We start from the raw sequence: 48,726 nt of genomic DNA, 5'->3' as shown, positions 1-48,726 counted from the left end.
TCCCGATCAAACGCTGCAAACGGTCGAAGATGGTGTCGAGATCGTCAGACCCTTGAGTAACCCAGCAGGGCTCACCACCTATTCCAAACAAACCAGCAATTCCGCTGCCTTGATAAAGGCGATGGATTTTGCGCCCGCACTTCCGGGGCTTTGCGCAAGCGAAGAGATGCGGTAACGGAAGTGGAGACGCAGTGACCCACCAATTCGCGGCGGAAATAGGCGGAGTTCTCCCGGGTCGATTTGGTGACCTACTGCGTGAATTTTAGAGGTTGGAAAAGCCGAGCGCTTCGCGTTGATTGGCAAAGCATACCGGCAGGTCGCCCATCCGCCACAAGCTGCGGGCGCTGAGGGCCTTGGGTTGATTCCCAACAAGGATACTGCGAATGATTGTGGGATCGAGATAGCTCAGCCTCGCAAGTCGCTGAAGGTGGCGTAGCCTGGTTGTCCTAGTCGACCGGACTGCTTCTTCGTCCATGTCGATCAGTTCTTCCCGAGCCGCGAACGCCCGTCCGAGCAGTTCGACGAGCCGGTTATCCTTGCTGAGCCCATTTGGCTCCGATGGCTGCAGGCGCATGCGAGCTTCGTGACCATAGTTCTGCCGATCAAGCGCAATACTGAACTTCGCTTCGGCTGCTTGATTGATCTCGGCATCAGCGAGGCCAAGCGCAGGTGGCGGTGCGAATGCGCCTTCAATCTTTTCCTCGCTGACGACTACGCGAAGCTGCAGTCGGGCGAGGATCTCGCTAGCCTTGCTTACAGGCAGTTGCTCAATGTTGGCCGCCAGCTGCTCCGCTGCCTCGAAAGCCATTTTCTTTTCGGCAGCAGACTTCGATGTCGTCAATTCCCGAATATTGGCACTGCTCTTAAGCCAGCTTGCAATTGCTTTTCGGATCGATTGCTCGATTTCGCTGGCAGGCAGCCTCAAGGCGAGCGTCTCGGCATTGTCATTCATGTTCGACGCATAGTAGGTATAGCGTCGCCCGTGGTTTTTCGTATGCGTGGGGGACATCGGGCGACCTCGGTCGTCGAAAATCATTCCCGCTAGCAACGCCAACCGACGCTTAGGCCCTGCAGATGAGCCGTGCGATGTCCGATCCCTGAGCTTCGTTTGGACAGCCTCAAAAGTCTCTCGATCGACAATCGCATCATGTTGGCCGGTAAATGTCTTTTCCTTGTGCCGGACCTGGCCAACATAGATGGGGTTGGACAGGAGGTGCTTGAGCGCGCCCCGTTTGATGGTGTTGCCGCCGCTTATCCTGCCACGTTTCGACACATGCCGCTTGCTTACGATCCCGTCGCGAGCAAGCTCTTCGACCAGCGCCTTGATTGAAACCGCTCCAAGGTAGCGGCGCATGATCTCGCGCACAGTCTCGGCCTCTTCGGGAATAACGACGAGCTTGCGATCAATTGCCTTATAGCCAAGCGGAACGCTGCCGCCCATCCACATGCCTTTAGCCTTGGATGCGGCAACCTTGTCCCGGATCCGTTCGGCTCCGACCTCGCGCTCGAACTGGGCGAAGGACAGCAGAACGTTGAGCGTAAGCCTGCCCATTGAGCTGGTGGTGGAAAATGCCTGCGTGACACTGACGAAGGAAGCCTCGGCCTCGTCGAGGACATCGACGATCTTGGCAAAATCGGCGAGGCTACGAGTAAGCCGGTCGATCTTGTAGACTACGACGACATCGACCTTGCCTGCCCGGACGTCTGCGAGAAGCTCTTGCAACGCTGGTCGTTCTATAGTCCCGCCTGAATGACCGCCGTCGTCATATAGCTCGGGCACCAGCGTCCATCCTTCGTGCTGCTGACTCATCACATAGGCCGCGCAAGCCTCACGCTGGGCGTCAAGGCTGTTGAAGTCCTTGTCCAGACCCTCATCGGTCGACTTGCGGGTGTAGATCGCGCAGCGAAGTTTTTTTTGAATCCTAGGCACCAGCAGCGACCTTCAACTCTTCCAGCCGAGGGCTGTGCAAACCGAAGAAGCGTGGTCCAGACCACTTTGCCCCGGTTATGTGATTGGCGACCGCCGTGAGCGAGCCGAACGTCTGTCCGCGATACTCACAGCCGCTTTCCAGTACGACGACCTCGTGTACCTCACCATGCCATGTTCTTGAGAGCCACGTGCCAGGCTTGGCTTCGGTCGACACACGACCTTCCTTTCGGCGCTTATCCCTGCGGCCCAATGCGCCAAGCCGTCGCAGCTCAGCCTGGGTCAGTTTGCCAGCGTCAGCCTCCTGTAGCTTTGCGGCCAAGGATCGTCTCATGAGAGCCAAGCCTAGAGCTGGCGGTGCTGGTCTCCCGAACCTGTTGCGCCATGCCACGCGAAGTTCCGGAGGGGTCATTTCTTCGAAGGCGGCGATGCTGTCATTGGTCTCCATGACCGCATGGATGCTCGATTGGCGGCACAAGTCGAACGCTTTCTGGAACCCTTTCCTCCTTCTAAAGAACTCGTGTTGCAGTTCGAGCATCGCGGACGATTTTGACCGCGAACTGATCGGCCATCTCTGCATAAGAATTGATATATTCACGAGGGATCACAGCGCCCTCGCATTGACAGTTAGTTCACTAACTGAAGGCCAGCAAACAACCGAAGTCGTCTTTTTCGTTGACGCTTCCACGCAAATCGCAAAGTTGGCTGCCGCGGTTCAATCCGTCGCTGATTGTCAGCTTTGCGCCCCAAATTCGGTCGTTAAAGTTTACTTAGCCGCACCCCGAAAGGTGACGTTCATAAAGGATTGGGCGCTAGGCCGCTACGTGACGGTATCTGTCTCTTGTCGTTCCTTTTTGCTCGGTATGCTAGTTTTACTCGTTCCTTCATCGATCTAATGCCAAAGATGCCAGCTGCCTAACTTCGCTCATTCGCTGAACAAGATTGCCGCCGTTAGCGGTCAGACCGCTGCGCCAAATTTCCGCAAAACGTTCAACGGATCTTTACCATACTGAACTAGCCTCCTGATCAGCGAAACGCTGGTCGGAAACAATGTACAAGATATTGATCGCAGACGATGAACCGATGATGCGGGAACTGCTGGAAGCGCGGCTCTCGCAGCGCGACTATTCTTCCATTTCGGCTGCCGACGGGCGCGAGGCGTTGGCGCGGCTTGAAGATTCGGATCCGGACGCCGTCGTCCTCGATGCCATGATGCCGGTTCACGACGGGTTCGAAGTCCTGCGGCAGATGCGCGCCAGCGCAAAGCATGCCGATACGCCGGTGATTATGCTTACCGCGCGCCGGGGCGAAAAGGATATCGTCAGCGCGCTCGAAATCGGCGCCAACGATTACCTCGTTAAACCTTTCATGCCCGAAGAACTGTTTGCCCGCCTCGCTAGGCTTCTGAAACGCACTTGATGCGCGCGCTCCTTTTTGGCGGCTGCGCCACGCTGTTCCTGGCTCACGCACCGGTTCTGGCTCAAGCTACAGCTTATGAGCGCGCGGTGACGGCGCGCCATGCCGGCCAACCGGCCGCCGCCGCTCAGCTTTTCGAAGAGTGGCTGACTGCCCACTCCGGCGATACCGACGCACTGGTGCAATACGGCTACGCGCTGCTTGCGATCGGGCGGATTGACGAAGCGGAGCAGGCATTCGCCCGCGTGCTCACGCTCGCGCCGGAATATGCCGATGCAAGCCAGGGTCTGGAGCGCGTTGCACAGCGTCGCGCGTCTGCGATGGAGGCGCGCAGAGCCTTCATCCAGATAGAAGGAGCGCTAAGCAAACTAAAGGGGGGCCAGAACGATTGGCGCGAGTTCGGCATTGCCGCTTCAGTTCCCCTGAACGCGCGCACGACCATCGACGCTCGCGGTACGTGGTACGAACGCTTCGAAACGCGCGATACCGAGTTTGGCGTGCTCGCGTCGCACCGGGCCGACGATGCCGTCTGGCTCCGGCTCGGCGGGTCATTTACCCCGTCGGCGGCCTTCCGGCCCGAGCACAGCCTTACTGCCGGGATAGACTTCCGCATCGCCAAACATACGATCGGCTCGTTCGACACCGCATACCAACAATTTCCGCCGCAAACCGTGTGGAGCTTCAGGCCTGGCGTCACCCAGTATTTCGGGGGCGGTCGCTATGCGCTTGCGGTTCATGCACGAGCGGTAGCCGCCGACGGAGCGGACATACTTGTCGGTGGGTCGCTGCAGGGCGACTACTTCGCCGACAGCCGTAGCCGGATTTTCGCCGGCTTCGCGACCGGACCGGAAACCGATCTCGGCGAAGTGCGTGATACGACGAGTTTATACGGCGGCGGGGAGTTCCCGGTTACGGACTCGATTTCGCTTTCGGGCAGCATTGCTCAGGAATGGCGTGCGGTGGGTCCGGACCGAACGGAAGGGCGCGTCGGCTTCAAGGTTTCGCTATGACTGCGCTGCGTTCGTTGTGGGAGTTGTCCTTGGCGCTCTGCCTTTTTGCCGCGCTGGCATTACTCTTACTGCTGTTCGCGCGACTGGCGGCTACGCGTTCAACCGGCAGGCGCGGGGCGGCTCGCACGCGTCTGCTACCGCTTCTACTGGACGGCGATACCGCGAAGCTTGAACGCCTTTCAGGAGTCAACCTTGAAGTCGCAGCCGAACTGTCGGTCGAGCTTGCGGAAATGACGCGGGGTAGCGAACGCGAAGAGCTTCTCGCTCGGGCGGCGGCGCTCGGCGTGCCGGCCTATCTTTCCAAACGCATGCGGTCGTTGTCGGCGCAAGTTCGGCTATCCGCAATTGAAGCACTTTCCATGTTTAACGATTGCCAGGCGGAGTCGTTGAAGGCGCTGGACGACCGCAACCCTGACGTACGCCTCGGCGCAGCCCTAGCGCTAGCACAACGAAGCGCGGCTCCGCCTCCACTAACCTTGCTGAGAAAGCTGAGCGCGGGTCAGGAAGAAAACTCGCTTCTGCTGGTATCGCTGATTGCAGACCTGGCAGAAACCGACGTCGAGGCCGTTGCTGGGCTCCTGTTCGAAAAGGACTTATCACAGCGTGCCAAGGTCGCTGCTATCGATGCCCTCGCTCAACGCGGTGGGGAGTATGCGCCACTGCTGACCTACATGGCGCGCAAAAGCATCGACGAATCCGATGTGCAACCGAGACTGTTCAGGGCATTAGGGCGTACGGGCCATCCGGCTGCCGCCAAAGCGATCATCGAAGGAATGCAAAGCGACAATTGGACCGTCCGGGTGGCCGCCGCCGAAGCGGCGGGCAAGGCAGGCATCCTTCAGGCAGCAGACCGACTTGGGGACCTCCTCGACGATAGCAACTACTGGGTACGATACCGAGCCAGCGAAGCACTGCTTCGCCTTGGGCCGCGCGGCATCCAGGTACTTCGCGCGGCCAGTGCTAGCGACGACGTGCTTGTGGCTGGCACTGCGACGAAGATGCTGCGGGAGGGCAAGGCGGCATGAACAGTTTCGATATCGCAAGTCCGCGAGACTGGATGGTCGCCAGCGCCGAAACGATTGCCAGCGTGGTCATCGTGACGGGGCTGCTGCAGACCGTTTTCTACTTCGTGCTTCTTCTTTATGCCGGTGCGGCGCTCGGAACGCGGCCGCCAGTTCTGCGCAGCGCGAGCTTGTGGCGGCGGTATTCGGAGCAAGCCCCTGCCATCTCGGTGCTCGCGCCCGCTTACAACGAAGAACTTTCCATAGTGGAGAGCACGCGCAGCCTGCTGGCACTGCAATATCCCGATTTCGAAGTCATCGTTATTAACGACGGATCGAAGGACGGGACGCTCGCCCGCCTGATCGCCGAATTTGACCTGATGCCGGTCGACCGATACGTGGATGCGGGGGTCAGTCACGCGCCGATCCGCGGTTTCTACGCCTCCCCGAAACTGCCGCGCCTGTTGGTGCTGGACAAGGAAAACGGCGGTAAATCGGATGCTCTCAACGCGGGCATCAACTGCTGCCGTACCGCGCTGTTCTGCGCGATCGATGCGGACTCGATCCTCGAATCCGATGCCTTGCTCCGCGTCGTCAGGCCCTTCATCGATCAACCCGATCTTACTATTGCCGCCGGCGGCACGATTCGCATCGCGAACGGATGCAAGGTCGATTCCGGCCGCATCACGGATATCCGGCTTCCGCGCAACTTCCTCGCGCTGGTCCAGATCGTCGAGTATCTGCGCGCCTTTCTCATGGCCCGCGTCGGGCTTAGCAAGATGCAGGCGCTGACTGTCATTTCCGGTGCGTTCGGCCTGTTCCGCCGCCGACACGTGGTGGAAGTCGGCGGATACAGCCACGGAACCGTTGGCGAGGACATGGAACTCGTCATCAAGCTGCACCGCCTGATGCGTGAGCGCGGGCAGGATTACCGGATCGATTTCATTGCCGAGCCGGTTTGCTGGACCGAGTGTCCGGAAAGTCTCTCGATCCTCGGTCGGCAACGCGCACGCTGGCAGCGGGGCTCGCTCGAATGTTTCGCAAAGCACAAGCGGATGCTGTTCAATCCGCGCTACGGGCGCATCGGGATAATCGGTTTCGGCCATATCCTGCTGGTCGATGTACTCGGTCCGCTGCTCGAAGTTCTGGGCTACATTCTTGTCCCGCTTCTGTGGGGCATCGGGCTACTGGCCCTGCCGTGGCTGCTCGCCTTTCTCGCCGTGACGTTCACGCTCGGAATCTTTCTTTCGATCGCAACGCTCGTGCTCGAAGAAATACAACTGCGCCGCTTTCCCAAAGCGAGAGAACTGGCGATCCTCGCCGGCATCGCGATCATAGAGAACTTCGGCTATCGCCAGCTTTCGAACGTGTGGCGGCTGCAGGGCTGGTGGCAGTTCGTCCGCAAACAGCAAAGCTGGGGAAATATGACGCGTAAGGGGTTCTCGACCAGCTAAGCCTGGAGGTCCGCAAGAAGCGAGTCCAGGCGTGCAGCTTCGGCATCGTAAACCTCGCCGCTTTCCGCGGCCTCCTCCAACGCCAGCGCCGCTTCCCCGATGTCGGTGTATCCGAACATCGGCGCAATTCCTGCCAGTTTATGCGCCTTCACGATGACAGCGTCGCAGTCCCGTGCTTTGCACGCCTCGGCAAGCTCCGCTCGATGCTGCTCGGCCTGCCCGGCGAACCGGGCTGAGAGCGCGTCCATCTTCGCGCGAAGATGGTCCACGATTAAAGCAACTCGCGCACACGCTGCGCCAGCGTCATTGGATCGAATGGTTTCGCGATCACACCGGTCGCATCCAGCGTCGCGAAACTGTGCATATCGCTTCGCTGGGCGCGTGCAGTCACGAAGATAACCGGAAGCGCGGCTATCGTATCCATCTGCCTTACGTGCGACAGCAGCCTCGGTCCGTCCATTTCCGGCATCATCACGTCAAACAGTGCAACGTCCGGCGGCCACTGCTCGATTATGCGCAAGGCTTCCATTCCTGACGAGGCCGTGCGCACTTCGAAATCGCTATCGAGAGACAGCGCCATTTCGGCGATCTCGCGAATGTCCGGTTCATCGTCGACATACAGCACTCGCATCACGCGGCCTGCCTGTCGCGCCGTTCGATCAGCGCCATGACCGTGTCGGAAAGATCCACAATCGATGCGCGGCTTTTCACGAGTACGCGATCGGCTCCTTCGTTATGCCGGGCATCGTCGATGGCGGTGAACAGTACGATCGGTAAGTGCGGATGGGTTTGCCGGCATTCGCGCACGAAATCGAGACCGCTTTCCCCGCCAAGACCGATGTCGACGATCACCGCTGAGAGTTGTTCTTTCGCGGTTGCCGCTCTGGCATCGCGCAAGGTGTGGGCCGGTACGATGATTGCTCGGCCGCCAAGAGCGCTGGCGACGACACTCAGGCAATCCGCATCGTCGTCGAGATGCAGTACGAGCGGGAGGTCTGCATCGAGTTGCTCCGTCCCGATCTCCTGCGCCATTGCCAACGGCAAGTCGAGGTAGAACTTGGTTCCGCCGCCCTCGCGGTCCGCAAAGCCGATTTCTCCGCCATGACGCCGAGCGATTTCGCGGGCAATCGACAGGCCAAGTCCCGTGCCCCCCTTGGCGCGGCTGTCAGAGGCATCGGCCATGGCAAACTTGCCGAAGATACGGCCCCGGAAAGCTGGCGGAATGCCCGCACCGCGATCGCATATTTCGATGCGCGAAAGACCCGCGTTCTGCGTGCAGACGATCTCGACCTCCGCGCCCTCGGGCGAGTGTTTGATTGCATTCGACAGAAGGTTCGTGAGCAGCTGCTCCAGGCGGTCAGGGTCGCCCATCACACAAAGCGGCCACGGAGCCATAGTGGTTTTGATGGTAACGCTGTGCTGCTCGGCGAACCCGGTCATGGCCTCGCATGTCTGGCGGATCAAAGGGCCGAGCTGCATGCGGCGGATGTCGAACTCCATTTTGCCGGATTCGATCTTCTCGATATCGAGAATGTCGTTGATGAGGCGAATAAGGCGTTCGCAATTGCTGTGTGCAATGCCGATGAGGCGGCGCGTCTTTTCTTCGAGCGGTCCTGCCGCTCCGCCCATGACGAGGCCGAGCGACCCGCCGATCGAGGTAAGAGGCGTCCGCAGTTCGTGGCTGACAGTCGAGACGAACTCGGTTTTCATCCGCTCCGCCTGCTTGCGCGCAGAGATGTCGCGGATCGAGGCAACGTAGTTCGTGTTGTTATCGTCGCTACCAGCATCTTCGACGCGGCTGATCGCGACTTCTGTTTCGAAGGTCGATCCGTCGCAGCGCTTTCCGACGAATTCCTGTTTTCGTCCGGCACCGTCGGCCCCGGCAACATCGACCGACGCGAGCCATGCGCGCGAGGCATCGGGAGAGAAAACATGCGCCATCAGAACGAGATTATGCTTTCTGAGCAATTCGGCCTCGGAATATCCGAACATACGGCTGATGCTGGGGTTCATTCGCACAATGTTGCCCTCCGCGTCCAACCAGAGCATTCCGTCCACCGCGCCATCAAACATTGTCCGTTGGCGAACGGCTAGTTGCTCCACCCTTGCCAAGGCTTGTCGCCGCTGCCGTATTGAACCCCCGACAAGCAAGGTAACAAGAGCAAGCAGGACCGCTAACCCAAGCAAAAGCAAAGTAACGGTGTACTGTACGTGCTCCCGGGATGCTGCTGCCGCGCTGGTTTGTTCGACGAGCCGAGCAGTTTCTTCCGCGTCCATCTCGGCAATGAGTGCGCGGATCTCGTCCATCATCGCGCGGCCATGCCCAAGCGCAATGCGGCGTCGAGCCAGTTCCGCGTTACCGTCGCTGACGTCGGTCGCGTTCTTCGCGGCATTGCGCAGCTGGCGTTCCGATGCCGTTATCAGTGCGTCGAGCTTTGCAAGCCGGTTTCGGTCGCTTCCGGCGCGGAGGCTCGCAAATGCCTCGTCGCGCCGCGGAACAGCAGCCAGATAAGGACCCAGAAAGTCGGGATTGCTGGTCAAGACGTATCCGCGCACGCTAGTCTCGACATCGAGATGAAGCGTCAGCAGCTGACCCAGCAGATCGCGCGTATCAACCGTACGTTCCGCGGTGGCACGCAGCTTGCGCACCTCTTCGAACTCCTGCGCAATCAAGAAATGAACGCCCAGCAACGAAAGCGGCACGAAGACGAACGCTATTGCCAAGATAGACGAGCGGAAAGCAGGCGATACGGACTTTGTGCTGACCATGCGACTTCACTTCTACAAGAGATAGCGCCTGTTTAATGCATTCTGATTGAAATCTGCTTAAATCTCCACGTAAAGTCAGGTCTATCTAGACATCTGATATAATACGAAGGCTCGATTGAAATTCATGACCACCCCTTGCGCGGTTCAGAACTAGATCTCTAACCCTTTTGCTGAAAACAAACGCAGGCAGGGATCGCCTTAACCTTTGATGCTCGGACTTGTTAAGAGGACGCGAGAAAGTATTTGCTAATAGCGAATTAACTTCTTCAAAGTTGGATGCTGATCGATGATCGAAACTGTCTAAGGCCATTAGTTCAGCAGAAGGGGACTGTTCTGCCGTAATAAGCGCTAAGAACATATAGAGTTTGAAAAGATCATCCGGAAGAGGGTGCGCATGAACCAACTGCTGAATGCGGTTTGCACGCTGCGGCTCGAGCGCGTCGTTGCTATCACATCCATAAGTTTCAATAATGAGTGCAAGTTCTAGAGCTGGAAAACTTTTCGCATTTTCGAGCGCTCGATCAGCAAACGGTTTGGCTACATCACACTCTCCGCGTGCCGTTAAAACCTTCGCAGCAAGAAAATTGAGATACGGATTTTCTGGATAGTCGTTGACCGCTTGACCGACCTCACGCCAGATTGAACTATCGACTTCAACCGCCATTCCATCTGTTGCTCGCTTCTGAATGTTCATCCAGATTTTTCGAGCAAGAAAGTAAGGATAATAGGGAGAATCGGGATATTCGCTCAAACATGTTCTTACGACGTCGGCGGTAAGTAGACCTTTAGCGTTCGAGTTTTCACTTAAGACAAAACATTCAAAATCATTTCGGCTGCGCGGCGGAATGCGTCTTGCTAAATCTTTACTTAATTGCCCCGCGGGTGAAACGAACCCTACAATATTATCGTATATTAATTGCCTGTCTTGGCTATGATTACCAGTCAGAATAATTCGACGTTCGTACAAGATTTTCCCTGCCTGATTGGTAAGCATTAGAGAAGCTTCATCTTCTTCCCCAAGACTGCGTTGTAGCACTACTTCGATTTTATAATCGCTTGTCGCAGCAGCGCTAGCAGCACGCTGGCTGATGAACGAACTTGCAATAATTTGGGTCAGATCGTTTCGAACCGCACCCTGTAGTCCGCTATGACTTTCCTTAAATTCATCTGAACCGAGAGTCATTACGGCAAAGCCTACGGACGGTAAAGACTGTCCTATGCCGCTCGACGCAGTAATCTTTTCTGAACTTTGCAGGATAGTAACGAGAATTCCGCTCAAGAGAATTACCGACAAAAGTACGCCGCTGCGAACAAACATGCGAAATCGGGGAATTGCTGATTTGTCTTCTGCAATCTCGGCACCAAGGGAAACAGTAGCGCAAGGTTGTTGCAATGAATGTTGTGGCAGTGCGGCTCTCTTCTTCGCAACCGAAGTCATTGCCGTTTGAGTGTCGGCATGTTCAAGCCACCGATGATGCTCTGTCGAATGCGCAGCCTTTAACGCACTAGGATGACCACCCACGAATTCCGGGTACGCCGTGTGCAGTTCAGCCATTCGAAGAAAGTACTCTCCAGGCTTGTTAAAGACACACAGATCTCTTTTTGGCAGGTGCTCGCTGTAATAGCTTTTCAGGGATTTTCGCAGCCGGGACATTGATGAGCGGACATAGCTATCCGAGCTCTCGTCGAATGTTTCATCCTTTCCAAGCGCTTCGACAGCGATATCGTATTGCGTTATCCGCGTCGTAGAGCCTTGAGCGCGTTCGCCCAAATATCGCAGTAATTCAGCTTGGCGTGGTGCTCTGACGAAAATCGGACTACACAAAATCTCCGCGATCTCATCGGCCAAACCCTCTCCGTAATGCATGGTGCGACCCTAATTGCCTACGACTCTGATTAAAATCTTGGTCTTTCAAATAGACTTGGATTGTTAACGCTCCGTAACTTCGTTGCAGCAACGTTGCATGTGAAATCCAAAAAAAGCCTTTGAGTCAGCAGTTTGCCACTACCGCAACGTTGCAACCGCTGCTTCAAACTCACCGCCAGCACGATTTTCCTCCATTATCCACAGCCATCCGATCGACGAGAACGTCAATTGGCCTGCGATAAAGCCATGTGGAGGAAATTTGTGGAAGAACGAAGGCTATCTGGCCGTAAGCGAACGATGTTTCAGCCGGCGTGCATCGAGATTGAAAGCCAAAATTACGCCGCACTGATCCGAGATTGCTCCGAACTGGGGGCGGGGTTTGAAGGTGATCTTCATCTTAAGGAAGGTCAGCCTCTGCGCTACCGGTGGGGAAACGAGAGTTTCTATGATGCTGTCGTTACATGGGTAAAGGGCCACCGGTTCGGCGTAGAAGATCTTCGCGGCAAATACGAAAATTCAGAGCGGAAGCCATTCAATTACAGATCAGTTCGGATCCCGACGTCCCGCGCCGCTGAAGTCTACATCAGAGGCATTCGAGAGAGCGGTGAACTTTTGAATGTATCTCAGCGCGGATTTTGCGTGCTGCTGCAAGATGCGCTTGAACCAGGCACGCTCGCAACCCTCAAAGTCGGGCCGAACGAAATCGAAGCCGCTACCCTGAAGTGGGCAGATGGTGACCGCTTCGGTTTCATAGCACCGAACCCCTTACGCATTGAACAAATGTCAGCTTTACTCGCTGTTTAACTGGAGTATTTAAAAATGTATGTAGCTGGCACTTTAAAACAAATTGATCTTTTGGCTATGGCTCCCGCAGATCTTGCCGCGATGCGAAGCGCTTGTTTACGTAAATTGCAAGAACTTCAGCCGAGCCGTTCCACCGACAAGAGTTCTTACCGGGAATGGAAAGCCGTTCTCTTAGCAGTCGACTCTGCTCTAGGATTTTGAGGTGTCTACTAGTCACTTTAAGCCTTCCCAACGATGGCGGAAGATCATCTGAACCTTCGGACCTGCGTCAACCGAGTCTTTGCCTCAATTACGGCAATACGAATTAAGCGATCAGCGTTTCATCCTTGCCAACGCATTCTGATGCTTTTGATCGCCAGAGCTAAGGAAATTTGATGATTAGAAAAATAGCCGCGCGGCTAATGTCGCGTTACGGCCTGCGTCTGCTTGGCCTGATGCTACTGAACAGCAACACTGCGCATGCGCAAACCTTGCTTAACGTGCGAGAAAACAGCTATAGAGCGGCGGGCATAGGGCAAATTGTTTGTGGTGACCGGGGGCGCCAATACGTTTCCACCGGCAGCGTTTTAAGTGACCGATTAACCGTACTTACTGTCGCGCATTTCAATATTCAGCGCGGGCGTTCTTATGAAGTGGATGTCGGCAAATGCGAATTTCGCTTAATCGACAAAAAGGGATACGCCGTCTTCCGCTCTAAATTCTCAATTTTAGAGCGCGGAGGGGGTTTGGATCTGTTAAATGTCACTCGCGCAGTGGACTGGGCAGTGCTTCGCTTGGCGATGCCTGTCCCTCGCTCGGCAATACCATTAGAGTTGGGAGCCAAAACAACGTATTACGATCCGAACATAAAGTACGACTTGGTTGGGTTCGCCGTGGAGTTTGATAATTTCAAATCTCTGTTCGTAAGCGAGCACTGTGATCCGACGAAAGAGAGTGAAAACTCGCTCGTAACCCTACATAATTGTTGGTCGGGACCAGGTGCGAGCGGCGCTCCCATTGTTACCTTTGACGGCGAAAGATTGACTCTCGTTGCAATTCATGCAGCAACGGCCGATGACGAAAAGGTGGGTGTGCAAATTGCCGGTAGATTGCGAGACGTGCTTGATAAAGTCCTTTGATTTAAGGTTGTGGCAATACGATTTCAGCCGGTGCTTTCTCCGGGTCTCATGCATTGGCCGATAACACATCAACGAAGTTTGCTTTTTGAAGCCCCGATGCAATAGCAATAGCAATAGGAAGAGCACTATCGCTGAGTTGGAGATAACTGATGCAATCGTACAAGGTCTATGGATATGTACTGTTGGTCCTGTCTATCAGTTCAGGCGCTCTCGCCGCGAGTTTCGTAGTTCGAGAAATTGTAGGGGGGAATGCGCCGCAGGATACTAAGGCTGCGTCCAACTCTATTACCTTTGTTGAGTGGACCCCGTCTAGAGATGCACTGCCACCACCAAGATTTTGGCAGTGTACCGGCCTGCTTGACGAATACCGAACTTTCTTGGAAGCGGGGAATGCTGCTGCGGATTGGAAGTACGCTGGGGCGGAATACGTCTACGCAGAGAACACCGACGAACAGGAATTCTACAATTGGAATGATTTCCTTACGTGGGCGCGCGAAAATGGATGTAACAATCCAGCCATTGGGACAGACGAATTCGCGGCTTTACCTTCTGGGCTCGGTGCGGCAATTGCGGGAGGTTCTGGCGCTGCTGCGGCCGGTACGATCGCTGCAGTGTCTAGTAATGAGCAGAATTCTTCATCAAATGAGTCACCTCCAAGGCTTCTCGATCCGGTAACGCGCGACCCGATAGATATTATAAACGATCCAGATTTCGTCTTTCCGCCGTTGCGGAATGATAGTCCGGGCTGAAGAGATAAAATTCGACGTTCTACTTAGGCGAGCGTTGTGTCTGATGGAGTATGTCGACACGATACCAGTAGCGTAATCGCTTAGAGCGCATCGTCGGCTACCTCAGTTTGACCCGCTAATTCAACACGTCATTTACATCTTAAACTCTAAGCTTAACTGCTTTGCGTTATCAAGCTGTACGTTCGGTTGCTTCTTAGCTGATCTATAATAAATGAGGCTGTGTCCTTATAAGCGTTATTGAGTGATGTGGTAGCAGAGTTTAAATCTTTGGTCTGTTATATTCATATAGCGAGAAAATATCGACTAGGTCTTATGTGATAATGGTTGTTGTGTAGTATATTTAGCGTGTAGCAGCTGCCACTTCAGGGGGCTTGCGATAGTTAGTTCCTGTCTCATTCAGTCTTGCTTATGCTAATATTATTTAATTTTGCATCGACTGCATTGGCATCTAGCCAAACAATGAGCGCCAAATCCCGACACGCTCGCGCAGGAACGGTTACGGGATTCGCTCTAAAGGGCTGAGGAGCTTTCGCGGTCAGGGATCCACAGCTCACCGTTGCAGCAAACAATTCCTCGTCAGAAAAGTTAATTGTATAACGTCCTGCATTCAAATTGATCGGCTGAGTAAGGATGGGGCGGGGAGCAGGCGCGCGATTGGAAAATACGAAACCTTTCTCGCGTTGCGAGATCAGAACGTCTCCGGTCGGAATTCTGCGCCAGCCAACGATGGGATCATCTTCGCCCCCAACGCGAGTAAAGTTCATGTCGACTATTGGTGATTTTGTGAGTGAACGCTGGCATTGGTTGTAAAAAACTGCTTCTGCTTCAGCGCGCCATTCCCTTTGCATTAGTGCGTGAACGATCGGCGTTATTGTTTGACAGCCCCAATCATTTTCTTTCTCCTCACCTAAGTATTTCGCGCGCCTTGCCAATACGTAGTCATCTTCGGGCCTGAAAAATGAATTCGCCCAGTTAGGTTTATTGCGAATAGCCTCACGCAATGCACGTCTTCCAGCCACAGTTTTCTCAATACTTTCTAAAATCTTTGTAATAGACCGTGGCTCCGGTCGTTGTTGCAACACGAACTCATAATGATACATGGCGTCATTATAATTTTCTTGCTTCTCAGCGTGATCGCCAAGAACTATCTGCGAATATGATGCACGAGGATTAGCATCTGCTGCTAGTTGGAAAGCTTTTAGAGCTTTACGGCGGCTGCCATCCTTCCATAACAATTTACCGAGGTTTTCCAACGCTCGCCAATCGGACGGGTCACGAAGCACGTTGTCTTCAGCTTCAGCAAGCGTGGCTGGCTGTGTTTTCTTGTCACTGGTCCTTTCGATATAGCTCCATATTGCTCCAGTTGAATATAAAAGACAAAAAAGCAGAACAATTACTATTTTTATATTCTTCATTCGTTCAATTGACCTTCGGTTTTTAAACCATCCCATCGCTTGCCAATTCTGGTGGCCGAAGCGGCGGCTAATTGAAGCCGGAGAAAAGGTAAGTTTAAAGGACTTTGCGTGAGATTCCGTTCATAGATCGCCAAACTCCGAACCAGACCGCGTTTTCGTTGGTTTGGACTGTGCGTCGAGCGGCATTTACTGCCAAAATTGGTCGGGCAACCAGTATTCTCTACGGATCGGTACGCTAGATGCTCGCAGGCAAGCGCTCAAGCCAAACCTACACATGTACTCGCAATATCTTGTCGAGAGGCCGCTTTGGGCAAAATTTTTCCAAAAGCGGACAGTCCGAAACCGGCCCATTCTCTGCCGTTCTGCAATGCGCCCTCCTTTCAGCTGTTCGCCAGACCAAAAGGAAATCACGAAAGTTGACGCTTGGACGCCATCGAGTGGAAGAAAGAAACTCCGCAACTCTCGGATCCAAGGCCCAAGTTTAAGGACCCGCAAGTTCGGCTGCATCCTGCATTTGAGGATGCGCGATAAGAATGTGCTTGCGCGGATGATCGATCGCGAAACGCCGGTCGGCGAAGGCATCCATCCCCAGGATAAGCGCCGGCGTGTCGGCAAACCCGATAACCTGGAAGATCGGCAGGTCCCCGATGCGCACCTTTGCATTAGTCCAGCTGCAATCACCGATGCGGACTTCCGGAACGATGGTGCTTTTGAGCAGCGTTCCCGATTGTACGGTCGCTCCCTTTGCTGCACCGGCGGTTGCAAGAGCAGGGTCTTCCGGGGCGAAGCCGAGCAGGCGCGCCGCCGCCCAGTTCAGTACGGTGCCCCGCGCGCCGGTATCGACCAGCGCACTCATGCTCCAACCGCCGATCGCAACAGTGACAATCGGCGCCCCCGCTTCGTCTATGTGGATCGGTATCGGCGCGATGGTCCTCGCCTCGAACGCCGAGGAAGGCCTTTCGGCAAGCGACCATGTCCGGTTTGGAACATCGATCTCGAGCACATATTGCGAAAGGATGTCGGCGCCCAGGACACCGTCGACCTCAAGCGCGTCCACCGGCCCCGGGGGTAGGAGGAATGCGAGCATATCGGTATGTGTGCGGCCCTGCACCGTCACGCTCGAGAGCTTGACCGCCTCCACCTGCGCCGCGCCACCGGCCCCCTCGAGCGACTGCGAGGAAACGGGTTCACCCACATCGGGAAGCGCTGAGCGCAGCTGCGGCAGGATGTTGGTATTGCTGGCACCAGTATCGACGATGAACCGATAGGGGCCGTGCTCCTCGATCATGACTTCGCCGATGGGCAGTCCATTTGACAGCACCTCCAGCGGCTCTTCCGCGAGCGCCGGGGCGGCGAAGGTGGTCGCCGCTAATGTAATGAGCAAAGCGATCCGGTTCATTGGGTGTCCTTCCGGGCGCGCTTGGGGACCCACAGCGCGTTGACGATCAGCCAGTCCTTGCCGAAGCGAGCGAGCTGGAGGTGGTCCGAAAACCACGGCGTATCTATCCGGGCGATGGCCACCTCGTTATCGTGATAGACGAGCGTGACGGTACGGTCCCACAGTCGGCGCGGCTGCTTGAGTTCGCCGCGTACTGTGAGCGCTATCAGCTCGTCTGCCGTCATCCGTCGAAGGGGAAAGGATTCGCGTTCCGTGCCCGGCAAGGCCGCACGCTTGGCGAGATCGGGGTGAAGCGCACGCGCGACCCGGGGCGCATTCCCTTCCAGCTGGCCGTCGATATAATCGTGCAGCCGTTCGCGGATCTTCGCCTCGTCTGCTTGCGCGATTACGGGCAGATCTTGCGCTACGGCCGGAGCCGCGGGCGCCAGTGCCAGGAAGATGGCGAAAACGACCGGCCTGCCCGGGAGGGGGATTGAGATAGGTGACGACATGGAATGCTCCGTGCTGGTTGTCGCCTTCATCCCCCGTCCTGATTGGCCGATCTACGCTTGCTCGCCGGAACACGATGGTCATGCGCCGGGGCGGGCTCGATCGCGACGAAGGCGGACGTGGGCACGACGAAGCGGGACTTCGCGCCAAGCTGCGCCAATCGCCTAATGCCGCCAACGATGCGACGGGGCGGGACGCTTTCCTTTGCAAGGCAGGCTAAAGCAGGCCCGAAACGCAACCGCGGCGAGACTTCTATGATCCTGTCCCGAACCACATCCCAGGCGCTGAGGCTGACCATCCTTATCTGGATCTTGTCAGGCCTACTCTACGTGCTTCCCGCGCATTTCGTCGGCGAGGTCGTGAACGCCTATTATCTCGCCACCATGGCGCTGGTTTGCGTCGCTGGCGTCTGCCTGTCCGTGATCCTGCTCGCCGTTGCATGGCGGGTGCGCCAAGCTGTGGTCACCCGGCGTATTCTTGTCATGGTGGCCGCCATCGCGCTCGCCTCGGCGACGCTCGCGTTCCTCGATGCAGCGTTTGCCGGCCTGCTTGCCGAATTGTTCCGCCATGACGCGGGTCGCCCGGGCTTCTGGATGCGGATGACCAACAACTTCTCGGCCTTCACCTGGCAGTTCGCGCTTCTCGGGGCGGTCTATGCCGTGCTGCAGACCAACGACATCGCCCGGATGCGGGAGCGACAGCTGATCGAAGCGCGCGCCGCAGCCGGGGAGGCGCGGGCCGCAGCCGAGGCCGCCCGGCTCGCGGCGCTGCGCTACCAGCTCAATCCGCACTTTCTGTTCAACACGCTCAACGCGGTCTCTTCGCTCGTCGTCAATCGACGCAACGCGCAGGCCGAGGAGATGCTATCGCGGCTGTCCGGCTTCCTGCGCAATACGCTGACGAGCGACACCGGATCGCTCACCACGGTCGACGAGGAACTAACGATGCTGCAATCCTATCTCGAGGTCGAGAGCAGCCGTTTCGGGGACCGGCTGGAAGTGGAGTTCGTTTGCGAGCCCGTTGTGCGGGACATCGAGATACCGAGTTTCATCATGCAGCCCTTGGTCGAGAACGCGGTAAAGTACGGCGTGGCCCGAACCCGGCGAAAGGTGACGATCACCATACGAGCGGAAGTGGACGGCGATTTCCTGCACCTGTCGGTCGAAGACGATGGAGTGGCACGGCAAGATGCCGACCCTGTGCCCACGACCGGGGTCGGGTTGCGCAATGTGCGCGAGCGCCTCGAAGGTCTCTACGGCGCGCGGGCCGCTCTGATCACCACTGCGGGCGAATGCGGTTTCGTCGCCGCTATCCGGCTGCCCCTCGGCAACCTGCAGGCCGTGCGCGGGGAGGCGGCATGAGCCTTTCCGTCCTCCTCGTCGACGATGAAGATCTCGCCATCGAACGTCTAACGACCTTCTTTCAGGATATCGAGGGGGCCGAGATCGTCGGCGTCGCCCACGATGCCGATGGCGCGGCCGAGGCGATCGAGCGGCTGAAACCGGATGTGGTGCTGCTCGACATCCAGATGCCCGGGCGCAGCGGCATGGCGCTGGCTGCAGACCTGCCGATCGAGACCCGGCCGGAGATCATCTTCATCACCGCGTTCGAGCACTATGCCCCCGATGCGTTCGAGGTAGAGGCTGCGGACTATCTGCTCAAGCCCGTGCGGCTCGATCGTCTGCGGCAGGCGATGACCCGGGCGATCCGGCGATATCGGCTGCGCAATTCTGCACAGTTCGATCCCGCAGAGGCTGGACAGACGGGCCGGGCCGATCCCGGCTATGTGCGTGAATTGTGGGTTCCGGTCGCAGGCGGCGCGACGGTGCGCGTCGCGATCGAGGACATTGACTGGATCGAGGCGGCCAAGGACTATGTCATGCTGCACACGGCCCTGCGAAGCTATCTTCATCGCATCTCGATGAGCAGGCTCGAACAGATGATCGATCCCGCCCAACTGATACGGGTGCACCGCTCCACCTTCGTCAACCCGGCCCTAGTGAGCGAGGTTCGGCGTCTGGGCAAGGGCCTTATCGCCCTGGCGCTGCGCGACGGTGCCGTGGTCCCGGTCGGCCCGAGCTACAGCAAGGAGGTGCTCGCAAGACTGCAAGGCAAGGTGAGCTGACCGGCGGTCGTGCCGATAGCGGCTTTCGTCGCACCAGTGCGTTCCTGGCAGCGCCAGACCCATCCCTTGTCGCAGTAGCACCGCAGCAACCGGGCCGACTTGCTACGAGCCCTTCCATCGGAAGGAGTTCGAAAATGCGTTCCAATCACGTTTTCCTCATGGCCGGATCGGCGATCCTGTTCGCACTGGCCGCACCCGCACCTGCATTCGCGCAAGGCAATCCCTGCGATCCGCCATCCAAGGCAGCCGAGCCGAAAAAGAAGAAGCGTGGCCTGGGCGGCCTTTTCGGTGCGCTCAAGGGTGCGGGCATCGAAGGCTCGATCGCAGGCGCGCTTCGCGGCGACGGCAACCTGAAGGCCGATCTTCAAGACGCCGCCCAGCGCGCTGTGATGAGCGCCGCAGAGGAAGCCGTGCGCGCCGAAGCATGCCGCAGCGTTCCGGAAGGTGCGGACGAGATGGCCGCAGATACGACGGCCCAAGGGCTTGACGAAACGATAAGCGAGCCTCGGCCGACACCATCGAAACCGGACTTCCGCTATCCCGTGCAGGCGATGATTCCAGCAGAGAAGCAGGCTGAGTTCGCGGCCTATGCCGCTCTTGGCGAAGTGCGCTGCACCGGTTGCGAGGGCGGCACCACCAACCAGGGCTGGTTCAAGCCGATGCTGGCGGACGAGATGCGCGAACTCGGGACCAATCTGCACGACGCCATGCTGACGTGGGCGCCGGGCCAGGGCGCCGAGTGGAAGGGAACCGATGTGAACGGCTCAATCACCGCGGAAGGTGAGATCATGATGGGCGGCTTATCGCGGGGCCAATGGAGCAGGTGGCGTGTGGCGGGACGAACTGACCGGCGAAAGCGGTCTTGTTGGCTGGACGATGTCTGCCGATGGGCAGACCCTGTTCGGCTCCTACGTCGCTATGAACCCGATCAGCCGGCTTTGGGAGGGGAGAGGTGGCTGGACCGGCTCGCGCACAGGCCTTGCTCTCGAGCCAGAATTGCCGCTGGTCGAGGACGCACTGTTCGATCTCTACTCCGGGCCATGGAAGACGCAATTCGGCACGGTCGAGATTCAACGCTCCGGCAAGGGCGCCACCGCCTCCTTCCCCATGTCGAGTGGCGAGCCTTACGTGACCGTCCTGAAGGCGTCGAGCGATGGCAGATCGCTTGAAGGCGTGCTGCGCAATTCTGGATTCGGGTATCGGAAATTTCGCCTCGTGCTGAGTCCCGACAAGGCGGATTTTGACGGTGTGGAGATAAATGCCACGACCGGAGAGGCCTGCTACTCACTTTTTACCGGCTACAGCGAAGAACGCCGCCAAGCGGCCCATGACAGCGCAGAGCCGACACCGACGCCGGCACCGGCACCGGCTCCGGCTCCGGACATCAACCCGGAGCCTACCTCAGACCCGCAGCAAGGGCCGGTCTCGCCAACGCCGACACCAGTCCCGGTTCCTCTGCCTCCAGCACCGGCACCGGCTCCCACCACAGGCTTCCAGTCGCTGACGAAATACGACGTGCGGGTGGATCGCGTGGTCGTGGCGCGCGACGCGCAACGGATCGACGTCTTCGTCACGTTGAAAAACCCAACCAGTTCGCCGCTCTACGCCACGTCGGGAGCTCTCATGGTCCGGCTCGAGGATAGCGACGGAGTTGGCAAGGTGAACGGCCAGATCCTGCGTCCGACGCCGGAGGGGCGCACCCACTTCGCCTCCACTCCCGCGATCGAGCCGGGCGGCGAACTCAAGGCGAAGTACAGTTTTCATCCTGACGCCGGCGCCAGCCCCGCGCGGGTCACCATCAGCGAAGGTGACAAGCGCGCGAGCTTTGGCGTCTGACCTACAGAAAGAGACACGAAGATGAGAAAAACCATAACGACTATTTCGGCGACCGCTTGCGCCGCTGCCATCGCCGTCGCGGCTGCTGCGCAGACCCCGAGTCTCCCCGTGGGAACGTGGTCGCAAGCCAGCTCGGGGCTGGAACTGGTGCTTGTCTCGCGGATCAAGTTGAGCCCGAATGTCGGAGTATCGATGGGAACGAGCCTGGGCGGATCGGTCGGTTACGGCTCGATGACGCGGACCGAGATCGTGACCGAGCCGACCTTGCTCGACGTCGAGCGCCGCATGACGCTTACGATCGAATCTGACGGAGACTTCACCTGGCTTACCGTGCGCGAGCACGCCGAGGGGAACGATTGCACCCGTACAGTACGTCAGACCAAGCGTGGCCGGGCGCTCGTGGCAGGAGATAATCTGGTATTGTCAACGAGTGAGGGTCGCGAGAGCTTCAGCAGCAGCTGCGGCGAAAGCGGCGAGACGGACTTGGTCGCAGGCACCGAAAGCTATCCTTTGCACCGCGAGACCGGCCGCATAGAATTGCGCAGCGAGACCGGGACCTGGAGCTTCGTTCGGTCCTGACTTTCCGCCTACGATCGAAATTCGGTTACCCGCTCAAAACCGTGCCCGCCCCACAACGATTTGCGCGCGCCACCGACCTTTTTACATTAGCTGTGCAACCAATCGCATCGGAGTTTCCCATCATGGACCATAATCTCCCCGCAAAGCAGCCCCGCCTTGCCGCCAGAAAAGTCCATGCCCATGCCTTCGATTACAGTCTCCCAACTCAACCGGTCTACGCCCGACGGTCGCGCCGTTCTTGTGAACCTCGATCTTCTATTTCATTGTGAACGCACCGGCATTGTCGGACGCAACGGCACCGGCAAGTCGACGCTGCTGCGCCTGCTGACCGGGGAGCTTGCGCCTACCGGGGGGAGCATCGCGATCGACGGCAAAATCGCGATGCTGCGTCAGACTGTGCAGATTTCGGCGGACGAAAGCATCGCCGACCTGTTCGGCGCGCGCGCCGGCCTCGCGTTGCTCCACAAGGCCGAAGGGGGCGCGGCGACGCTCGACGAGATCGGCGAAGCCGACTGGACACTCGAGGCGCGGATCGACGAGGCGCTGGCGCATGTCGGCCTGCCGCTTCCCGCCGATACCCCGCTTGCTCGACTCTCGGGCGGGCAGCGCACACGCGCCGCGCTCGCCGGTGCCATGTTTGCCGCCCACGATTTCCTGCTCCTCGACGAACCCACCAACAACCTCGACCGTGCGGGCCGCCAAGCCGTCCGCGATCTTCTCGCCGGATGGCGCGGAGGCGCGATCGTCGTCAGCCACGACCGCGAACTGCTGGAAGAAATGGATGCGATCGTCGAGCTGACCAGCCGCCGCGGCGCTCGGTATGGCGGCGGCTGGAGCGCTTATCTGGCGCGAAAGGCGATTGAGCAGGCTGCGCTCGAAGCCCAACTTGCGGGCGCCGAAAAGCGCGCCGCGGCGGCGCAGCGGCAGGCACAGGCAGCAACCGAAAAACAGGACCGCCGCGACTCGCGCGGGCGCGCCAAAGCGGCGCGAGGCGATATGCCCAAAATCCTTATCGGCGGACTCAAGCGCCGGGCCGAGGAAACACGCGCTGCGGGAAGCCGTCTCGCCGAGCGCCAGCGCGCTGAGGCCGAAGAGCTGCTATCCGTCGCACGCGCAAAGATCGAAGTCGTCGCCCCCCTATCGGTCGGTCTGCCGTCGACCGGCCTTCCCGCATCGCGGATCGTGCTTGCCCTTCACCATATTTACGCGGGTTATGAAGGAGGACAGCCCGTCATCGAAAATCTGTCGCTCACCCTCACCGGTCCCGAACGCGTGGCGATTACACCCCTATTTTGTCTATTGATTGGCACGACTTAGCGAATGTCTGCAATGGGGTCGTTAGCTGCTGGTCCGGTTTTGAACGAGAAAGATCGGAAGCGGCCTGTCCGTTAATTGAAGGCGCTGCAAACGCTGCGAATGTCCGGTTATAGGGTGGAATGCGAGCATTACGCTTTCTTTATAAGCAACCCTCCAACGCCGCCCGATAGGTGATCCCCTGCTGCATTAGGGCAATCGATCTACCAGCAGTGCAGTTTTGATGTTGGCTCTTAGAAATGGGCACTTGGACTTCGCGACCATCTGGCAATTTTACGACTACGATAGGGTGGTTCCCATCGTAGTCGCTCGCCATTCCCGTCCCCACGACAATGCCACTTACGGGTGTCCAAGGGTTCGAGGCCCTCTCATTGGCGAAATAGAGTGCCGTGCCGAGGAGGATCAAGCCGACCGCTGTGAATGCGAACAATTCGAGCTTCCAGTATTTTGAGATACCGTCGGCCAGAGTTCCCCCCCCTTTATGGACCAGAGAGTGGCTTACTATCGTAACTCAATCAACGTCCGGAATGGGGTCGTTAGCGGAGCGGCTCATTTTGGGCGGGGAATGCTTTAAGCTGACGGTCTGCTGCTAGGACCGCCATCAGCTTTCCTTGATGCCCGACTATGGGGTGGGAAGCAGACTCAATCACTTTCGTAAAAGGTATGACCTCGATTGACCGGCGAGAACGCCCTGAGAAGCGAGGTTTGGGAAACCTCTTCAGCTTCTAGTTCCAATTCCACTGCTTGATCTCGCAGCCATCCAGTCTGTCGATCTAAATTAGCGGACACACTGTCGAATGCTCTCTGGGTCGCCGCTTTTCGGTCCGAAGCCAGAACATATCGGTGACAGTAAAGTCCGGTTGGCTGACACACGTCACCTTCAAGCTCTGTCGGTCCGACAAGCCAACGCAATCGCCCATGAACTAGAACGTAGAAACAACGCATATCCGCTCCGTCGCGGATTTCCGGAATGTCGGCAACCGGGTCGTTAGCGGCTGGTCCGGTTTTGAACCATAAAGCGCATAAGCGGACGGTCCGCAATTGGAAGAAACTGTTGGGGTGGCGACCGTCTGCAATTGGGGTGGAAAGCTGACGTGCTGGCAACCCTCTAAAGATATGCGTATGATCCATCGATGATCGACATACGAACCTGTTCGCGTTTCGCTGTGCTGACCGTATCATGCATTGGCCTGATCTCAGCAGCGCCGCCGAACGAAGCGCCCGGCAGGGGCGTTCTCTGCCTTGGGACGTTCATCTATTTCGTAGAGAAGGTGGGGAACCAATGCCGTGCAGGCCAAGACCCTGAGTTTCAGGCGAGGATCGCAAGTTACTCACAGAGGTTCGATGACTACATAGTCCGCAACACAGGCGGAGACCCGGCCGTTCTTGAGAAGTTCAAAGAAGGTCAGAACCTCGATAGTGAGGACCACCATTATATCTGCGAAGGCGATGTTGCTGAAAGCTACGATAGCTTCAAGTCGGTAGACGCTGGTGAACTTGATAGGGCTGTCGATGAGCTTCTAGCCGATGATGGTCCGCCTAGCTTTGGTGATTGCGTCTGAACATTTCTTCATGTCCGCAATGGGGTCGTCAGCAGCTGGTCTGGTTTTTAACGAGAAAGAGCGGAAGCGGCCGGTCCGCAATTGGAAGAAACTGCTGGGCTAGCGACCGTCTGCAATTGGGGTGGGAAGCTGCCATTGCCAAAGCGCAGTTGAATGGGCCAGCATGGGCAATGCAAAGTCGCGATCAACGATCCGAAATCATAGACCTCATTGCTCACGAGCGCGGTCTTCCCCGCGAAAGAGTGCGCCTTTCAGACCGATTGCTTCATGACCTTGGCATGGACGGGGACGATGCCGTAGACTTCTTCAACAGCGTGCATGAGCGGTTTGGAACAGACTTAACTTATCTCCACGAGCATTGGAGCGAGCACTTCGGACCAGAGGGGCTTTCGTGCTGGTATGGATTGGCCATCATCCCTGCTGCCGTCATCGGAGGTGCAGTCGCGGCCATGAGTGGCCTTTCCGCATTCTGGGGTTTCGTGATAACCGTGGCTCTGCTCGCGGCGGCGCTCTGGGCGTCGCGGCGATGGGGACCAGCTGACAAAACGGTCCCCATCACGGTAGAGGAGGTGGTCGCCGCTGTTGAGGCTGGTGCGTGGCCCAGCCGTCCTGGAGGCTAATAACCTCTTTCGGGTCGTCGCCAGCAAGTCCGGTTTTGAGCGAGAAAGAGCGGAAGCGGCCTGTCCGATAAAGGAAGGCGCTGCAAACGCTGCGCATGCCCCATCATGGGATGGGAACCTGACATCGTCATGTTAGCTGCGACATCTAAGGCACATGAACCGAGTCCAGAATTAATAGGCCCGTTCTTTCCTCCAACCTCGCATGAAGAGCCAGGTCGCTGACCGGCTCATGCTCGGTCGTGAGATCGACGAGAAATTCCCAGTGGCCGTCGATCCAACAATAAACAGAGCGCTCCCAAGTCGCGTCGTCCAAGGACGCTAAATCATCCCCGTAGGCGCGTGAGCTATCGCGAAAGAAGTCAGCCGAGGCCAAGTCGATCGGCGCCAGGCCCTCGATCGAGTGATCATTCAGCTGAAAATCTCCAGCCGCGAAGGCCTCTGCAATCTGCCGAAACTTTGTCCGCCAAGGCTCCGGCACCCGATGTTCGGTATCGTCCTTGGCTAGTGAGATTAAACTCATACAAGGGGGACTAGGGTCAGCAACGGTTGTCCGCAATGGGGTCGTTAGCGGCTGGTCCGGTTTTGAACGAGAGATCGGAAGCGGCCGGTCCGCTATCATAAGGTTTCGTAAACGCCACGAACGTCCAATCATGGAATGGGAACCGGACCCTGTGAGCGATCCACGGAGCGGCTCTATCGGGCGGTTGCTAACAATTCGATAATCCTATCGATGCCTGAGAGCCGAGAGTAATGTAAAGAACCCCCGTTCAATAAGAATGCTTGAATTCGCCCCACCACTCACTTCGTTACATCAGCGTGAAGTGCCAGAGCCACATAAGCTTTAGGATGTCTTCGCAAGGTCGTCCCAACCGCTCACGGCATGGCCGCCATGGACCATCTTGCGCGTATCGCGAGAGGTCAAAGAGGCGCTGAACCCAGGCGTCGGCGCGCTTGCCTTGTTAAGCCGCGCAAGTTGATCCGCAGTCAGTTCGAGTTCGGTAGCTGATACGTTGCTTTCAATCTGCGAAACCTTGCTCGCCCCGATCAGTGTGGACGTTACGCCCGGCTGCGCCAATGTCCATGCCAGCGCGACTTGGGCGACCGGACGGTCGACCTCGTCAGCTATACTCTTGGCGGTATCGAGAATGTCCCAGTTGCGCTCAGTAAACTTGCTGTCGCCGAACGGGTTCGATCCGCTCAGCCTTCCGGTGTCAGACGTATCCTCGCGCTCGTATTTGCCGGTCAAGAAGCCGCCCGCCAGCGGGCTCCAAGGCAGGATCCCCATGCCCCCGTCGCGCGCCGCCGGGAAATGTTCGGCTTCAACATCGCGGGCGACCAAGGAATATTCCAGTTGCATAGCGATCGGGCCGGGAACGCCTCGTTCGGCCGCGATCGTTGCGGCCTTGGCACCGACCCAGGCGGGCATGTCGGAGAGGCCATAATACCGGATCTTGCCGGACCGGACGAGGTCGCCGAGCGTCTGGACGATCTCCTCGACCGGCGTGACACCGTCCCAGATATGCATCCAGTAAAGGTCAATGTAGTCCGTGCCGAGGCGCTTCAACGAACCTTCCAGCGCTCGGTGAATGTTCTTCGCCCCTGCCCCGCCGGCGTTCGGATTTCCTGCGCCCGACTGGTTTGCGTTCAGCGGACTGGCCGATCCGTTGAAGCCGAACTTGGTCGCCAGCACAATCTCGTCGCGCGAGCTGGTGTCCTTGACGAACCTGCCCACCATTTGCTCGCTCTCGCCACCGGAATAGATATCCGCCGTGTCGATGAAATTGCCGCCTGCATCGCGATAGGCGTCGAAGATGGCGCGAGAGGATGCTTCGTCCGCGCCCCATTCCCCGGTCCCGAAGGTCATGGTGCCGAGCGCGAGGGGGCTGACAACGAGGCCGGAACGGCCGAGCGTGCGAAAGTTAGTGAGAGACATGATTATACCTTTATAATGATCGTTATAGAACTATATGGGTGTGGCATCATCTCAGTCAACTGAATTTTGTAACGATAATTATGGAACCCCTGACCAAAACCAGTGCAGCAACTCGCCGCAAGAGCGGCAGACCGTTATCGTTCGACCGCGACGCCGTTCTCGAAAAGGCCATGCTGGCCTTCTGGCGGCATGGTTACGAAACGACCTCGATCAGCGATTTGATCCGGAAAATGGGCATAAGCGCCCCCAGCCTTTATGCAGCGTTCGGCGACAAGAAGAATTTGTTCCTCGAAGCGGTGGGCCTCTACGCAGGCGATACGAACGCGGTTCGCCAGAATATCGAGGCCGCGCCCAGCTCTTACGATGCGGCCCGATCGGTTCTGGCGAATTCGGTGGAAACCTTCACGGGCGCGGATACGCCGCCCGGCTGCCTTCTCGCGAGTTCGACGGCCACCGGTTCCGCGGCGTCGGAAGATGTACGCGGCGCCGTTGCAGCTTATCGCCGCGAGTTGCGCGATAGCCTTCAGGCTCGCATCGAACGCGATATCGGGGAGGGTTGCGTGCCGGCCGATGTCGACCCCGTCGCACTGGCAAACCTCGTAGTCGCCCTGCTTCAGGGGCTGTCTGTCATGGCCCGCGATGGCGCGGATCGAGCTTCGCTTTTGAGTGTCGTCGAAGCAACCATGAAAGGCTGGCCCGAAAGCACGGAAGCTGCGGGCGCTTGAGCCAGGGACTGAATAAAAGGCGCGAAGCTGACATTACACCAATGTCCGCGATAGGGCGTTAGCCATCGGTCGGCTTTCGGCACACAAACCGCGATAGCAGTCTGTCCGCTTTAGGGCCGTATCGCGAAGCTGGCGAACGTCTCACAGTGAGGTGGGAAGCGGCCATGCGACATATGATCTTTGTGCTACAGATCGTGTATGACGAACAAATCGATACAGACCATCCGCTCGGACCTTCATCGGGTCGAACAAACCAACGATCTGAGAGGTGCCGAGGCGTTCGCGAAGTTCTACATGGATGGAACAGAAACCGTCCTGCAGCTGAACGAGGTCGCTGCAATTCAGTTTTGCCGTCATGTTTTAGATTGCATCTCGAAAGAGTTTTCGGGTTCTCACCAACATCTGGATGAGACAAACTTTGTCGACGAGGGCAATGTCCGTTTGCGGATCGAGCGAACTGATTGATGCTGAACGCCCACACATGGGTCATTAGCCATCATAACGACCTGACGGCTTTACGAACTGCCGACTGCCAACCAGGCAAATGCGGTATCCGATGCACAGAGGCATCGCGGCGCTTGATCAGCTCCGTTCGGCTCAACTGGGTGAGCTGCTCCCAGTTCTCGTCGAACATGTAGAGCGCGTTGCCGTATTCAAGGTTCTCTAGGACAACCAGGCGATCCCCGAACCGCGCCCCGAAGTAGCGCGCAAACCTGCCCTTTCCGAAGATGAACCCATCATGCCCGAGCCGATCGAGTACACTTAACCTTTCCTGTGCAACCTTCAGCTTTTCAGGATTGATCGGGCCTCGTGAGGTAAGTTGGGCGACCACTCGATCGGTCGAACCGGGCGGTAGAAGTTCCCAATCGACGTGCTGGAATCTAGTAAATTCCTCGTCGCTGAGGTCTGCGCCGAAGACGTGAGCTTCGCCCACCGCTTCACGAAGCAGGCGCAGGTTGAAGTGCAGGTCACCAGAAAAAGCGGCAGCGGTCCGCAGCAGCGGTTGATCGATGCGGAAACGCACCAGGGCAGCGTCCTTGAGAGGCTCGAGGACGGCCGCCGAAATCGTCAGCAGCCTAGCCTGATGGCGTTCAATCGGGTATGCTCGGCGACGCAATCCCTACAGATTCGATCGCCAATGACCTTCGGCTTCTGCCCGGACAGGTATCTGACCTGGAGGAGTGTGAGCCGGAGACATGGTTAGGGACGAGCGCTTCACGAAGGACCGAATTACTGAGCGAGCAGGTCCTGGTGCAACGCGACGGGTGGGCCATGATCTTGCTGCATGCTGAAGGCGTCGTCGCCGACTAGGCTGCAACACTAGACACGATCGGCGGCATACAGCTGTTACGCTGTTTCGCCGCTAGTTCTTCCCTGATTGCAAAGTACGCATCCCTGTTCTGGTGCTCGTCGTTCCCTGTTCCGCACACAGGGAATTTGGCTTAAGAAACGCCATTCCTGCGCGGGTTTGCGGGCCTTCTAACAGGCGGTTCCGCCTCAGAAGATTGCATATTCCCTGCAAATTCCATGTTTGACAGGGAAAACAGGGCGGAGACTGGTTAGGTCGCGACTGTGCCATTCACCATTCCGATTGGTGTCACCGCATCAGCTTCGTCGAACGCACCGTGCGACAACATCGCCGTTTGACGCGAAAAGCCGACGGCTTGACGGCTAACAAAATTTAGCTGGTGCCGAATTCGCTCGCTTTGCGTTACAGTTAATGTTGCATTGCAGCGAATATTCAGCAGGCGGCTCGGTTAGAGGGGGCGAGTCGCTCGACAGACAAGGTATTGTTTCGTGCCTGACACCCTCTTGCCTTTAAAATCTGCGAACGCTTTCAAAGGCGTGACACGCCTTACGCCCGCGGACGGAAAGCGTCCCGCCGTGGCTCGACATGTAGCGCTGGTGGGCACTTTCGCGCCTCGCAAGTGCGGTATTGCAACCTTCACCACCGACATTTTCGAAAAACTGGCGGAGTTCGAACCCGGCATCAGGGTCGATGTCTATGTGCTCAACGATCCCGCGCAGCCGGCGAACTACCGCGACGGGGTGAAGCTGATAGATTACGACGATCCTGCTAGCTATGCCCGCGCTGCCGAGGCGATCAACGATAGCGGTGCGGACGCGGTCTGGCTGCAACACGAATATGGCATTTACGGCGGCGATGACGGTATTCTGGTCACCGATTTCGTCGATCGCCTGGCGCCGCCGCTCATCCTGACTCCGCACACGGTGCTTAGCGATCCGAGCGACCGGCAAGCCGCGATCTTACGGCATCTGGTCGAACGGGCCAGCCGAATGATGGTCATGAGCCGTCATTCGCGCGACCTTCTCGCCACGCGTTATGCAGCGCCGAACGAGCTGATCGAGATCGTCGAACACGGTGCTCCCGACAGGCCGTTCGGACGCCAGCAAGAGTTCAAGCGGCGTCTCGGCATCGAGGGGCGTGACGTGCTGATGACATTTGGGCTGCTCGGCCCGGGCAAGGGTGTCGAACATGTTATCGAAGCACTACCGAGCATCGTTCGCCGCCATCCATCGGTCCTCTATCGGATCGTGGGCGCTACGCACCCGAACCTGATCGCGCAACACGGCGAAGAGTATCGCGAGCAATTGAAGCAGCGCGTCGCGGACCTCGACCTCGCGGACCACGTGGAATGGGTGAACCGCTTCTGCGAAACCGAAGAACTGCTCGACCAACTCGAAGCCTGCGACATCTACATCACCCCGTACCCGAACATGCAGCAGTCGACTTCCGGCACGCTGAGTTATGCTGTCGCGCTGGGTAAGGCAGTCGTTTCAACGCCTTACCTGCACGCAAGCGAACTTCTCGAAGGCGGGGTAGGCTTGCTGATCGAGCCCAATTCGAGCGAGGCGATTGCCGAAGCTGTGGACGGTCTGCTCGACGACCGTGATGCACTTCAGACACTGCAGGAGAATGCCTACGCAAAGGGCCGGGGTACGATATGGCCGTGTTTCGCGCGCGCAGCCGCCAAGCTGATCGACGATGCGGCTGCCGGTCCTGCGCGGCCGGTCAGCCAAGTGCGCGCGCCCTCGCTCGATGCAGTGCTTCAGATGAGCGACGCGACCGGGATGATGCAACATGCGGTCGGCGTCGTTCCGGATCGCAGCCACGGTTATTGTCAGGACGATAATGTCCGCGCGCTCATGCTGATGAACCTCGCATCCAATGTGAGCGAAGCGGAGCGCAGAAAATGGACGCGGATATACGCCAGCTTCGTGCAGGACTCCTGGAACCCGGATGCTGGCCGTTTCCGCAATTTCATGCGCTTCGATCGTACGTACTGTGAAGAACTGGGCTCGGACGATTCAAACGGCCGGACGTTCTGGGCACTCGGCCAGACTCTCGAAATGGCGGCTGAAGCGGACATGCGCGTTTGGGCAACCCGCTGGTACGACGAGACACTACTGCATCTCAGCGAACTGGATTCGCCGCGGGCAATGGCGTTTCTCGCGCTAGGGGCGGCGGCGCGGCTGCGCGTTGAACCCGAGCATGGCGCATCTCGCAAACTACTAGAGAAAGTTGCTACTCGCCTGGCGTATCTCCTCGAAGTTGCGCGGCGGCCTGATTGGGTCTGGTTCGAAGCGGTGCTCGGTTACGACAATCCGCGGTTGAGCCAGGCACTCATCGAGTCCGGGCAACTGCTAGAGCGCGCCGAGTTTACAAAAACCGGATTGGAATCGCTTGAATGGATAGCGGAGCGCCAGACGACTGCGTCTGGACATTTCCGCCCGATTGGGTCCGAGAGCTTCGGTCATGAACATCAAAGCTTGCCTTTCGACCAACAGCCGCTCGAAGCGCAGGCGGCTATCGACGCATCGCTTACCGCCTGGCGGGCAACCGGACAGACCGTTTGGAAAAAGCACGGCAGGACCGCTTGGCAATGGTTCTTCGGCGCGAACGATCGCGGCGCAGTGCTTGCGGATATGGCCACCGGGCGTTGCCGGGACGGCGTCAATCCGCGCGGGGTGAACCTTAATTGCGGCGCAGAATCGATACTGGCCTTTCAACTTGCCTATCATTCCATGTTAGCGCTCGATTTGGAGACCGGAGACGAATCGGAAGGGGCGTTAGTTGGACATCAGCAGCAGGCCGGAATCGCCTTTGCGCTTACTTGATTTACGGCTTCATGCAGACCCTTCGCGGGTGGTGCTGAGGCCGTTTCACCTCGGTTGGCAATCCCGGAACGCTCCGAACAACCGCGCTATGCGGCTGGTCGATGACGTTGCCGGCTTAACCGAAAAGCGTGCGGAGGCGGAGTATGTTCGCGTTTTGCGCGACTTTGCCGGTCGGCATTGGCAGACGGAAGAGATGTTCGGTGAACGCTTCGCCGAGGTCGAAAATAATCTCAAGCTGGAGGCGGGGCGCTTTTCCAAGGTCAAGCGGCAGCTGATCGGGGCGTACTTCTGCCACGAATATACCTATGCGGCGGCGGCGCTGATGAACCCGTCCATCGTGCCACACCCCGATCAGAGCGGAATGACGGACGATGCCTGCCGGTTCGTTTTATCGCTGCGCGCGGTAGGCGAGGGGCACATATCCTCGATCGCGTTTCGCGAGGGTATTGCCTATAAGGACGGAACGTTCGAACTTTGGCCGCAGGCCTCGTTCGCGACCTCTGTGGACCTCGAGGATACGACGCTGACCGATTCCGTGGACGGGGTCACGGTGCATCGTAACAGGGAAAGCTCGCTCTCCAATACGGTGATTTTCCCAATTACCGAGCAGCAGGCGAACGGGCTCGAGGACCTGCGTCTCGTGCGCTTCGATCACGGGAACGAAGATTACGAGTGGATCGGAACCTACACCGCCTATTCGGGCAGTTCGATCCGCTCCGAACTGCTGCGTACGCGCGACTTTCGGGCCTTCGACCTTCAACCAGTGCGCGGCCGGGCCGGACGGAACAAGGGCATGGCGCTGTTCCCGGAGAAGGTAGGCGGTAAGTACTCCATGATCGGCAGGCAGGACGGCAAAAACCTCTATTTGCTGAAATCGGACGAGCTCGACTGCTGGGACGACGAGGGCGTTTTGCTGATGGAACCCAAATATCCTTGGGAGTTCATCCAGATCGGCAATTGCGGCAGTCCGATTCGGACCGATCACGGCTGGCTTGTATTCACCCATGGAGTGGGAGCGATGCGGAAATACTCGCTCGGGTGCGCGCTCCTCGATCTGGACGATCCGTCGAAGATGATCGGCCGCGTTGACGAGCCTGTTCTGACCGCCGAGAATTCCGACCGGTCGGGCTATGTTCCCAATGTCGTCTATACCTGTGGCGCGATGCGGGTGGGCGAACAGCTTCTGGTTCCCTACGGCATTTCCGACAGCGCGGTCGGCTTCGCATCGGTTTCCATATCGGATCTGATCGAACGCATGGTGTAAACGGAGCAACATGTTACCCTTGCGCGTAGATGTACCGAAAGCGAGGAAGCCCGATGTCCGACAAAGATGAACTGCCCCATTCGGAAGGACCGGCAGGGGGCTGGGGCTCGCTTGAGGGAATGACCCGCGTGCTCGGCAAGGCGCGGGCCGAACCGCAGGCGCTCGATACGCTGCGCAAACTCAACAAGCCGAAGGGCATCATGTGCCCGTCGTGCGCATGGCCGAAACCGGCGAACTATAAGGCGTTCGAGTTCTGCGAGAACGGGGCGAAGGCGGTCCTGTGGGAAAGCACGTCGGACCGCTGCACACCCGACTTTTTCGCGCAGGAGGGTCATACGGTCACGGAGCTGCGGGAACGGCGCGACCACGATCTCGAAAAGACCGGCAGGCTCACGCACCCGCTCCGCTACGACGCCGATACGGACCGTTATGTGCCGGTAAGCTGGGACGAGGCTTTTGCCCAGATCGGCGAGCGGCTGAAGGCGCTGCCGAAGAAAGATGTCGTGTTCTACGCCTCCGGTCATGCCGGTCTGGAAGCGTCCTATCTCTACGCACTACTGGCGCGCGCTTACGGCAACAACAATCTGCCGCAGAGTTCCAACATGTGCCACGAAACGACCTCGGTCGGGCTGAAGAAAGTTATCGGCACACCGGTTGGCACGGTAACTTTCGACGATCTCGATATGACCGACGCCTATTTCTACTTCGGCCAGAACCCCGGCACGAACAGCCCTCGGTTCCTGCACAATCTGAAGAACTTGAAAGACCGCGGCGGGAAGATCGTAACCTTCAATCCGGTGATCGAGCAGGGCCTCGTATCTTTCGTCAACCCGCAGAGCCCGCTGGATATGCTGACCGGCAAGGAAACCAAGATATCCGATCAGTATCACCAGGTGCGCGCGGGCGGGGACGTGGCAGCGCTCGTGGCACTCTGCAAGGTAGTGATCGAAGCCGACGATACCGCCACCGCCGAAGGCAAGCCGCAGGTCATCGACCACCAGTTCCTGCAGGAGCACACCAATGGTTTCGAGGAGTTCGCTGTTTTCTGCCGCGATGCCGATTGGGCGGAGCTGAAAACGGAAAGCGGTCTGACCGAAGCTGCACTGCGCGAAGCGGCGCAGGTCTATATCGAGGCGGAACGCGTCATCGGCGTGTACGGAATGGGTCTGACCCAGCACACGCATGGCTCGCTGAACCTCGCGATGCTGGTCAATTTCCTCTGTCTGCGCGGAAATGTCGGACGTGAAGGAGCCGGGTTCTGTCCGGTGCGGGGGCATTCCAACGTGCAGGGACAGCGCACGGTCGGCATTGCAGAAAAGGCTTCGCTCGTACCGCTCGACAAACTGCGCGAACTTTTCGGCTTCGACCCGCCGACCGAGGACGGAATGCACATCGTCGATGCGGTCGAAGGGCTGTTCGACGGGCGAGTTAAGGGGTTCGTGTCGCTCGGCGGTAATCTGGTCCGCGCCGTCCCCGACCAGGAACGGATGGAGAAGGGATGGGCGAGCCAGGACCTGACGGTTTGCATCAGCACGAAGCTCAACCGGAGTCACCTGTTTCCGGGCAAGCATGCCTATATCCTGCCGTGCATCAGCCGGACCGAACGCGACGAGCAGAAGGGCGGCAACCAGACGATCACGACCGAAGACAGCTTCTCGATGATCAGCGCGACGATCGGCAGGCGCGAGCCTGCTTCGCCGCATCTCAAAAGCGAGCTGGAGATTGTCGCCGAGATTGCAAAGGCGGCTCTCGATCCGAACCCGAACCTCAAGTGGGACGAGTGGACGGGCGATTACGGCCTCGTCCGCGACCTCATCGAAGCGACTTATCCGGACGATTTTCACGGCTACAACCAGCGGATGTACCAAGCGGGCGGCTTCTACCGCGGCAACCCGGCACGCGAACGCATCTGGAAAACCGAAAGCGGCAAGGCGGAGATTACCACGCCGGAGCGTCTGAACTCGATCGGTTTCGACGACCGCGAAGGCCGCTACCGTTTGATTACGCTGCGTTCGAATGATCAGTTCAACACGACGATCTACGGCTACCACGACCGGTTCCGCGGTATCGAAGGCACGCGCGACGTCCTGATGATGAACCCTAAAGACATTGCAGAGGCCGGGTTCAAGGACGGGCAGATCATCCGGCTCGTGGGCGATGCGGACGACGGGGTGGAACGGAAACTCGGCGGTCTGAAGCTCGTCGCTTACCGCCTGCCGCGCGGCACGGTCGCGGGCTATTACCCGGAATGCAACGTCCTGATCGCAGCCAACCACCATGACCGGCTTTCCAAAACCCCTGCTTCGAAGTCGATCCCGGTTCGGATCGAGGCGGAGTGAGAGTGAAGACCCGATTTATTCAATGACCGAAAGTGTTCTGGGCGTGGTCTTGGCGGGCGGGCGATCGACGCGCTTCGGCAGTGACAAGGCGGCCGCGCTTTATGACGGAATAAGTTTGCTCGATCACGCCATCGCGGCGCTCACCGGCTTTTGCGACGAAGTTGTCGTGGCGGGCCGGGATACTGCTCCGGTCCGAACGGTTCAGGACTGGCCGAAAGCGGACTTTGGCCCGCTCGGCGGACTGGCGGGCGGACTGCGCGCTGGTGCGGACCGCGGTTTTCGGTTGATTCTCTCGGTCGGAGTGGACTGTCTAGGCTACCCGTGTAATCTGCGAGAATTGCTGGCCCCTGCGCCGGGCTTCCTGTGGGATCAACCTGTCGTCGGGTTGTGGCCGACCGATACGTTAGAAGCGTTGGAAACGATACTGACTGACGGGGGATCGCGGTCGGTGAAGCGGTTTGCAGAGGTAATCGGAGCACGACCCGTCGAACTCGGAGCGCCGCTTGAAAACATAAACACGCCCGCCGCTCTTGAAGGTTACGCAGGTCCCCATGGCTGACGTCACCGAACACTTCGCAGACGGCTCGGAAGGAACGGCCGAGCGTGAATGGGTTGAGGAAGTTCCGGTCGCGCTGGAGTTCAACGGTCTTTCCTATGCCGTGATGATGGCGACTCCGCGCGACCTTGAAGATTTCGCTCTCGGGTTTGCGGTGGCTGAGGGTCTGGCGTCAAAGGCTGCTGACCTGGAAAGCGTCGACGTCGCTCAACTCGAGGAGGGCTGGATCGTGCGCGGAAGCCTTCAGAGCGTCGGCGTCGCCAAACTGCAGGAACGCGTTCGAACCCGCGTCGCAGAATCAAGCTGCGGACTATGCGGGATCGAAAACCTTCAGGCGATTGCCGCGCCGTTGCCACAGGTCGCAGCACACTCACCCGTTTTCGGAGCGCAGATCATCGATGCGCAGAAGGCGTTACGGACACATCAGGACCTCGGGCGCCGGACAGGGGCGGCCCACGCGGCAGCCTTCGTTGGTATGCACGGTGAAATCGTTGCGGTTCGCGAGGACGTGGGTCGGCATAACGCACTCGACAAGCTCGTCGGCGCGTTGCTTCGCTCCGGCATCGACCCGGCTAGCGGCTTCGCCCTGTCGAGTGCGCGCTGCTCGTATGAAATCGTCGAGAAGGCAGTGAGGGCCGGGATTACCACGCTCGCCACGGTATCGCTGCCGACCTCGATGGCGGTCGCCCGTGCCGAAGCGGCAGGCCTGAGCCTGTGGTGCCTCGCGCGCGAGGACAGCGTGCTGCAGGTCTGCGAAGGTAATCTGATTAGCTAAGCAACTTCGGACGGGCCATACCGGGCTTTCTAGGCACCAAGCACGCTGCGAGCCATTTAATGTTTGGCAGCACCGTACCGGATGCCGGCTGATTAACGAGACAGGGCAAAACACTTATGATTTTCGAATTGGATTGGCTGGACCATCTTGCTCGCGGGATAATTCTGGGATCGCTGGGTATCCTATATGTCGTGGTGCTCGTGCGCATTCTGGGCCTCCGATCGTTCTCCAAGATGACGAGCTTCGATTTCGTCATGACGGTGGCGATGGGATCGCTCGTCGCCGGGGGCGCCCAGGCGACCGACTGGCTTGCGTTTCTTCAAGTCATCGCGGGAATGACCGGTTTGTTCATCATTCAGTTCGTGCTCGCTAGGGCGCGCAAGGCTAGTGACACGGTAGAAAACGCCATCCAGAACGAGCCGCTGCTACTAATGCGAAACGGCGAGTTCTGCCCGGCCGCGCTTGAAGCGAGCCGCGTCACCCGTGCCGACGTCATCGCAAAACTGCGCGAAGCCAATGTCATGAACTTTAGCGAGATCCGCGCAGTTGTACTGGAGACGACCGGCGACGTTTCGGTAATGCATGGCGACAGGCTGCAGGACGAGTTGATTCAAGACGTCCGGCAAAAGAACTAGGCGGGCTCCACGCCTCCGTTTCGTCCCGGCCGGTCGAGCCAATGCCCGAACTTGACCGCGCCCGCGATCAGCGGCGGGACCAGAATGAAGGATAGAGCGATTTTTGCCAACGCCTGCCCCAGCACCAGGTCGGCGATCGGAAATGTCCCATAGAACGCCAAGGTGATGAAGATAACGGAGTCGATCGCCTGACTGATCGCCGATGCTATCGCTCCGCGCAGCATGAGCCATAGCCCGCCGCTTTCTGCCTTGCCGCCACGAAGCCTGTCGAAAATCCAGACGTTGAGCAGCAGCGACACCCCGTAAGCCACCGGCCCGGCCGCCATGATCCGAGGAGTGCTCGAAAGCACCCGTTCGAAGGCTGCCAGGTTCTCCGGCGGCATTTCGCTCGATGCCGGCAGACCTAGAACCAGCAGGATCAGCAGGATCGAAAGACCTAGCGGAGCGAAGCCCCATAGAACCAGCCGGTCCGCTGCCGCGCGCCCATGAAGCTGCGCAATCGCACTCGACAGAACAACCAACATGAGGAACGCGAAAATACCGCTTTCGACTGCCAGCGGACCCAATGCGATCTGCTTGAAGGCCAGCACGCCCGCAATGACGGTCATCCCCCCATAAATGAGGGCGAACGCAAACAGCGATCTATTGGCGGCGAACGGCGTAGCCGCGGCACGGTCAGTCACGAATACATACCTTCGCTATTGCTCCCGCGCCGCGGCTTAAACGTTCCGTCCGATATTTCTAGCCGCCGAGTGCGTCTTCCAGACCTTTCACGAACTCCTCGCCCTCGACGATCTGGGCTGTAGAGTTTGCGACCGTGTCGCCGATCGGTTCCGCACGGCCGCCGAGGCAGGTCGCGAGGAAGTTCTCGGTAATCGCATTGAAGGCGATGTTGTTGGCAGGTTTGGCGAACCCGTGGCCTTCATCCGGATAGAGGACGTAGGTCACCGGAATGCCCTTCTCTTTCATCGCTTCGACGATCTGATCGCTTTCCGCCTGGTTCACGCGCGGATCGTTTGCACCCTGACCGATCAAGAGCGGTTTCTTGATCTTGTCGGCGCTGTAGAGCGGGGAGCGTTCTTTCAGCAGCGCTAGACCTTCGTCCGTATTGGGGTTGCCCATCCGCTCATGGAACTGCGAGATGAGCGGCGTCCAATACGCCGGAATAGTTGCAAGCAAAGTTTCGAGGTTCGAAGGCCCGACGATGTCGACTCCGCAGGCGAAGGTGTCTGGCGTAAACGTGAGGCCCGCGAGAGTGGCGTAGCCGCCGTAGGAGCCGCCCATGATCGCAACCTGATCCTTGCCGGTAATGCCTTCGTCGATCGCCCATTGGGTAGCATCGACGAGATCGTCGTGCATTTTCTTGCCCCATTCCAGGTCGCCGGCAGAGATGAAGTCTTTCCCGAAGCCGGTCGAGCCCCGAAAATTAACGCTCAGAACGGCATAACCGCGGTTGGCGAGCCATTGGTGATAGGGGTTGTAGCCGAAACCATCACGCGCCCACGGACCGCCGTGGACCAGCAGCACCATCGGTACCGCCTGTTCCGGTTTCCCGTCGCCGTCTTCATCGCTTCCGGCAGGTAGCGTCAGGTAGCTCGGCAGGGTCAGTCCGTCGCGCGCAGTCAGCTCGAGCGGATACATCGGCTGCAGCGGAGCGCCTTCGAGCTCGGGCCGCGAAGTATAGAATTCGGTCAGCGTTCTCGCTTTCCGATCGAACAGATAGGTGCGGGTCGGCGCGGTGAGTGGGTCGTTCCAAACGATCCACTTGTCGTCCGCGTCCGTCCGGCTGTTGATGCCGAAATCGCCATCGAGCCGCTCGTCCAACCAGTCGAGCGCCGCCTTGATTTCAGGATCGGTCGCCGTCCACTCGTTCTGCAGGTAATTGACCGAATAGGCTTGCACTTCGCCGGTCTTGGTATCGCGGATCGTGCCGCCGATGTCCGCCCGGTCGTTCTCTGCGATGACCCGTGTTTCCCCGCTTTCGAAGTCCATCGCCATCAATGCGGCGGTGTTGCGGCCGCGGCTGTCGAGCCAGTACAGGGTCTTACCGTCGGTCGTGAAGCCGGCCGGGTTGGTGGTCAGCGCGTCGGCAAGGCCGGTGCTGCCGAACGCCTCGCCGGCGATCTCACCATCCGCGACCTTGAAATAGTCCATGCCGCCCGAAGCATTCGGCTTCATCGCCACCCGGATCGCAAGATCGTCGTTCGCCATGAACCCGGCGTAGCCGTCGTTCTGCAGCACTTCGGTGAGTTCTCCGGTGCCGAGGTTGAGGTTGTAGACATCATGGTAGCGCGCATCGCGGTTGTTGAGGCCAATCAGGACCTGATCCTTGATCCGCTCCGACCCTCCGACGAATTGCACTCTGGTGTTTTCGAAAGGCGTCAGTGTCTTCTCTTCGCCGGTCGCGACATCGACGCCGTAGAGGAGGAAATTCTCGTCGCCGCCCTTGTCCTGGATATACATGAGGCTCTTGGAATCGGGAGCCCACATATATTGGCGGATCGGCCGGTCGGTTGCATCGGTCATCGCCTTCGCATCGTCAGGATCGGAGGCCGGCGCCATCCATACATTGAGAACGCCGTCCTTGGGCGCAAGCCAGCTGAGCCACCTGCCGTCAGGACTTATCTGCCCGGACGCGCGGGTAGGGTTGCCGAACAGATTTTCGCGCGGGATGAGAGGGATGTTCTGGGCGGCGGTAGGCATTGTTGCGGCATTCTCCGAGTGATGATCAGCCGCGGCGGGCACGGTCTGAATAGCGAGCGCGAGTGCGGCGAAAGCGCTTCCTGCGCGCAGGGACTTCGAAGCTAGGTAGGAGGTCATGGTCTGCCTTTCTATTGCTTTCGCAATGCGAGGTTTCAGTGCGTGCGACCCACTGTTCGAATTTCGTCATTATAGAGCAGGATTTGCGTAGGCATGCCACGTGAATATCGCAACCGAGCCGCGGTGCGGACGCCAGCTTTCGGCAAGCGCACGTATCTCGCTTTCGCTGGGCCGGTGCTCCATGCCCAGTATCTTGCCGAGCCCGACCTGCACTGCGAGATCGCCAGCCGGCCAGATGTCGGGCCGCCCTTCGGCGAAAAGCAGGTAGATCTCGGCCGACCAGCGCCCGATACCCTTGATCTGGACGAGCTGCGAAATTGCGTCCTCGTCGTCCTCGGGCAGATGCGAGAGATCGAGCCCGCCGCTGGTGACCAGTTCGCACAGCGAGCGCGCGTAGCCCTGCTTCTGCCGCGACAATCCGCAGGCGCGCAGCACGTCGAAATCGCTCGCCAGAAGCGCCTCGGCAGGCGTGCCGGGGCCGAGTTCCTCTTCGAGCTTGTTCCATACCGATGCGGCGGCGGCGACGGACACCTGCTGGCCGACGATAATCCGAAGCAGCGTTTGGTAGCCGCGCTCGCGGATGCGCGGTTCGGGATATCCGACACGCTGTATCGCGTCGGCAATCATCGGCTCCGACGCGGCAACGACGTCCAGGCCCTCGCGGATTGTTTGCGCGCTCAGTCCCATAATGCCTTACCGTTCCCTTGCCAAAGCGGGTCTTGGCTTTTAGCGCCGCCAGTGAACCCGAAGTCCGGCCTTGTTGTCAGGCCCATGCCGAATTGGAAACATCCAACTATGCCCAAATTGCTTGTCACAAACCGTAGCGGACAGGAAACGGCGGTTGAGGTCGGGGACGGCCTTACCGTGATGGAAGCCATTCGCGACAACGGCTTCGACGAATTGCTGGCCCTATGCGGAGGATGCTGTTCCTGCGCAACGTGCCACGTTCACGTCGACCCGTTATTTGCGGACAAGCTTCCGGAAATGAGCGAGGACGAGGACGATCTGCTCGAAAGCAGCGATCACCGCGCCGAAACGTCGCGGCTCAGCTGCCAGATACCGTTCACGCCTGACCTCGACGGCCTCAAAGTCACCATAGCGCCCGAAGATTGATCGTAGTCCGGTTTCGCGGGGTGATAGCGAAGCTGCGTTGCCGATGTTCGAGCGGGTGGCTACTTCGCTCAACATGACGGCTCCTGTCGCGAAAAACGCTCTCGATCTTATCGGTAACACGCCGCTCGTCTTGCTCGAAGGACCGAGCGAGGCGGCCGGATGCGAAATCTGGGGGAAGTGCGAGTTCGCCAATCCGGGCGCATCGGTGAAGGATCGCGCGGCCTTGGGGATTATCCGCGATGCGGAAGCGTTGGGCGAGCTGAAGCCCGGCGGTACGATCGTTGAAGGGACGGCGGGTAACACCGGCATCGGCGTGGCTCTGGTGGCCAATGCGCTTGGCTACCGCACCATAATCGTCATGCCGGACAATCAAAGTTCCGAGAAGATGGCTACGCTGCGCGCGCTCGGTGCCGAACTCGTCACTGTGCCACCGACGAAATTCGCGAACCCAGGTCACTTCGTCCATACCTCGCGGCGTCTTGCGGAAGAAACCGACGGGGCGATTTGGGCGAACCAGTTCGACAATACGGCCAACCGAAAGGCCCACATCGAAACGACTGCTCCGGAAATCTGGGAGCAGCTGGACGGGCGCATCGACGGCTTTACCTGCGCGGCCGGAACCGGCGGCACGATTGCCGGCGTCGGGCTGGGCCTCAAAGAGCGGGACGAGAACGTCGTCATCGCGCTGACGGACCCGCACGGCGCAGCGCTCTTTAATTTCTACGCTAACGGCGAACTCGAAGCCGAAGGCTCGTCCGTCGCCGAGGGTATTGGGCAGGGGCGCATCACCGGCAATCTCGAAGGCGCACCGATCGACACGCAGTTTCGCATCTCCGACGAGGAAGGCCTAGAATGGGTTGCGAAGTTGCTGCGCGGCGAAGGACTGTGTCTCGGCCTCTCCTCCGGCATCAACGTCGCGGGCGCGATTGCGCTCGGTAAGAAGCTGAAGTCTGAAGGGCGTGAAAACCCGCGCGTTGCCACAATCCTGTGCGACACGGGCTTTCGCTATCTCTCCACGCTGTACAATCCGAAGTGGCTCGCGGAAAAGGAATTGCCGGTTTTCGACTGGCTGTAACCACGAAGGCTCCGATTGACTGCGCCGCGAGCGGCACTACCTTGCCGGACCCATGCCCCGTAGCAATCCCTTCGCGAAGTTCTTCTCCTCCCGTTCGGGCGGCGTGCTTATGCGCGGCCAGCGCCGGACGATGAACGAGAACGCCGCCGCTCCGTTAGGCGGGACGAACCAGGAGGCGCTCAAACGTCTGCAAATTGGCGGGGCGGGCGTCGGCGTGATGCTGCTGCTCGTTGGATTGGCCAGCGCGATCGAGAACCGCGCTTCGCTCGCCGACGCGCGCACCGTTCCCGAAGCCGCGCCGACAGTCGAGCCGACCCAGCCAGCGGAGCAGAACGATCCGCTCGCCAAGGCCGGGGTCGTGCCCGACTTGCCAGCCGAAAAGACCGCGCCAGAGCCAGAAGCCGCGCAGCCGGTCATGCCTTCCGAACCGGCCCGCGATGATAGCGAGTAGGTTCGCCACCGCTATATTGCCGCTCCTTTTGACAACCTCTCTGGGCGGCTGTTCGAGCGATGTTCGGCCATCTGACGAGCGCGACTTTCAGGCCGACGCTGCGATCGAAAGCGACCTCCCCAAGCTCGGTCTGGTTACGGGACTGCCGATCTACTGGCCGGAGGAAGCCGGGTTCGAAGACCTGGCGCAAGGCGAAAGCGAATTGCCATGGGTTCGGAAGGATCTCGAAAAGCGATTCGCTATCGTTCCGCTCGACCGATTAGCGCAAGGCGACGGTTCGCCCTCCGCGGAACTTTCATCGCTGCAGCATCTGATGATAGCCCAGCCGCGCGGACTGTCGGCTGCCGCTAACGTCGCGCTCGACAGTTGGGTCAGGAACGGCGGTGAGCTTCTCTACGTCATCGATCCGATGCTGACGCAGCATTCGCAGTACGGGCTCGGCGATCCTAGACGGCCAAACGATGTCGGCCTCGTACCGCCGTTCTTCGTGCGGTGGGGCCTGTCCATGAGCGTTCCGGAAAATCCCGACGGCAATCCCAGCACTTTTCGATTGGACAATGCGAAGATTGTGGCGTTGGAGTATGGTGAACTTCAGCTTCAGACTGGCGAGGCGCTTGGTACGCATTGCGAGCTTCTGGCAGACGGTCTCGTTGCGCAGTGCGATGTTGGCGAGGGTCAGGCGCTTATCATCGCCGACGCGTCGTTTCTCGAACCCGATCAGGAGCCGGTATACGATCGTCCCGCGCTTACGGCGCTGCTAAACCGGGCGTTCGGCGCACAGTAGCGGAGCGCAGCCCGCGAACGGGTCTGCGCTCCGTATACCGCTAGCCGAAGTTGATTGCCGCCCGCGCGGTGCGCAGCTGCGGCCGCTTGCGGAAGCGCATGGCGCCGCCGACGAATCCGAAGCCGAGCAGCATCATCAGCCATGTAGCCGGTTCCGGCACAGGTGCGCTGATGCCGAGCTGCGTCCGGATTTCTCCGTAAGCGGCGCGGTGAATTGCCGCCGTCGGATGCGTGCCGTCGAAGGAGAAATATCCCTCGCAAGTCGGTAGCGCGCCCGCGGCTTGGCAAGTTGTGTTGAAGTCGAGGTCCGCAGGCAGACCGAACGCGGTCGGATCGGCCTGCAAGCGCGTGAAGAAGTCGAGATAGCTGAAGAAATTGAGGTCCACGTCGCCATCGAGCGATAGCGAACCGATCTCGCTCAGCAGATAGACTTCGGCTTCCTGCGCGAAGGCGATCGTATCGGGCGAGGCGTTGGGAAAGCCGGTGATGAGGAAATTGTTCGCGCCGAGATCGGCAAGCGATTGGATTGCCTGCGCATAATTGCTCGCCGCTTCCATCAGGAATGCGCTGTCGCTGGAATAACCGGCGGGCGATCCGGGACGGGCTGCTGCGAACACATCGTTACCACCGAAGTTCAGTACGTATAAACCATTCGGATCGACCGTATTGCCGGCAAGAAGGTAGGCCTGATAGGCGGCAAGCTGCTCGTTGAGGTCAGGCACGGCGGAGGTCGTCGTGGCGCGGGCGCCGCCGAATGCGAAATTGGTCCCGCCCTGAAGCGAGGCCGTCGTGGGCTCGCCGAAAAGGTCGAAACTGATGAGATCGGTATAGTCGTAGCCGTTGGTGAAACGGCCCATGAAGTAGCCGTCTTCGGGGCTGGCGACGGACGGTATCAGCGTGTTGATATTACCGGCATCGACCAGGCTGTCGCCGAACACGACGAGCGAGGAATAGTCCGCGTTATCCTGAGCGGCCACCGGGGCAGCAGCCGCGAGCGCGAGAAACGATAGAGCGTGAAGGGCGCGTGGCATCATCTCAATCCTTTATTTTTATGGTTAAGATCAAAAGGCGTAGGCCTGAATCCCGACAGGCTCAAGTCTCTGCGCGGCCGTCGCCGGACCGGGGTGCGCCGCAGCAGAATACTAAGCGTGATCAGAAGGAGCGAATAAGTCTCCGATTGCGCTCTGCTGCATTTGCTCGCGATAACCGGGGATGATGCGGGATAGGCCCTAAACCCACTCTTCGGAGTCGCTGTTTTGCGTCGAAAACAGCACTATTAAGTAAGCGAGATGCAAGCGTGGTTACGCAGAAAATATGTTATAAAAACAGTACAGTGATATCTTTTCCCGCGAAATCCCCTAATTTACCCTTCCATCCCTGACGCGTGCGAGTTATCAAACTCGTCCATCAGGCACGTCACTTAGTCTGCACGTTCCGCTACGGCGGGGCGGACCGTTCGCGTTGTCGCGGACGGCGGCGGCGAAGCTGTGTCTGGCAGGGTTGATTGAGGCTCGAACTAGGCGGGGCGGACAGGTGTCATTCGGAGGGTACAGTGGGCAGGCGTATTCGCCGGCGGGCGACAAGGGTCGCTTCGTCTTGCCGCCGCTGTTCCGCAAAGCCGTCAAGGAATCGTCCGACGGGCGCACGCTTTGCCTGATGAAGCATCCGACCTGGAAATGTCTCACCGGATTCGGCCTTAGCCGCAAGGACGAGCTCGAGGCGCAGCTCGACCGTGAGGAAGAGCTGGCCTACCGCGCCGAACGCGACTTCGACCGCGATACCCGCGCCAGCCAATTGTTCGGTTTCACGGAAATGCCTTTCGACGACAGCGGCCGCTTCGTTATGCCGGAACATCTTCGCACGCTGGGCGGGATCGAGGACGGGCTTTATTTCCAGGGCGCCGGCCGCTTCTTCACGCTGTGGAACCCGAGCGAACTCGCCGAGATGGGTGATGACTGGGCGAGTGCGAAGGCGGCATGCGAAAGCTTCCTTGCCGATATAAAGGCGAAAACGAAATGAGCGCGCCGCACATCCCCGTACTCCTCGACGAAGTGATCGCGGCCCTCGACCCGCGGCCCGGCGATGTCATGATCGACGCGACGTTCGGTGCGGGCGGTTACACCCGCGCGCTGCTCGACCACGGCGTGACCGTGCATGCATTCGACCGCGATCCCGACGCGATTTCGGCCGGACGCGAGTGGCCCGAGGCGTCCGCCGATCCTCAGCGCCTCGTTCTGCACGCCCGCCGCTTTTCCGAAATGGCGGAAGCGATGACAGACGAGGACATCGCCCGCGTCGACGGCGTCGTCATGGATATCGGGGTTTCGTCGATGCAGCTCGACCAGGCGGAGCGGGGCTTCGCGTTCAGCAATGACGGCCCGCTCGACATGCGGATGAGTCAGTCCGGCGAAAGCGCTGCCGATTTCCTCAACAGCGCCGACGCCGACACGATCGCGGACGTGCTGTACCAGTACGGTGAAGAGCGCCAGTCGCGCCGGGTTGCCCGCGCCATTATCGCTGCGCGTCCGCTTTCTACGACCGGCGAACTTGCTAGCGTGGTGCGCAAGGCACTGGGCCACAAGCCGCATGACAAGAAAGACCCTGCCACTCGCACCTTCCAGGCGTTGCGTATCCACGTGAACGGCGAACTCGACGAGCTTGCCGCCGGTCTACATGCCGCGGAGCATCTTCTGGGCGAAGGCGGCCGACTTGCCGTAGTCAGCTTCCATAGTCTGGAAGACCGGATGGCCAAACGCTTCCTGCGCGAGGCATCGGGCGGCAGCGGCGGGGGTTCGCGCCACCTGCCCGCCGGCGAAACAGAGCCTGCGATCTTTACCCGCATCGGTAAACCGGTTCGCGCCGGCGAGGCCGAACTTTCCCGTAATCCGCGTGCCCGCTCGGCGATCCTACGCCATGCGCAGCGCACTTCGACGCCGGCTCGAAAGGAGGCCGCGTGATGAGCACAACTTCCCCGATCCACCGACTTGGCTGGGCTGCGCTGTTCGCGATCTCGCTGACCTTGTTCCTCGCACTGACCTTGCGTGTGAACGCGGTGAAGAGCGAAGTGCGCGCGATGGAGCGGCAGATCGTCGCAATCGAGCGGGAGACGCTACTGCTGGAAACGGAGTTTCAGACCCGCGCCAGCCAGCGCCAGCTTGCCGCCTGGAACCAGCTCGAATTCGGTTATGCCGCGCCGCGCGCTGATCAGTATCTCGACAATCGCCGCGAAGTCGCTGCCCTCGGCGCGCCGACCGCGATCGGAGCGCCGCAGCCAATTCGCGTCGCCAAGGCGGTCGTGGACGACGGCGACGATGGGGCAATCGCGAGCCTTTCGCGCAGCGTGCGCGAAACGCCGCTGGCCGACCGTACGGCCAGCGTGACCGCGGCAGCCGGGCTGCTTGCGATGTCGAATGCCGCAAAGGCTAGCGACATGCCGCGTGAAGGCACGCTTGATTTGGCGCAGCGACTGGGCGAGCTCGCCGGTCCGGAAAAAACCTTTGCCGAACGGTTTGCCGAGGCCGGTCAATGAATGTTGCGGCACTGATGGCGCAAGACGCGCCGGCAGTGTCCCCCGCAATACCGAGCGAGCGGGTTCAGCTGGTGACGATCCGTTACCGCGCGGTCGCCACTGCTCGGATGCGGATCGTATGGGTCGCGCTCGGTCTCGCGTTCTTCGCACTGCTCGCGCTCGTGCGGATCGGTACGCTGGGCCTGTCGGACCACAAGACCCAGGCTGCCTCGCTCCACCAGGCGTTGCTGCCGACGCGCGGCGACATCACCGACCGTAACGGGGCGCCGCTTGCTCGCGTGTTCCCGGCCTACGCGCTATGGTACAATCCAGAGGCGCTAGGCGATGGCGGAGAGCCGCTGGTCAAGTCGCCCGAAGAAGTCGCGGCAGGCCTTAAGCGTATCTTCCCCGACCTCGACGAAGCGAAGACGCGTGCGCAGCTCGCAAGCGGCAAGTCTGGCTATCTGCGCCGGCGCGTGCTTCCCGAAGAGGCGAACCGGGTGCAGGAACTGGGTGAACTCGCACTCGAGATGCCGCAGGAAACCGATCGTCATTATCCGCAGGGTTCGATGGCCGCACATATCCTCGGCTACGTTGCGGCGGACGGCCACGGCCGTGTCGGCATGGAACAGGTGCTGGACGAGCGCCTGCTCGATCCTTCGAAACGCGGCGAGCCGGTCGCGTTGTCGATCGACATGCGGGTACAGGGTGCGCTCGAAGACGAACTGCAGCGCGGCATGAAGCTGGTCGATGCGACCGGCGGTGCGGGCATCGTTCTCGACGTGGATACGGGGGAAGTGCTGGCGCTTGCCAGCCTGCCGGAGTTCGATCCGAACAAGATCGACGCGGCGGGCGAGGCGAACATGTTCAACCGCGTCACGAACCAGGTTTATGAGCTCGGCTCGACCTTCAAGCCCCTCACGGTGGCGGCCGCAATCGACAGCGGGTCCATTACCAGCCTTTCGCGCCGCTACAGCGCCACACCCTACAGGGTGCAGGGACACACGGTGAAGGACAGCCACCCGATGGGCGCGAGCCTTAACGCACCGCAAATGCTGATCCACTCGTCCAATGTCGTCACCGGACACATCGTCGATGAAATGGGCGCAGCAACGCTGCGTAACTACATGGTGCAGCTCGGCATGAACGAGCGGC

Annotated in this window: 48 protein-coding genes (1 of these 48 only partly in view); 32 read left to right on the top strand and 16 right to left on the bottom strand. The window is 59.1% G+C overall.

Annotated features, from left to right (window positions below):
- Positions 1-262: 262 nt before the first annotated feature.
- Both HUV48_RS13070 and HUV48_RS13065 read right to left on the bottom strand, forming a co-directional pair.
- The gene (locus HUV48_RS13070) at positions 263-1,930 is read right to left on the bottom strand and encodes a recombinase family protein (protein ID WP_176268244.1); all 1,668 of its coding nucleotides are present in this window, start codon (positions 1,928-1,930) and stop codon (positions 263-265) included.
- Positions 1,923-2,465, bottom strand: coding sequence for a DUF2924 domain-containing protein (locus HUV48_RS13065; RefSeq protein ID WP_176268243.1), 543 nt, complete (start codon positions 2,463-2,465; stop codon positions 1,923-1,925). The genes HUV48_RS13070 and HUV48_RS13065 overlap by 8 nt, the downstream gene beginning before the upstream one ends.
- Before the next feature lie 512 nt (positions 2,466-2,977).
- Between HUV48_RS13065 and HUV48_RS13060 the strand changes: the two genes are divergently transcribed.
- Genes HUV48_RS13060 through HUV48_RS13045 form a run of 4 tightly spaced genes read left to right on the top strand, consistent with a single transcriptional unit; the run spans position 2,978 to position 6,808 of the window.
- Positions 2,978-3,346, top strand: a complete 369-nt coding sequence (locus tag HUV48_RS13060) for a response regulator transcription factor (protein ID WP_176268242.1) — start codon at positions 2,978-2,980, stop codon at positions 3,344-3,346.
- Positions 3,346-4,353, top strand: coding sequence for a YaiO family outer membrane beta-barrel protein (locus tag HUV48_RS13055; RefSeq protein WP_176268241.1), 1,008 nt, complete (start codon positions 3,346-3,348; stop codon positions 4,351-4,353). The genes HUV48_RS13060 and HUV48_RS13055 overlap by 1 nt, the downstream gene beginning before the upstream one ends.
- Entirely contained in the window at positions 4,350-5,378 is a 1,029-nt protein-coding gene (locus HUV48_RS13050; RefSeq protein ID WP_176268240.1) for a HEAT repeat domain-containing protein, read from the top strand. Before HUV48_RS13055 ends, HUV48_RS13050 begins: the two co-directional genes overlap by 4 nt.
- The gene (locus tag HUV48_RS13045) at positions 5,375-6,808 is read left to right on the top strand and encodes a glycosyltransferase family 2 protein (protein WP_217906825.1); all 1,434 of its coding nucleotides are present in this window, start codon (positions 5,375-5,377) and stop codon (positions 6,806-6,808) included. The genes HUV48_RS13050 and HUV48_RS13045 overlap by 4 nt, the downstream gene beginning before the upstream one ends.
- On the opposite strand, the gene HUV48_RS13040 is transcribed toward HUV48_RS13045, so the two are convergent.
- From HUV48_RS13040 to HUV48_RS13025, 4 genes are all read right to left on the bottom strand, one after another.
- Positions 6,805-7,077 (bottom strand): Hpt domain-containing protein, encoded by a 273-nt coding sequence (locus tag HUV48_RS13040; RefSeq protein ID WP_176268239.1) that lies wholly within the window; start codon positions 7,075-7,077, stop codon positions 6,805-6,807. The two genes, HUV48_RS13045 and HUV48_RS13040, sit on opposite strands and share 4 nt — an antisense overlap.
- Positions 7,078-7,079: 2 nt before the next feature.
- Positions 7,080-7,439, bottom strand: coding sequence for a response regulator (locus tag HUV48_RS13035; protein WP_176268255.1), 360 nt, complete (start codon positions 7,437-7,439; stop codon positions 7,080-7,082).
- Complete coding sequence (locus HUV48_RS13030; protein WP_176268238.1) at positions 7,439-9,532, bottom strand: ATP-binding protein; 2,094 nt, start codon at positions 9,530-9,532, stop codon at positions 7,439-7,441. Before HUV48_RS13030 ends, HUV48_RS13035 begins: the two co-directional genes overlap by 1 nt.
- A 130-nt stretch (positions 9,533-9,662) precedes the next feature.
- Positions 9,663-11,426 carry a hypothetical protein gene (locus tag HUV48_RS13025; protein WP_176268237.1) on the bottom strand — a complete coding sequence of 588 codons (1,764 nt, stop codon included), beginning with the start codon at positions 11,424-11,426 and terminating at the stop codon, positions 9,663-9,665.
- A gap of 315 nt (positions 11,427-11,741) precedes the next feature.
- Between HUV48_RS13025 and HUV48_RS13020 the strand changes: the two genes are divergently transcribed.
- The 3 genes from HUV48_RS13020 (at position 11,742) to HUV48_RS13010 (ending at position 14,115) form a co-directional block, all read left to right on the top strand.
- Positions 11,742-12,248 (top strand): hypothetical protein, encoded by a 507-nt coding sequence (locus HUV48_RS13020; RefSeq protein ID WP_217906824.1) that lies wholly within the window; start codon positions 11,742-11,744, stop codon positions 12,246-12,248.
- Positions 12,249-12,622: 374 nt separating this feature from the next.
- Positions 12,623-13,366 carry a trypsin-like serine peptidase gene (locus HUV48_RS13015; RefSeq protein ID WP_176268235.1) on the top strand — a complete coding sequence of 248 codons (744 nt, stop codon included), beginning with the start codon at positions 12,623-12,625 and terminating at the stop codon, positions 13,364-13,366.
- A gap of 149 nt (positions 13,367-13,515) precedes the next feature.
- Positions 13,516-14,115, top strand: a complete 600-nt coding sequence (locus HUV48_RS13010; RefSeq protein WP_176268234.1) for a hypothetical protein — start codon at positions 13,516-13,518, stop codon at positions 14,113-14,115.
- A gap of 392 nt (positions 14,116-14,507) precedes the next feature.
- Here the strand turns inward: HUV48_RS13010 and HUV48_RS13005 are convergent, their stop codons facing one another.
- The 3 genes from HUV48_RS13005 to HUV48_RS12995 all read right to left on the bottom strand — a co-directional run bounded on the left by HUV48_RS13005 (position 14,508) and on the right by HUV48_RS12995 (position 17,420).
- Positions 14,508-15,530, bottom strand: coding sequence for a tetratricopeptide repeat protein (locus tag HUV48_RS13005; RefSeq protein WP_176268233.1), 1,023 nt, complete (start codon positions 15,528-15,530; stop codon positions 14,508-14,510).
- 481 nt (positions 15,531-16,011) lie between these two features.
- A complete protein-coding gene (locus tag HUV48_RS13000) occupies positions 16,012-16,929 on the bottom strand; it encodes an aspartyl protease family protein (protein WP_176268232.1) in 918 nt (305 codons plus the stop codon).
- Positions 16,926-17,420 carry a nuclear transport factor 2 family protein gene (locus HUV48_RS12995; protein WP_176268231.1) on the bottom strand — a complete coding sequence of 165 codons (495 nt, stop codon included), beginning with the start codon at positions 17,418-17,420 and terminating at the stop codon, positions 16,926-16,928. The genes HUV48_RS13000 and HUV48_RS12995 overlap by 4 nt, the downstream gene beginning before the upstream one ends.
- A gap of 74 nt (positions 17,421-17,494) precedes the next feature.
- Between HUV48_RS12995 and HUV48_RS12990 the strand changes: the two genes are divergently transcribed.
- The 9 genes from HUV48_RS12990 (at position 17,495) to HUV48_RS12950 (ending at position 25,454) form a co-directional block, all read left to right on the top strand.
- Positions 17,495-17,638 carry a hypothetical protein gene (locus HUV48_RS12990; RefSeq protein WP_176268230.1) on the top strand — a complete coding sequence of 48 codons (144 nt, stop codon included), beginning with the start codon at positions 17,495-17,497 and terminating at the stop codon, positions 17,636-17,638.
- A gap of 34 nt (positions 17,639-17,672) precedes the next feature.
- Positions 17,673-18,779, top strand: coding sequence for a sensor histidine kinase (locus HUV48_RS12985; RefSeq protein WP_176268229.1), 1,107 nt, complete (start codon positions 17,673-17,675; stop codon positions 18,777-18,779).
- Positions 18,776-19,543, top strand: a complete 768-nt coding sequence (locus tag HUV48_RS12980; protein ID WP_176268228.1) for a LytR/AlgR family response regulator transcription factor — start codon at positions 18,776-18,778, stop codon at positions 19,541-19,543. The genes HUV48_RS12985 and HUV48_RS12980 overlap by 4 nt, the downstream gene beginning before the upstream one ends.
- Before the next feature lie 134 nt (positions 19,544-19,677).
- Positions 19,678-20,712, top strand: coding sequence for a hypothetical protein (locus HUV48_RS12975; protein WP_176268227.1), 1,035 nt, complete (start codon positions 19,678-19,680; stop codon positions 20,710-20,712).
- Positions 20,672-21,379 carry a hypothetical protein gene (locus HUV48_RS12970; protein WP_176268226.1) on the top strand — a complete coding sequence of 236 codons (708 nt, stop codon included), beginning with the start codon at positions 20,672-20,674 and terminating at the stop codon, positions 21,377-21,379. Before HUV48_RS12975 ends, HUV48_RS12970 begins: the two co-directional genes overlap by 41 nt.
- A 21-nt stretch (positions 21,380-21,400) precedes the next feature.
- On the top strand, positions 21,401-21,958 hold the full coding sequence (locus tag HUV48_RS12965; protein WP_176268225.1) for a hypothetical protein: 558 nt from the start codon (positions 21,401-21,403) through the stop codon (positions 21,956-21,958).
- A 180-nt stretch (positions 21,959-22,138) separates the two neighbouring features.
- Positions 22,139-23,275: an ATP-binding cassette domain-containing protein gene (locus HUV48_RS12960; protein ID WP_176268224.1), complete on the top strand. Its 1,137-nt coding sequence runs from the start codon at positions 22,139-22,141 to the stop codon at positions 23,273-23,275.
- A gap of 1,130 nt (positions 23,276-24,405) precedes the next feature.
- Complete coding sequence (locus tag HUV48_RS12955; RefSeq protein WP_176268223.1) at positions 24,406-24,834, top strand: hypothetical protein; 429 nt, start codon at positions 24,406-24,408, stop codon at positions 24,832-24,834.
- 170 nt (positions 24,835-25,004) lie between these two features.
- Complete coding sequence (locus HUV48_RS12950; protein WP_176268222.1) at positions 25,005-25,454, top strand: acyl carrier protein; 450 nt, start codon at positions 25,005-25,007, stop codon at positions 25,452-25,454.
- A gap of 145 nt (positions 25,455-25,599) precedes the next feature.
- Here HUV48_RS12950 and HUV48_RS12945 read toward each other — a convergent pair whose 3' ends face one another.
- Together HUV48_RS12945 and HUV48_RS12940 are read right to left on the bottom strand one after the other, a co-directional pair.
- Positions 25,600-25,974 (bottom strand): DUF7668 domain-containing protein, encoded by a 375-nt coding sequence (locus tag HUV48_RS12945; RefSeq protein WP_176268221.1) that lies wholly within the window; start codon positions 25,972-25,974, stop codon positions 25,600-25,602.
- Between the two features lie 321 nt (positions 25,975-26,295).
- The gene (locus tag HUV48_RS12940) at positions 26,296-27,387 is read right to left on the bottom strand and encodes an aldo/keto reductase (protein ID WP_176268220.1); all 1,092 of its coding nucleotides are present in this window, start codon (positions 27,385-27,387) and stop codon (positions 26,296-26,298) included.
- 80 nt (positions 27,388-27,467) lie between these two features.
- Here HUV48_RS12940 and HUV48_RS12935 point away from each other — a divergent pair, with 80 nt between their 5' ends.
- Both HUV48_RS12935 and HUV48_RS12930 read left to right on the top strand, forming a co-directional pair.
- Positions 27,468-28,112 carry a TetR/AcrR family transcriptional regulator gene (locus tag HUV48_RS12935; protein ID WP_176268219.1) on the top strand — a complete coding sequence of 215 codons (645 nt, stop codon included), beginning with the start codon at positions 27,468-27,470 and terminating at the stop codon, positions 28,110-28,112.
- Between the two features lie 198 nt (positions 28,113-28,310).
- A complete protein-coding gene (locus HUV48_RS12930; RefSeq protein ID WP_176268218.1) occupies positions 28,311-28,577 on the top strand; it encodes a hypothetical protein in 267 nt (88 codons plus the stop codon).
- Positions 28,578-28,608: 31 nt separating this feature from the next.
- On the opposite strand, the gene HUV48_RS12925 is transcribed toward HUV48_RS12930, so the two are convergent.
- Entirely contained in the window at positions 28,609-29,136 is a 528-nt protein-coding gene (locus tag HUV48_RS12925; protein WP_176268217.1) for a hypothetical protein, read from the bottom strand.
- An 821-nt stretch (positions 29,137-29,957) separates the two neighbouring features.
- On the opposite strand from HUV48_RS12925, the gene HUV48_RS12920 reads away from it, so the two are divergent.
- The 6 genes from HUV48_RS12920 (at position 29,958) to HUV48_RS12895 (ending at position 37,821) form a co-directional block, all read left to right on the top strand.
- Complete coding sequence (locus HUV48_RS12920) at positions 29,958-32,252, top strand: glycosyltransferase family 4 protein (protein ID WP_318656108.1); 2,295 nt, start codon at positions 29,958-29,960, stop codon at positions 32,250-32,252.
- 31 nt (positions 32,253-32,283) lie between these two features.
- Entirely contained in the window at positions 32,284-33,516 is a 1,233-nt protein-coding gene (locus tag HUV48_RS12915; protein WP_318656107.1) for a glycoside hydrolase family 130 protein, read from the top strand.
- A gap of 53 nt (positions 33,517-33,569) precedes the next feature.
- The gene (locus tag HUV48_RS12910; protein WP_176268214.1) at positions 33,570-35,855 is read left to right on the top strand and encodes an FdhF/YdeP family oxidoreductase; all 2,286 of its coding nucleotides are present in this window, start codon (positions 33,570-33,572) and stop codon (positions 35,853-35,855) included.
- Positions 35,856-35,877: 22 nt separating this feature from the next.
- Complete coding sequence (gene mobA / locus HUV48_RS12905) at positions 35,878-36,414, top strand: molybdenum cofactor guanylyltransferase (RefSeq protein WP_176268213.1); 537 nt, start codon at positions 35,878-35,880, stop codon at positions 36,412-36,414.
- Positions 36,407-37,186 (top strand): formate dehydrogenase accessory sulfurtransferase FdhD, encoded by a 780-nt coding sequence (gene fdhD, locus HUV48_RS12900; protein ID WP_176268212.1) that lies wholly within the window; start codon positions 36,407-36,409, stop codon positions 37,184-37,186. Before mobA ends, fdhD begins: the two co-directional genes overlap by 8 nt.
- Positions 37,187-37,302: 116 nt before the next feature.
- Complete coding sequence (locus HUV48_RS12895; RefSeq protein WP_176268211.1) at positions 37,303-37,821, top strand: DUF421 domain-containing protein; 519 nt, start codon at positions 37,303-37,305, stop codon at positions 37,819-37,821.
- Here HUV48_RS12895 and HUV48_RS12890 read toward each other — a convergent pair.
- The 3 genes from HUV48_RS12890 to HUV48_RS12880 form a co-directional block, all read right to left on the bottom strand.
- A complete protein-coding gene (locus HUV48_RS12890) occupies positions 37,818-38,504 on the bottom strand; it encodes a queuosine precursor transporter (RefSeq protein ID WP_318656106.1) in 687 nt (228 codons plus the stop codon). The genes HUV48_RS12895 and HUV48_RS12890 overlap by 4 nt on opposite strands.
- A 58-nt stretch (positions 38,505-38,562) precedes the next feature.
- Positions 38,563-40,641, bottom strand: coding sequence for a S9 family peptidase (locus HUV48_RS12885; RefSeq protein WP_176268210.1), 2,079 nt, complete (start codon positions 40,639-40,641; stop codon positions 38,563-38,565).
- A 69-nt stretch (positions 40,642-40,710) separates the two neighbouring features.
- The gene (locus tag HUV48_RS12880; RefSeq protein ID WP_176268209.1) at positions 40,711-41,328 is read right to left on the bottom strand and encodes a DNA-3-methyladenine glycosylase family protein; all 618 of its coding nucleotides are present in this window, start codon (positions 41,326-41,328) and stop codon (positions 40,711-40,713) included.
- Positions 41,329-41,436: 108 nt separating this feature from the next.
- On the opposite strand from HUV48_RS12880, the gene HUV48_RS12875 reads away from it, so the two are divergent.
- Genes HUV48_RS12875 through HUV48_RS12860 form a run of 4 tightly spaced genes read left to right on the top strand, consistent with a single transcriptional unit; the run spans position 41,437 to position 44,064 of the window.
- Positions 41,437-41,754, top strand: coding sequence for a 2Fe-2S iron-sulfur cluster-binding protein (locus HUV48_RS12875; RefSeq protein ID WP_176268208.1), 318 nt, complete (start codon positions 41,437-41,439; stop codon positions 41,752-41,754).
- 43 nt (positions 41,755-41,797) lie between these two features.
- Positions 41,798-42,829 (top strand): cysteine synthase A, encoded by a 1,032-nt coding sequence (locus HUV48_RS12870; protein ID WP_404799938.1) that lies wholly within the window; start codon positions 41,798-41,800, stop codon positions 42,827-42,829.
- A gap of 52 nt (positions 42,830-42,881) precedes the next feature.
- Complete coding sequence (locus HUV48_RS12865) at positions 42,882-43,280, top strand: hypothetical protein (RefSeq protein ID WP_176268207.1); 399 nt, start codon at positions 42,882-42,884, stop codon at positions 43,278-43,280.
- Between the two features lie 28 nt (positions 43,281-43,308).
- The gene (locus HUV48_RS12860) at positions 43,309-44,064 is read left to right on the top strand and encodes a motility-associated ABC transporter substrate-binding family protein (protein WP_176268206.1); all 756 of its coding nucleotides are present in this window, start codon (positions 43,309-43,311) and stop codon (positions 44,062-44,064) included.
- A gap of 40 nt (positions 44,065-44,104) precedes the next feature.
- Here the strand turns inward: HUV48_RS12860 and HUV48_RS14425 are convergent, their stop codons facing one another.
- On the bottom strand, positions 44,105-45,097 hold the full coding sequence (locus HUV48_RS14425; RefSeq protein WP_176268205.1) for an SGNH/GDSL hydrolase family protein: 993 nt from the start codon (positions 45,095-45,097) through the stop codon (positions 44,105-44,107).
- Between the two features lie 499 nt (positions 45,098-45,596).
- Here HUV48_RS14425 and HUV48_RS12850 point away from each other — a divergent pair, with 499 nt between their 5' ends.
- The 4 genes in view from HUV48_RS12850 to HUV48_RS12835 are tightly spaced (each overlapping or abutting the next) and all read left to right on the top strand, a layout consistent with a single transcriptional unit that may run on beyond the window.
- Positions 45,597-46,082: a division/cell wall cluster transcriptional repressor MraZ gene (locus HUV48_RS12850; protein ID WP_176268204.1), complete on the top strand. Its 486-nt coding sequence runs from the start codon at positions 45,597-45,599 to the stop codon at positions 46,080-46,082.
- Complete coding sequence (rsmH, locus tag HUV48_RS12845) at positions 46,079-47,020, top strand: 16S rRNA (cytosine(1402)-N(4))-methyltransferase RsmH (protein ID WP_176268203.1); 942 nt, start codon at positions 46,079-46,081, stop codon at positions 47,018-47,020. The genes HUV48_RS12850 and rsmH overlap by 4 nt, the downstream gene beginning before the upstream one ends.
- Positions 47,020-47,592 (top strand): hypothetical protein, encoded by a 573-nt coding sequence (locus tag HUV48_RS12840; protein WP_176268202.1) that lies wholly within the window; start codon positions 47,020-47,022, stop codon positions 47,590-47,592. Before rsmH ends, HUV48_RS12840 begins: the two co-directional genes overlap by 1 nt.
- A protein-coding gene (locus HUV48_RS12835; RefSeq protein WP_176268201.1) for a peptidoglycan D,D-transpeptidase FtsI family protein crosses the window boundary here: on the top strand, positions 47,589-48,726 show its 5' portion. 608 nt of this gene lie beyond the right edge of the window; 1,138 of the gene's 1,746 nt are visible here — the first part of the coding sequence; the start codon lies at positions 47,589-47,591; its stop codon lies beyond the right edge, outside the window. The genes HUV48_RS12840 and HUV48_RS12835 overlap by 4 nt, the downstream gene beginning before the upstream one ends.

The sequence above is a fragment of the Qipengyuania atrilutea genome, from assembly GCF_013370205.1.
GTDB classification, from domain to species: domain Bacteria; phylum Pseudomonadota; class Alphaproteobacteria; order Sphingomonadales; family Sphingomonadaceae; genus Actirhodobacter; species Actirhodobacter atriluteus.
Note: the sequence above shows the minus strand (reverse complement) of the source record. Positions and strands in the feature narration are given on the sequence as shown.

Coding starts and splice junctions, on each gene's coding strand:
- HUV48_RS13065 (WP_176268243.1), bottom strand. CDS start 2,465: ATGCTCGAACTGCAACACGAGTTCTTTAGAAGGAGGAAAGGGTTCCAG.
- HUV48_RS13060 (WP_176268242.1), top strand. CDS start 2,978: ATGTACAAGATATTGATCGCAGACGATGAACCGATGATGCGGGAACTG.
- HUV48_RS13055 (WP_176268241.1), top strand. CDS start 3,346: ATGCGCGCGCTCCTTTTTGGCGGCTGCGCCACGCTGTTCCTGGCTCAC.
- HUV48_RS13050 (WP_176268240.1), top strand. CDS start 4,350: ATGACTGCGCTGCGTTCGTTGTGGGAGTTGTCCTTGGCGCTCTGCCTT.
- HUV48_RS13045 (WP_217906825.1), top strand. CDS start 5,375: ATGAACAGTTTCGATATCGCAAGTCCGCGAGACTGGATGGTCGCCAGC.
- HUV48_RS13035 (WP_176268255.1), bottom strand. CDS start 7,439: ATGCGAGTGCTGTATGTCGACGATGAACCGGACATTCGCGAGATCGCC.
- HUV48_RS13020 (WP_217906824.1), top strand. CDS start 11,742: ATGTTTCAGCCGGCGTGCATCGAGATTGAAAGCCAAAATTACGCCGCA.
- HUV48_RS13015 (WP_176268235.1), top strand. CDS start 12,623: ATGATTAGAAAAATAGCCGCGCGGCTAATGTCGCGTTACGGCCTGCGT.
- HUV48_RS13010 (WP_176268234.1), top strand. CDS start 13,516: ATGCAATCGTACAAGGTCTATGGATATGTACTGTTGGTCCTGTCTATC.
- HUV48_RS13005 (WP_176268233.1), bottom strand. CDS start 15,530: ATGAAGAATATAAAAATAGTAATTGTTCTGCTTTTTTGTCTTTTATAT.
- HUV48_RS13000 (WP_176268232.1), bottom strand. CDS start 16,929: ATGAACCGGATCGCTTTGCTCATTACATTAGCGGCGACCACCTTCGCC.
- HUV48_RS12995 (WP_176268231.1), bottom strand. CDS start 17,420: ATGTCGTCACCTATCTCAATCCCCCTCCCGGGCAGGCCGGTCGTTTTC.
- HUV48_RS12990 (WP_176268230.1), top strand. CDS start 17,495: ATGGTCATGCGCCGGGGCGGGCTCGATCGCGACGAAGGCGGACGTGGG.
- HUV48_RS12985 (WP_176268229.1), top strand. CDS start 17,673: ATGATCCTGTCCCGAACCACATCCCAGGCGCTGAGGCTGACCATCCTT.
- HUV48_RS12980 (WP_176268228.1), top strand. CDS start 18,776: ATGAGCCTTTCCGTCCTCCTCGTCGACGATGAAGATCTCGCCATCGAA.
- HUV48_RS12975 (WP_176268227.1), top strand. CDS start 19,678: ATGCGTTCCAATCACGTTTTCCTCATGGCCGGATCGGCGATCCTGTTC.
- HUV48_RS12965 (WP_176268225.1), top strand. CDS start 21,401: ATGAGAAAAACCATAACGACTATTTCGGCGACCGCTTGCGCCGCTGCC.
- HUV48_RS12960 (WP_176268224.1), top strand. CDS start 22,139: ATGCCTTCGATTACAGTCTCCCAACTCAACCGGTCTACGCCCGACGGT.
- HUV48_RS12955 (WP_176268223.1), top strand. CDS start 24,406: ATGATCGACATACGAACCTGTTCGCGTTTCGCTGTGCTGACCGTATCA.
- HUV48_RS12950 (WP_176268222.1), top strand. CDS start 25,005: ATGCAAAGTCGCGATCAACGATCCGAAATCATAGACCTCATTGCTCAC.
- HUV48_RS12945 (WP_176268221.1), bottom strand. CDS start 25,974: ATGAGTTTAATCTCACTAGCCAAGGACGATACCGAACATCGGGTGCCG.
- HUV48_RS12940 (WP_176268220.1), bottom strand. CDS start 27,387: ATGTCTCTCACTAACTTTCGCACGCTCGGCCGTTCCGGCCTCGTTGTC.
- HUV48_RS12935 (WP_176268219.1), top strand. CDS start 27,468: ATGGAACCCCTGACCAAAACCAGTGCAGCAACTCGCCGCAAGAGCGGC.
- HUV48_RS12930 (WP_176268218.1), top strand. CDS start 28,311: ATGACGAACAAATCGATACAGACCATCCGCTCGGACCTTCATCGGGTC.
- HUV48_RS12910 (WP_176268214.1), top strand. CDS start 33,570: ATGTCCGACAAAGATGAACTGCCCCATTCGGAAGGACCGGCAGGGGGC.
- mobA (WP_176268213.1), top strand. CDS start 35,878: ATGACCGAAAGTGTTCTGGGCGTGGTCTTGGCGGGCGGGCGATCGACG.
- fdhD (WP_176268212.1), top strand. CDS start 36,407: ATGGCTGACGTCACCGAACACTTCGCAGACGGCTCGGAAGGAACGGCC.
- HUV48_RS12895 (WP_176268211.1), top strand. CDS start 37,303: ATGATTTTCGAATTGGATTGGCTGGACCATCTTGCTCGCGGGATAATT.
- HUV48_RS12885 (WP_176268210.1), bottom strand. CDS start 40,641: ATGACCTCCTACCTAGCTTCGAAGTCCCTGCGCGCAGGAAGCGCTTTC.
- HUV48_RS12880 (WP_176268209.1), bottom strand. CDS start 41,328: ATGGGACTGAGCGCGCAAACAATCCGCGAGGGCCTGGACGTCGTTGCC.
- HUV48_RS12875 (WP_176268208.1), top strand. CDS start 41,437: ATGCCCAAATTGCTTGTCACAAACCGTAGCGGACAGGAAACGGCGGTT.
- HUV48_RS12870 (WP_404799938.1), top strand. CDS start 41,798: ATGTTCGAGCGGGTGGCTACTTCGCTCAACATGACGGCTCCTGTCGCG.
- HUV48_RS12865 (WP_176268207.1), top strand. CDS start 42,882: ATGCCCCGTAGCAATCCCTTCGCGAAGTTCTTCTCCTCCCGTTCGGGC.
- HUV48_RS14425 (WP_176268205.1), bottom strand. CDS start 45,097: ATGATGCCACGCGCCCTTCACGCTCTATCGTTTCTCGCGCTCGCGGCT.
- rsmH (WP_176268203.1), top strand. CDS start 46,079: ATGAGCGCGCCGCACATCCCCGTACTCCTCGACGAAGTGATCGCGGCC.
- HUV48_RS12840 (WP_176268202.1), top strand. CDS start 47,020: ATGAGCACAACTTCCCCGATCCACCGACTTGGCTGGGCTGCGCTGTTC.